The organism is Ramlibacter aquaticus, assembly GCF_015159745.1.
Taxonomy (GTDB): Bacteria; Pseudomonadota; Gammaproteobacteria; order Burkholderiales; family Burkholderiaceae_C; genus Ramlibacter; species Ramlibacter aquaticus.
On sequence record NZ_JADDOJ010000022.1, the window covers coordinates 1 to 49,682 of the forward strand.

At 70.6% G+C, this 49,682-nt stretch carries 53 protein-coding genes and 3 tRNA genes; 15 read left to right on the plus strand and 41 right to left on the minus strand.

Annotation, left to right across the window (positions count from 1 at the left end):
- The 11 genes from IM725_RS07415 to trpE all read right to left on the minus strand — a co-directional run.
- The coding region (locus IM725_RS07415; protein ID WP_227753662.1) for a GTP-binding protein at positions 1–125 on the minus strand (125 nt) is incomplete at its 3' end.
- A gap of 82 nt (positions 126–207) precedes the next feature.
- A tRNA-Thr gene (locus IM725_RS07420) sits at positions 208–282 on the minus strand.
- 27 nt (positions 283–309) lie between these two features.
- Positions 310–383: transfer RNA gene (locus tag IM725_RS07425), tRNA-Gly, on the minus strand.
- Between the two features lie 108 nt (positions 384–491).
- Positions 492–577 (minus strand) — tRNA-Tyr (locus tag IM725_RS07430).
- Positions 578–766: 189 nt separating this feature from the next.
- Positions 767–1,480: a uracil-DNA glycosylase gene (locus tag IM725_RS07435; protein WP_193779943.1), complete on the minus strand. Its 714-nt coding sequence runs from the start codon at positions 1,478–1,480 to the stop codon at positions 767–769.
- On the minus strand, positions 1,477–2,268 hold the full coding sequence (gene trpC, locus IM725_RS07440; RefSeq protein ID WP_193779944.1) for an indole-3-glycerol phosphate synthase TrpC: 792 nt from the start codon (positions 2,266–2,268) through the stop codon (positions 1,477–1,479). The genes IM725_RS07435 and trpC overlap by 4 nt, the downstream gene beginning before the upstream one ends.
- Positions 2,269–2,270: 2 nt before the next feature.
- Positions 2,271–3,302: an anthranilate phosphoribosyltransferase gene (gene trpD / locus IM725_RS07445; protein WP_193779945.1), complete on the minus strand. Its 1,032-nt coding sequence runs from the start codon at positions 3,300–3,302 to the stop codon at positions 2,271–2,273.
- A gap of 18 nt (positions 3,303–3,320) precedes the next feature.
- Positions 3,321–3,965 (minus strand): LysE family translocator, encoded by a 645-nt coding sequence (locus tag IM725_RS07450; RefSeq protein ID WP_193779946.1) that lies wholly within the window; start codon positions 3,963–3,965, stop codon positions 3,321–3,323.
- 1 nt (position 3,966) lies between these two features.
- A complete protein-coding gene (gene ltaE, locus IM725_RS07455; protein ID WP_193779947.1) occupies positions 3,967–5,013 on the minus strand; it encodes a low-specificity L-threonine aldolase in 1,047 nt (348 codons plus the stop codon).
- A gap of 1 nt (position 5,014) precedes the next feature.
- Positions 5,015–5,599, minus strand: a complete 585-nt coding sequence (locus IM725_RS07460) for an anthranilate synthase component II (protein WP_227753661.1) — start codon at positions 5,597–5,599, stop codon at positions 5,015–5,017.
- Entirely contained in the window at positions 5,596–7,095 is a 1,500-nt protein-coding gene (gene trpE, locus IM725_RS07465) for an anthranilate synthase component I (protein WP_193779948.1), read from the minus strand. Before trpE ends, IM725_RS07460 begins: the two co-directional genes overlap by 4 nt.
- A gap of 284 nt (positions 7,096–7,379) precedes the next feature.
- On the opposite strand from trpE, the gene IM725_RS07470 reads away from it, so the two are divergent.
- Positions 7,380–7,988, plus strand: a complete 609-nt coding sequence (locus IM725_RS07470) for a chalcone isomerase family protein (protein WP_193779949.1) — start codon at positions 7,380–7,382, stop codon at positions 7,986–7,988.
- Here IM725_RS07470 and gph read toward each other — a convergent pair.
- The 3 genes from gph to IM725_RS07485 form a co-directional block, all read right to left on the minus strand.
- The gene (gph, locus tag IM725_RS07475; protein ID WP_193779950.1) at positions 7,975–8,655 is read right to left on the minus strand and encodes a phosphoglycolate phosphatase; all 681 of its coding nucleotides are present in this window, start codon (positions 8,653–8,655) and stop codon (positions 7,975–7,977) included. The two genes, IM725_RS07470 and gph, sit on opposite strands and share 14 nt — an antisense overlap.
- A gap of 105 nt (positions 8,656–8,760) precedes the next feature.
- Positions 8,761–9,111, minus strand: a complete 351-nt coding sequence (locus IM725_RS07480) for a KGG domain-containing protein (RefSeq protein ID WP_193779951.1) — start codon at positions 9,109–9,111, stop codon at positions 8,761–8,763.
- A 153-nt stretch (positions 9,112–9,264) separates the two neighbouring features.
- Positions 9,265–11,430 (minus strand): catalase, encoded by a 2,166-nt coding sequence (locus tag IM725_RS07485; protein WP_193779952.1) that lies wholly within the window; start codon positions 11,428–11,430, stop codon positions 9,265–9,267.
- Positions 11,431–11,654: 224 nt separating this feature from the next.
- On the opposite strand from IM725_RS07485, the gene IM725_RS07490 reads away from it, so the two are divergent.
- A complete protein-coding gene (locus IM725_RS07490) occupies positions 11,655–11,915 on the plus strand; it encodes a hypothetical protein (protein ID WP_193779953.1) in 261 nt (86 codons plus the stop codon).
- A 66-nt stretch (positions 11,916–11,981) separates the two neighbouring features.
- Here IM725_RS07490 and rpe read toward each other — a convergent pair whose 3' ends face one another.
- Positions 11,982–12,665: a ribulose-phosphate 3-epimerase gene (gene rpe / locus IM725_RS07495; RefSeq protein ID WP_193779954.1), complete on the minus strand. Its 684-nt coding sequence runs from the start codon at positions 12,663–12,665 to the stop codon at positions 11,982–11,984.
- Positions 12,666–12,720: 55 nt separating this feature from the next.
- On the opposite strand from rpe, the gene apaG reads away from it, so the two are divergent.
- The 7 genes from apaG to IM725_RS07530 all read left to right on the plus strand — a co-directional run bounded on the left by apaG (position 12,721) and on the right by IM725_RS07530 (position 18,166).
- The gene (gene apaG, locus IM725_RS07500; protein ID WP_193779955.1) at positions 12,721–13,101 is read left to right on the plus strand and encodes a Co2+/Mg2+ efflux protein ApaG; all 381 of its coding nucleotides are present in this window, start codon (positions 12,721–12,723) and stop codon (positions 13,099–13,101) included.
- A 66-nt stretch (positions 13,102–13,167) separates the two neighbouring features.
- Positions 13,168–14,421, plus strand: coding sequence for a cation:proton antiporter domain-containing protein (locus IM725_RS07505; protein WP_193779956.1), 1,254 nt, complete (start codon positions 13,168–13,170; stop codon positions 14,419–14,421).
- Entirely contained in the window at positions 14,414–15,586 is a 1,173-nt protein-coding gene (locus IM725_RS07510) for a YbdK family carboxylate-amine ligase (protein WP_407692508.1), read from the plus strand. Before IM725_RS07505 ends, IM725_RS07510 begins: the two co-directional genes overlap by 8 nt.
- A gap of 109 nt (positions 15,587–15,695) precedes the next feature.
- Positions 15,696–16,652 (plus strand): thiamine-phosphate kinase, encoded by a 957-nt coding sequence (gene thiL / locus IM725_RS07515; RefSeq protein ID WP_193779957.1) that lies wholly within the window; start codon positions 15,696–15,698, stop codon positions 16,650–16,652.
- Positions 16,624–17,169: a thermonuclease family protein gene (locus tag IM725_RS07520; RefSeq protein ID WP_193779958.1), complete on the plus strand. Its 546-nt coding sequence runs from the start codon at positions 16,624–16,626 to the stop codon at positions 17,167–17,169. Before thiL ends, IM725_RS07520 begins: the two co-directional genes overlap by 29 nt.
- Positions 17,166–17,693, plus strand: a complete 528-nt coding sequence (locus IM725_RS07525) for a phosphatidylglycerophosphatase A family protein (RefSeq protein WP_193779959.1) — start codon at positions 17,166–17,168, stop codon at positions 17,691–17,693. The genes IM725_RS07520 and IM725_RS07525 overlap by 4 nt, the downstream gene beginning before the upstream one ends.
- Positions 17,690–18,166 (plus strand): CinA family protein, encoded by a 477-nt coding sequence (locus tag IM725_RS07530; protein ID WP_193779960.1) that lies wholly within the window; start codon positions 17,690–17,692, stop codon positions 18,164–18,166. Before IM725_RS07525 ends, IM725_RS07530 begins: the two co-directional genes overlap by 4 nt.
- Here IM725_RS07530 and IM725_RS07535 read toward each other — a convergent pair.
- The 8 genes from IM725_RS07535 to argS all read right to left on the minus strand — a co-directional run bounded on the left by IM725_RS07535 (position 18,146) and on the right by argS (position 25,866).
- The gene (locus tag IM725_RS07535; RefSeq protein WP_321576193.1) at positions 18,146–18,580 is read right to left on the minus strand and encodes a putative toxin-antitoxin system toxin component, PIN family; all 435 of its coding nucleotides are present in this window, start codon (positions 18,578–18,580) and stop codon (positions 18,146–18,148) included. The genes IM725_RS07530 and IM725_RS07535 overlap by 21 nt on opposite strands.
- Entirely contained in the window at positions 18,573–19,796 is a 1,224-nt protein-coding gene (locus tag IM725_RS07540; RefSeq protein ID WP_193779962.1) for a THUMP domain-containing class I SAM-dependent RNA methyltransferase, read from the minus strand. The genes IM725_RS07535 and IM725_RS07540 overlap by 8 nt, the downstream gene beginning before the upstream one ends.
- Positions 19,797–19,806: 10 nt before the next feature.
- Entirely contained in the window at positions 19,807–21,315 is a 1,509-nt protein-coding gene (locus IM725_RS07545) for an RNA polymerase factor sigma-54 (protein WP_193779963.1), read from the minus strand.
- A 37-nt stretch (positions 21,316–21,352) separates the two neighbouring features.
- Positions 21,353–22,141, minus strand: coding sequence for an LPS export ABC transporter ATP-binding protein (gene lptB / locus IM725_RS07550; RefSeq protein WP_193779964.1), 789 nt, complete (start codon positions 22,139–22,141; stop codon positions 21,353–21,355).
- On the minus strand, positions 22,138–22,737 hold the full coding sequence (gene lptA / locus IM725_RS07555; protein ID WP_193779965.1) for a lipopolysaccharide transport periplasmic protein LptA: 600 nt from the start codon (positions 22,735–22,737) through the stop codon (positions 22,138–22,140). The genes lptB and lptA overlap by 4 nt, the downstream gene beginning before the upstream one ends.
- 115 nt (positions 22,738–22,852) lie before the next feature.
- Positions 22,853–23,512, minus strand: a complete 660-nt coding sequence (locus tag IM725_RS07560; protein WP_193779966.1) for a thiol:disulfide interchange protein DsbA/DsbL — start codon at positions 23,510–23,512, stop codon at positions 22,853–22,855.
- Positions 23,513–23,527: 15 nt separating this feature from the next.
- Positions 23,528–24,175, minus strand: a complete 648-nt coding sequence (locus IM725_RS07565; protein WP_193779967.1) for an SPOR domain-containing protein — start codon at positions 24,173–24,175, stop codon at positions 23,528–23,530.
- A 17-nt stretch (positions 24,176–24,192) separates the two neighbouring features.
- Positions 24,193–25,866 carry an arginine--tRNA ligase gene (gene argS, locus IM725_RS07570; RefSeq protein WP_193779968.1) on the minus strand — a complete coding sequence of 558 codons (1,674 nt, stop codon included), beginning with the start codon at positions 25,864–25,866 and terminating at the stop codon, positions 24,193–24,195.
- 100 nt (positions 25,867–25,966) lie between these two features.
- Between argS and IM725_RS07575 the strand changes: the two genes are divergently transcribed.
- Positions 25,967–26,221, plus strand: coding sequence for a PsiF family protein (locus IM725_RS07575; protein WP_321576194.1), 255 nt, complete (start codon positions 25,967–25,969; stop codon positions 26,219–26,221).
- Between the two features lie 49 nt (positions 26,222–26,270).
- Here the strand turns inward: IM725_RS07575 and IM725_RS07580 are convergent, their stop codons facing one another.
- A complete protein-coding gene (locus IM725_RS07580) occupies positions 26,271–26,723 on the minus strand; it encodes a DUF2214 family protein (RefSeq protein WP_193779969.1) in 453 nt (150 codons plus the stop codon).
- Positions 26,720–27,652, minus strand: coding sequence for a LysR family transcriptional regulator (locus IM725_RS07585; protein WP_193779970.1), 933 nt, complete (start codon positions 27,650–27,652; stop codon positions 26,720–26,722). Before IM725_RS07585 ends, IM725_RS07580 begins: the two co-directional genes overlap by 4 nt.
- Before the next feature lie 148 nt (positions 27,653–27,800).
- Here IM725_RS07585 and IM725_RS07590 point away from each other — a divergent pair, with 148 nt between their 5' ends.
- From IM725_RS07590 to IM725_RS07605, 4 genes are all read left to right on the plus strand, one after another.
- On the plus strand, positions 27,801–29,996 hold the full coding sequence (locus IM725_RS07590; protein ID WP_193779971.1) for a malate synthase G: 2,196 nt from the start codon (positions 27,801–27,803) through the stop codon (positions 29,994–29,996).
- A gap of 44 nt (positions 29,997–30,040) precedes the next feature.
- Positions 30,041–30,259: a cysteine-rich CWC family protein gene (locus IM725_RS07595; RefSeq protein WP_193779972.1), complete on the plus strand. Its 219-nt coding sequence runs from the start codon at positions 30,041–30,043 to the stop codon at positions 30,257–30,259.
- Between the two features lie 62 nt (positions 30,260–30,321).
- Positions 30,322–31,716, plus strand: coding sequence for a DHA2 family efflux MFS transporter permease subunit (locus tag IM725_RS07600; RefSeq protein ID WP_193779994.1), 1,395 nt, complete (start codon positions 30,322–30,324; stop codon positions 31,714–31,716).
- A 4-nt stretch (positions 31,717–31,720) separates the two neighbouring features.
- Positions 31,721–32,488 (plus strand): class II glutamine amidotransferase, encoded by a 768-nt coding sequence (locus IM725_RS07605; RefSeq protein WP_193779973.1) that lies wholly within the window; start codon positions 31,721–31,723, stop codon positions 32,486–32,488.
- Positions 32,489–32,497: 9 nt separating this feature from the next.
- Here the strand turns inward: IM725_RS07605 and gshB are convergent, their stop codons facing one another.
- From gshB to IM725_RS07670, 13 genes are all read right to left on the minus strand, one after another.
- Positions 32,498–33,445: a glutathione synthase gene (gshB, locus tag IM725_RS07610; protein ID WP_193779974.1), complete on the minus strand. Its 948-nt coding sequence runs from the start codon at positions 33,443–33,445 to the stop codon at positions 32,498–32,500.
- Between the two features lie 72 nt (positions 33,446–33,517).
- Positions 33,518–35,389: a potassium transporter Kup gene (locus IM725_RS07615; protein ID WP_193779975.1), complete on the minus strand. Its 1,872-nt coding sequence runs from the start codon at positions 35,387–35,389 to the stop codon at positions 33,518–33,520.
- Between the two features lie 119 nt (positions 35,390–35,508).
- Positions 35,509–36,801, minus strand: coding sequence for a glutamate--cysteine ligase (gshA, locus tag IM725_RS07620; protein WP_193779976.1), 1,293 nt, complete (start codon positions 36,799–36,801; stop codon positions 35,509–35,511).
- Between the two features lie 246 nt (positions 36,802–37,047).
- On the minus strand, positions 37,048–38,328 hold the full coding sequence (locus tag IM725_RS07625) for a glutamate-5-semialdehyde dehydrogenase (protein ID WP_193779977.1): 1,281 nt from the start codon (positions 38,326–38,328) through the stop codon (positions 37,048–37,050).
- 7 nt (positions 38,329–38,335) lie between these two features.
- The gene (gene holA / locus IM725_RS07630; protein WP_193779978.1) at positions 38,336–39,409 is read right to left on the minus strand and encodes a DNA polymerase III subunit delta; all 1,074 of its coding nucleotides are present in this window, start codon (positions 39,407–39,409) and stop codon (positions 38,336–38,338) included.
- 9 nt (positions 39,410–39,418) lie between these two features.
- A complete protein-coding gene (gene rocD / locus IM725_RS07635) occupies positions 39,419–40,711 on the minus strand; it encodes an ornithine--oxo-acid transaminase (protein WP_193779979.1) in 1,293 nt (430 codons plus the stop codon).
- A gap of 102 nt (positions 40,712–40,813) precedes the next feature.
- The gene (locus IM725_RS07640) at positions 40,814–41,302 is read right to left on the minus strand and encodes an Lrp/AsnC family transcriptional regulator (RefSeq protein ID WP_193779980.1); all 489 of its coding nucleotides are present in this window, start codon (positions 41,300–41,302) and stop codon (positions 40,814–40,816) included.
- A 10-nt stretch (positions 41,303–41,312) separates the two neighbouring features.
- A complete protein-coding gene (locus IM725_RS07645; protein ID WP_193779981.1) occupies positions 41,313–41,807 on the minus strand; it encodes an LPS-assembly lipoprotein LptE in 495 nt (164 codons plus the stop codon).
- A complete protein-coding gene (gene leuS / locus IM725_RS07650; RefSeq protein WP_193779982.1) occupies positions 41,807–44,428 on the minus strand; it encodes a leucine--tRNA ligase in 2,622 nt (873 codons plus the stop codon). The genes IM725_RS07645 and leuS overlap by 1 nt, the downstream gene beginning before the upstream one ends.
- 51 nt (positions 44,429–44,479) lie before the next feature.
- Positions 44,480–44,962 (minus strand): ExbD/TolR family protein, encoded by a 483-nt coding sequence (locus tag IM725_RS07655; protein WP_193779983.1) that lies wholly within the window; start codon positions 44,960–44,962, stop codon positions 44,480–44,482.
- On the minus strand, positions 44,959–45,624 hold the full coding sequence (locus IM725_RS07660) for a MotA/TolQ/ExbB proton channel family protein (protein ID WP_193779984.1): 666 nt from the start codon (positions 45,622–45,624) through the stop codon (positions 44,959–44,961). The genes IM725_RS07655 and IM725_RS07660 overlap by 4 nt, the downstream gene beginning before the upstream one ends.
- Positions 45,621–46,436, minus strand: a complete 816-nt coding sequence (gene dapB / locus IM725_RS07665) for a 4-hydroxy-tetrahydrodipicolinate reductase (protein ID WP_193779985.1) — start codon at positions 46,434–46,436, stop codon at positions 45,621–45,623. The genes IM725_RS07660 and dapB overlap by 4 nt, the downstream gene beginning before the upstream one ends.
- 11 nt (positions 46,437–46,447) lie before the next feature.
- Complete coding sequence (locus IM725_RS07670; RefSeq protein WP_193779986.1) at positions 46,448–47,038, minus strand: outer membrane protein assembly factor BamE; 591 nt, start codon at positions 47,036–47,038, stop codon at positions 46,448–46,450.
- Between the two features lie 71 nt (positions 47,039–47,109).
- Between IM725_RS07670 and fur the strand changes: the two genes are divergently transcribed.
- Positions 47,110–47,538: a ferric iron uptake transcriptional regulator gene (fur, locus tag IM725_RS07675; RefSeq protein ID WP_193779987.1), complete on the plus strand. Its 429-nt coding sequence runs from the start codon at positions 47,110–47,112 to the stop codon at positions 47,536–47,538.
- A 9-nt stretch (positions 47,539–47,547) separates the two neighbouring features.
- Here fur and hprK read toward each other — a convergent pair whose 3' ends face one another.
- From hprK to hpf, 3 genes are all read right to left on the minus strand, one after another.
- Positions 47,548–48,498: an HPr(Ser) kinase/phosphatase gene (gene hprK / locus IM725_RS07680; RefSeq protein WP_193779988.1), complete on the minus strand. Its 951-nt coding sequence runs from the start codon at positions 48,496–48,498 to the stop codon at positions 47,548–47,550.
- Positions 48,495–48,962 (minus strand): PTS sugar transporter subunit IIA, encoded by a 468-nt coding sequence (locus IM725_RS07685; protein ID WP_193779989.1) that lies wholly within the window; start codon positions 48,960–48,962, stop codon positions 48,495–48,497. Before IM725_RS07685 ends, hprK begins: the two co-directional genes overlap by 4 nt.
- A gap of 91 nt (positions 48,963–49,053) precedes the next feature.
- Positions 49,054–49,383: a ribosome hibernation-promoting factor, HPF/YfiA family gene (gene hpf, locus IM725_RS07690; protein ID WP_193779990.1), complete on the minus strand. Its 330-nt coding sequence runs from the start codon at positions 49,381–49,383 to the stop codon at positions 49,054–49,056.
- Positions 49,384–49,682 lie beyond the last annotated feature (299 nt).

Here is a 49,682-nt window from a genome sequence, read left to right on the forward strand (position 1 = left end):
CCACCGAACTTGGACGCCAGGATCGTGGTGATGGCCGCCGTCAGCGTCGTCTTGCCATGGTCCACGTGGCCGATCGTGCCCACGTTCACGTGCGGCTTGGTCCGCTCAAACTTGCCTTTTGCCATTTGTCGACACTCCGAAAAGTAACGTTCAACGAAGGCGCTGCCGCCTTTTGCATCAAGGGGCGCTCGTGACGCCCCACAAAGTTGGTGCCCTTGGCGGGAATCGGACCCGCGACCTCTCCCTTACCAAGGGAGTGCTCTACCACTGAGCCACAAGGGCTTGAAACCATCACGCGAAGCCTGCCGCTGGAGCGGGAGACGGGAATCGAACCCGCGTCATCAGCTTGGAAGGCTGGGGTTCTACCATTGAACTACTCCCGCCTCGGGCCGGACGGGACACCCCTTCCAGACCGCTCAAGCTCGACAGTTGCCTGCTTCGTGCTTCCTTCAAACCTTCAAATTCATCGCCTGACCCCTTCCCAAGGAAGGTGGTGGAGGAGGCTGGATTCGAACCAGCGTAGGCGTAAGCCAACAGATTTACAGTCTGCCCCCTTTAGCCACTCGGGCACCCCTCCGGCGAACCTCGAAATATAGCACGGTTTTGCGACAGTCGCCTCAGGTGGCTGAACTTTTTGGCCGAACGCGCGGCGCCGCAAACCCGCCACACGGCGAGGGCCGCCATCATCGCACGGATGCCGCCCGGCCCGGCGCATGGCCCTGCTCCTCGGCGTCCGTGGCGGCCGCCGGGGCGCCCGGCCCGCCGCTCAGCCGAACACCGACGGAACGCCGCGCTCGGCCAGCCACTGCCCAGCCTGGCGGAAGTGCCCGCTGCCCAGGAAGGGCACCGGCGGCCGGCGGGCCGACAGCGGCGACGGGTGGTTGGCCTGCAGGATGAGCGTGTCGCGCCCGTGCGCCGCGGCGACACGGGCGATCAGCGGCGCCTTGGCCTGGGCATGGGCGCCCCACAACAGGTACACGCAGGGGGAGGCCGTGGCGGCCACGCGCTCCAGCAGGGCGTCGGTGAGCTGCTCCCAGCCCTTCTTGGCGTGGCTGCCGGGCTGGCCGTCCTCCACCGTCAGGCTGGTGTTGAGCAGCAGCACCCCCCGCCGGGCCCAGTCGGCCAGGCTGCCATGGCCGGGCCAGGCCGACCTGTCGCCGTACAGCTCGGCGTAGATGTTGCGCAGCGAGGGCGGCAGGCGCACGCCGGCGGCCACCGAAAACGCCAGCCCCTCCGCCTGGCCCGGCCCATGGTAGGGGTCCTGGCCCAGCACCACCGCCCGCACCTGCGGCAGGGGCGTCAGCTCGAGCGCGCGCAAGGGTTGCGGCGGGTAGACCACCGCGCCCTGCGCCAGCCGCTCGCGCAGGAAATGCGAGAGCGCATGCCCCTGGGCCGTGGCGAAGAAGGCGTCGAGCACCGGCTGCCAGCCCTCGGCCACCGTCCAGCGCTGCGGCGGCCAGCTGCGCAGCCGCTCGCTCATCCGGCGAACAGGCGGGCCAGGGCCTCGCCCGGGTCGGGCGCCCGCATGAAGGCCTCGCCCACGAGGAAGGCATGCACGCCGGCGTCGCGCATGCGCTGCACGTCCTCGCGCTGCAGGATGCCCGATTCGGTCACCACCAGGCGGTCCGCCGGCACGTCACCCAGCATGCCCAGCGTGGTCTCCAGCGACACCTCGAAGGTGCGCAGGTTGCGGTTGTTGATGCCCAGCAGCGGCGTCTTGAGCTTGAGCGCGCGGCCCAGCTCCTCGCGGTCGTGCACCTCGACCAGCACGGCCATGTCCAGGCTGCGGGCGATGGCCTCCAGCTCCGCCATCTGCGCATCGTCCAGGCAGGCCGCGATGAGCAGGATGCAGTCGGCGCCCATGGCCCGCGACTCGTAGACCTGGTAGGCGTCGACCATGAAGTCCTTGCGCAGCACCGGCAGCGGGCAGGAGGCGCGCGCCTGCTTGAGGTAATCCGGCTGGCCCTGGAAGAACTGGCGGTCCGTCAGCACCGACAGGCAGGCCGCGCCGGCCTCGGCATAGGACTGCGCGATGTCGGCGGGGATGAAGTCCTCGCGCAGCACGCCCTTGCTGGGGCTGGCCTTCTTGACCTCGGCGATGACGGCGCTGTGGCCGGCGGCGATCTTCGCGCGCATGGCGCCGACGAAGTCCCGCGTGAGCACGCGGCTCTCGGCATCGGCGCGCATGGCCGCCAGCGGAACCTTCTTCTTCGCCGCCGCGACTTCCTCGTGCTTGACGGCGACGATCTTGTTCAGGATGTCCGACATGATCAGCCCGCCGCCTTCTGGGTGAAGGCCACCAGCTGCGCCAGTCGCTCGCGCGCCGCGCCCGAGGCCAGCACCTCGCGCGCCCGGGCGATGCCGTCGGCGATGGAGGCGGCCACGTCGGCGGCGTACAGCGCCGCGCCGGCGTTGAGCAGCACGATGTCGCGCGCCGGGCCGGGCTGGTCGTCCAGCACGGCCCGCAGGAGGTCGCGCGACTGCTCGGGCGTCTCGACCTTGAAGCTGCGGTTGCTGGCCATGGCGAAGCCGAAGTCCTCGGGATGCACCTCGTATTCGGTGATCTCGCCCTTGCGCAGCTCGCCGACCAGCGTGGCCGCGCCCAGGCTCACCTCGTCCATGCCGTCGCGGCCGTAGACCACCAGCGCGTGCTCGGCGCCCAGGCGCTGCAGCGCGCGCACCTGGATGCCGACCAGGTCGGGGTGGAACACCCCCATCAGGATGTTGGGGGCGCCGGCCGGGTTGGTCAGCGGGCCCAGGATGTTGAAGATGGTGCGCACGCCCAGCTCCTTGCGCACCGGGGCCACGTTCTTCATGGCCGGATGGTGGTTGGGCGCGAACATGAAGCCGATGCCGGTTTCGGCGATGCAGCGCGAGATCGCGGCGGGCGGCAGGTTGATGTTGACGCCCAGGCTCTCCAGCACGTCGGCGCTGCCGCTCTTGCTGGAAACGCTGCGTCCGCCGTGCTTGCTGACCTTGGCCCCCGCGGCCGCGGCCACGAACATGGCGCAGGTGGAGATGTTGAAGGTGTGCGAGCCGTCGCCGCCGGTACCCACGATGTCCACCAGGTGGCTGCGGTCGGCCACGTCCACCTTGGTGGAGAACTCGCGCATGACCTGGGCCGCCGCGGTGATCTCGCCGATGGTCTCCTTCTTCACGCGCAGGCCGGTGACCAGGGCCGCCGTCATGACGGGCGAGAGCTCGCCGCTCATGATCATGCGCATGATCCTGAGCATCTCGTCGTGGAAGATCTCGCGGTGCTCGATGGTGCGCTGAAGCGCTTCCTGCGGAGTGATGGGCATGGGGTTCTTTCGGGAAACTCAGGCGCTGGGATTGTCGGTCAAGGCCAGCTTCAGGCCAAAGGCGAGGAACATGCAGCCGGCCACGCGCTCCAGCCCGCCCATGACGCGGCGCACGGCGCCGACCCGTCGCGCGAGCCAGGCGGCGGCCAGCGCCCAGCCGATGTCCACCCACAGCGCGTTGAAGTTGAACAGCAGGCCCAGGCCCAGGAAGGCCAGGGTCTTGTGCGGCATGGCCGGGGTGATGAACTGCGGCAGGAAGGCCAGGAAGAAGAGCGCCACCTTGGGGTTGAGCACGTTCGTGCCGAAGCCCTGCACGAAGACCTGGCGCAGGGCCAGGGGCGACGCGGCGCCCTCCCCGGCCTGCGCGAGCGCCGCCGGGCCGCGCGAGCGCAGCATCTTCAGGCCCACCCACACCAGGTAGGCCGCGCCCACCCACTTGAGCACCGTGAAGGCCGTGGCCGAGGCCGCGACCAGCGCGCTCAGGCCCAGCGCCGCCGCCAGGATGTGGACGAAGCAGCCGGCGGTGATGCCGGCCGCCGCCGCGATGCCGGCACGCACGCCGCCGCGCACGGACTGCGTGACGATGAAGACCACGTCCGGGCCGGGCGCGAGGTTCAGCAGCAGGCCGGCCGCGACGAAGACGAGCAGGTGCTGCAGGTCCATCTCAGCCGCGCTGGAAGAACTCGCGCAGCAAGCCCGTGGCGCGGGCGATGCCTTCGTCGTCCACGTCCAGGTGCGTCACGAAGCGCAGCCGGTACAGGCCGGTGGCCAGCACGCCGCGCTCGGCCAGCCAGGGCAGCAGGTGTGCGGCCTTGTGCCTGGCCTCGCCGACGAGGTCGATGAAGACGATGTTGGTGTCCGGCGCCTGCACCTGCACGCCGTCCAGGCCCGCCAGGCCCTCGGCCAGGCGCCGGGCCCGGGCATGGTCCTCGGCCAGCCGTGCGACGTGGTGCTCCAGCGCGTACGAGCCCGCGGCCGCGAGCACGCCGGCCTGGCGCATGCCGCCGCCCGCCATCTTGCGGATGCGCCGCGCGCGGGCGATCAGCTCGCGCGAGCCGCAGAGCACCGAGCCCACGGGCGTGCCCAGGCCCTTGCTGAGGCAGACCGAAACGCTGTCGAAGCAGCTGGCGATGCGGCGCGCCTGCGCATACGGGTCGGTACCCAGCCGGCGGGCCTGCTCCACGGCTGCGTTGAAGAGGCGAGCGCCGTCCAGGTGGCGGGCGAGGCCGCGCTCGCGCGCCAGCGCCGTGGCCGATTCCAGCCAGGCCTGCGGCATCAGCTGGCCGCCCAGGGTGTTCTCCAGCGCCAGCAGCCGGCTGCGCGCGAAGTGCGGATCGTCGGGCTTGATGGCCGCCTCGATGTCGGCCAGGGCCAGGGTGCCGTCGGCCTGGTGCGCCAGCGGCTGCGGCTGCACGCTGCCGAACACCGCGGCGCCGCCGCCTTCCCAGCGGTAGCAGTGGTGCAGCTGGCCGGTGATGTACTCGTCCCCACGCTGGCAGTGCGCCAGCACCGCGCACAGGTTGGACTGCGTGCCCGTGGGCACGAACAGGCCGGCCTCGAAGCCCAGCAGGGCGGCCAGCCGCTCCTGCAGCGCGTTGACGCTGGGGTCGTCCCCGAAAACGTCGTCGCCCAGGGGCGCGGCCATCATGGCCTCGCGCATGGCGGCCGTGGGCTGGGTGACGGTATCGCTGCGCAGGTCCACGGGCGTCATGTCAGGCCTCCTGGGTGAGGAAGTTCTTGAGCATGGCGTGGCCGTGCTCGGTGAGTATGGATTCGGGGTGGAACTGCACGCCCTGGATCGGCAGCTCGCGGTGGCGCACGCCCATGATCTCGCCGTCGTCCGTCCAGGCCGTGGTTTCCAGCACCGGCGGGCAGGCGTCGCGTTCGATCGCGAGCGAGTGGTAGCGGTTCACGGTGAACTGCCTGGGCAGGCCGGCGAACACGCCCTTCTGCGTGGTGGTGATCACGCTGGTCTTGCCATGCATCAGCTGCTGGGCGCGCACGATGCGGCCGCCGAAGGCCGCGCCTATGGACTGGTGGCCCAGGCACACGCCCAGGATGGGCAGCTTGCCGGCGAAGTGGCGTATCGCCGCCACCGAGATGCCGGCCTCGGCCGGCGAGCAGGGGCCGGGCGACACCACCAGCAGGTCCGGCGCGCGGGCCGCCACGCCGGCGAGGTCGATCTCGTCGTTGCGGAACACCTCGACCTGCGCGCCCAGCTCGGCGAAGTACTGCACCAGGTTGAAGGTGAAGCTGTCGTAGTTGTCGATCATCAACAGCTTGGGATGGGCGTTCATTCCAGGCCCTCCTCGACCAGCTCGGACGCGCGCACCAGGGCGCGCGCCTTGGCCTCGGTCTCCTTCCATTCCAGCTCAGGCACGGAATCGGCGACCACGCCGGCCGCGGCCTGTACGTAGAGCATCTGGTCCTTCACGATGCCGGTGCGGATGGCGATCGCCAGGTCCATGTCGCCCGCGTAGCTCAGGTAGCCGCAGGCGCCGCCGTAGAGGCCGCGCTTGTTCGGCTCCAGCTGGTCGATCAGCTCCATCGCATGCACCTTGGGCGCGCCGGAGAGCGTGCCGGCCGGGAAGGTGGCGCGCAGCACGTCCATGGCGCTCATGCCCTCGTTGAGGAGGCCTTCCACGTTGCTCACGATGTGCATCACGTGGCTGTAGCGTTCCACCGCGAAGGCTTCGGTCACCTTCACGCTGCCGGTCTGGGCGATGCGGCCGATGTCGTTGCGCGCCAGGTCGATCAGCATCACGTGCTCGGCCCGCTCCTTGGGGTCGGCCACCAGCTCTTTCTCGACGGCCTTGTCGTGCTCGGGCGAATTGCCGCGCGGCCGGGTGCCGGCCAGCGGCCGGATGGTGACCTTCTGGCCCTCGGGCACCTGCTCCTGCCGCACCAGGATCTCCGGCGACGCACCCACCACGTGGAACTCGCCGAAGTGGTAGTAGTACATGTAGGGGCTGGGGTTCAGCGAGCGCAGCGCGCGGTACAGCGACAGCGGCGATTCGGTGTAGCGCTTCTTCAGGCGCTGGCCCACCTGCACCTGCATGAAGTCGCCGGCGGCGATCAGCTCCTTGGCGCGCTCGACGGCCTTCAGGTAGTCGGCCTTGGCGAACTCTCGCTCGCAGGGGTGGCTTTCGGTCTGCCGCAGCACGGGGGCGCTGACCGAGTACTTCAGCAGGTCCTTGAGCTCGCGCAGGCGGCGCTTGCCGCGGCCGTAGGCCTCGGGCTGGCCCGGGTCGGCGTAGACGATGAGGTAGAGCTTGCCCGAGAGGTTGTCGATGACCGCCAGCTCCTCGCACTGCAGCAGCAGGATGTCGGGACAGCCCAGGGTGTCGGGCGGGCAGCTCTCCTCGAGCTTCTTCTCGATGTAGCGCACCGTGTCGTAGCCGAAGTAGCCGGCCAGGCCACCGCAAAAGCGCGGCAGGCCGGGCCGCAGCGCCACCTTGAAGCGCTTCTGGTAGGCCTCGATGAAGTCCAGCGGGTTGCCGGTGGCCGTCTCGACCACGTGGCCGTCGGTCACGACCTCGGTGCGGGCCGCCTCGCCGAAGCCGCTGGCGCGCAGCAGCGTGCGCGCCGGCAGGCCGATGAAGCTGTAGCGGCCGAAGCGCTCGCCGCCGACCACCGATTCCAGCAGGAAGCTGTGGCGGCCGCCGTCGCGCGCATGGGCGAGCTTCAGGTACAGCGAGAGCGGGGTTTCGAGGTCCGCGAACGCCTCGGCGATCAGCGGGATGCGGTTGTAGCCCTGCGACGCAAGGCTCTTGAATTCCAGTTCGGTGATCAAGAGTGAGCCTCCACAAGCTCGGCGGCCGACCAGGGGCCGCGGGATTCGACGAGAAGCCCCCCGTGGGGAGGCGCGGTGCGCGGGTGCCTTGCCCGCGCGATTCTCAGCTGCGCAACTGGACAGGCTGGCGCCAGGGCCAGGCTCCCCGGTCGCTGCGACCCGTGATGTCCGTGCGGTGGATGAACATAGGCGGCCAGTGTAGCAAACCGTCGCGAATGGGATTGCCTTCGGCCGGGCCTCGCGGAAGAATCGGCCCATCCGCAAGCTTTTGGATGGAGCAGTCGATGGTGGGATGGAAGCGAGGGGCCGCGGCGGCCCTGGTGGGCATGGCCCTGGCGTTCGGGGCCTCGGCCCAGACCACGCTGGCGGGCGCACGGTTCGAGCCCGAGGTCAGCCTGGGCAGCCAGAAGCTGCAACTCAATGGCGCGGGCGTGCGCTTCAAGACCGTCATCAAGGTCTATGCCGCCGGCCTGTACACGCCACGCAAGGTGACCCGCGCCGAGGATGTCCTCAATCCCCAGCTGCCCAAGCGCCTGCAGCTGGTGGCACTGCGTGACATCAGCGGGGACGACTTCGGGCGCCTCTTCAGCCGGGCGATCGAGGAGAACACCACGCGGCAGGAGTTTTCCCACGCCATCGGCGCGGTGATCCGCATGGGCCAGATCTTTGCCGACGTGCACCAGTTCTCCAAGGGCGAAACCGTGCTGGTGGACTACGTGCCGGGCCAGGGCCTGGCGATCAGCTACCGCGGCAAGCAGCAGGGCGAGATGTTCCGCGAGCCCGAATTCAGCGCCATGATGTTCAAGATCTGGTTCGGCCCGAAGCCGGCGGACTCCACGCTGGAGAAGGCGCTGCTGGGCGAGCAGAACTACGCCAACATCAACCTGGGCTGAGCGCCGCCAGCTCGGCGAGGCTGTCGACCCAGGCGTCGGCGTCCACCTCGCGCGCGGGCTGGCCGTGGTTGTAGCCGTAGGTCACCAGCAGCACCGGGCAGCCGGCCGCCCGCGCGGCGGCCGCGTCGTTGCTGGAGTCGCCCACCATCAGCGTGCGTGCGGGCTGCGAACCCAGCGCTTCGCAGGTGCGCAGCAGCGGCAGCGGGTCGGGCTTCTTGCGCTCGAACGAATCGCCGCCGAAGACATGGTCGAAGCTGTCCAGAAGCCCCGTGTGGGCCAGCAGCGGCCGGGCGAAGCCCAGCGGCTTGTTGGTCAGGCAGGCCAGCTTCCAGCCCGCGGCACGCATGGCCCGCAGGCCCTGCGGCACGCCGGGGTAGACGCTGGCGTGCCGCCCGTTGATCGCGAGGTAGTGCCGCTGGTAGGCCGGCCAGGCCGCTTCGTACAGCCCCGGGTCGGCGTGCACCTCGGCCAGCACGGCGCGTATCAGGTGCTCCGAGCCCTTGCCCACCAGGCGTGCGATGGCCTCGCGGCCCAGCGGCGGCAGGCCCAGCTCGGCGAGCGTCGCGGCCAGCGCCGCGTGGAAATCGCCCAGGGTGTCGACCAGGGTGCCGTCCAGGTCGACGATCGCGGCCTGGACTGGGAATCGGGGGGTGAAGGGAAGCTGCACGGGGCGCGATGCTAACCCGGCCCAAGAAAAAGGAGGCGCCTCGGCGCCTCCTTCAGGGTGCGGCCCGGGCGGCGGCTCGCGCCGCCGTTCCGGGTCCAGGCCGGGTCAGCGGCGGTTGCCGCCGCCGTGGTTGCCACCCTGGTTGCCGCCTTGGTTGCCGCCGCGGTTGCCACCGCCGTGGCTGGCCTGGCCGCCCTTGCTGCCGGCCTCGCGCGCTTCCTCGGACGTGAACTCGTGGGCCGTGCCCTTTTCATGGGCCGCCTTGCCGCCCTTGCTGCCGGCTTCGCGGGCTTCCTCGGAGCTGAACTCGTGGGCCGTGCCCTTCTCGTGGGCCGCCTTCCCGCCTTCGCTGGCGATCTCGCGCTGGCGATCCGGGTCCATGGAGGCGAAGCCGCGGTTGGAGCTGCCGCCCTGGTTGCCGCCCTGGTTGTGGTTGCCTTGGTTGTTCGATGCCATCTGTGATCTCCTTGGATGAAACGGTGTCTAGCGACCGGCACCGCGCCGGCCACAGGTCGCTATTGAGGACCGGGGGATGGCACCGTGGGGTCGGTCATGGGGGACGCGGGGCGTAGGAACAGGCCGATGCGCGGCGGCCCCGGCGCGCGAGGCTCAGGCGGCCAGCGACGCCACGCCAGGACGGCCCCAGTGCCTGTGCCGGGCCATCGCCGCGAGGAAGTCCTGGGCCAGCTGCGCGCGCGCGGGCGGCTCGTTGCGGCCCACCACCAGCCCGGGCACGCCGGCGCCGTCGGCGGCCACGCCCAGCGACGCGAGCAAGGTCACCGCCTCGCCGATCAGGCACAGGGGCTTGCCGTGCCGGTAGGCTTCGAGCACGAAATGCAGCGCGTCGCCGCTGGCCGCCAGTGCCTCCACGCTGGAGGGCCCACCCGGCACCAGCACCGCATCGAACAGCACCGAGGGCGTGAACTGGAAGTTCTGCGTGACGGCCAGCTGCTGCCCCGACGCAGTGGCCACGCTGCCCAGGCGCTCGCCCAGCACGCTGCAGCTCGCGCCCGCGTCCTGCAAGGCCTGCTGGATCACACGCATCGCGCCCACCTCCACGCCGCTGGCCACCAGCACGGCGACGCGCCGGCCCGCCAGCTGCGGGCTGCCGGTGGGCACGGCGGCCTCGATGCTGAGGGAGGGCGCGGCCTCGATCGGCAGCTTGTGGCGGCCGTCACGGAACCCGGCCCGGCCGGCTGCCGCCTTGGGGTCGGGCGGTGGCAGGCCCAGGCCTTCGGCCAGCTTGCGCGCGAGGCGCGAATCGACGTGCGCCAGGTTGTCCACCACGCGCTGGCGCACGCCCTGCACCGTGACCTGGGTCAGCTCGTGCAAGAAGGCGGCGACGATGTGTTCCTTCTCGGTCGGCCCCTGGCTGTTCCAGAAGAACGAGGCCTGGCTGAAATGGTCGTCGAAGCTGGCGCTGCGCCGCCGCAGCTTGGGCGACTCCAGCGGCACGGCCTCGGTCTGGAAGCCCTGCTGCCCGCCGTCGACGCGGAACTCCGCCCCGGTGGCGAGCGAGTTGGGCTCGTAGGCCACGGGACCCTTGTTCACCTGCAGGCGGTTGGCGCCGCCGCGCTGGAAGTTGTGCACCGGGCAGAGGCTGCGGTTGATCGGCAGCTCGTGGTGTTTGGGACCGGACAGCCGCCAGGCCTGCGCCTGGGTGTAGGCCGACAGCCGCCCCTGCAGCAGCGGGTCCTCGCTGAAGTCGATGCCGGGCACCAGGTGGCCGGGGTGGAATGCCACCTGCTCGGTCTCGGCGAAGAAGCTGTCGGGATTGCGGTTCAGGACCAGGCGGCCCACCACCAGGGGCTGCACGACCTCCTCGGGCAGCAGCTTGGTCGGGTCGAACAGGTCGAAGCCCAGGCTCGCCGCGCGCTCCTGCGGCACCAGCTGCAGCGTCAGCTCCCACTCGGGAAACTGGCCGGCCTCCAGGCTCTCCCACAGGTCGCGGCGCAGGAAGTCCGGGTCGCGCCCGGCGATCTTCACCGCCTCGTCGGCGAGCAGCGCGTGCCGGCCCAGGCGCGGACGCCACAGGAAGCGCGCGCAGTGCACCGCGCCGCGCGCGTTCACCAGCCGGAAGGTGTGCACGCCGAAGCCCGCCATCATGCGCAGGCTGCGCGGCAGCGCGTGGTCGGACATCAGCCACATCAGCGCATGCGTGGTCTCGGGCATCAACGAGGCGAAGTCCCAGAAGGTGTCGTGCGCGCTGCTGGCCTGGGGAATGTCGTTGCCGGCCTCGCCCTGCAGGGCGTGGATGAAGTCCGGGTACTTCATCGCGTCCTGCACGAAGGCCACCGGGAAGCTGCTGCCCACCAGGTCGAAGTTGCCCTCGCGGGTGTAGAACTTGACGGCGAAGCCGCGCGCATCGCGCACCGTGTCGGCGGACCCGCGCGCGCCGGTGAGGTTTGAAAAGCGCACGAACACCGGCGTGCGGCTGCCCACCTCCTGCAGGAAGTCGGCCCGCGTGAAGTCCACCATGGGCCGCACCAGCTCGAAGTAGCCATGGGCCGCGCAGCCGCGCGCGTACACCACCCGCTCGGGAATGCGCTCCTGCGCGAAGTGCGAAAGCTTCTCCTGCAGGATGAAGTCCTCGAGCAGGGTGGGCCCGCGCGGGCCCGCCTTGAGCGAGTTGTGGTTGTCCGGGATGGTGACGCCGTGGTTGGTCGTCAGCTGCGAGTCCGCCGATTGCGCGAAGGCCTCCAGCTGCTTGTGCTTGGCGGCGACGCTCTCGCCCGCCCGTGACTTTCGCTGGGCGTCCTGCCTGGACTGTGCCATGGTGATGCTGCGGCCTTCCTGCAATGGCTGAATCGGCCCAGCGTACGCAAGCTCATGGGCGCGGCCCGTCGTCGGGCCGCCGCGGCGTTCGTAGTCGGGGGCCGGCGGCCGCCGTAGGAAAGCGCCCACGCCCGCCGCCGCGGGCCCCGGGCCCGGCGGCCGACTACAGCGCGACCGTGCCGCGTCCTACCCCGGCCGCGCGCGGCGCTGGCAACCATTGACGCATGAAAGACCCCCGCCAGCCTCCCATGAGCCCCAAGCAGCCGCGCACCGAGCGGCAGCAGGGGGAGAAGCAGGAAAGCGTGCCGCAGGTGCCGGCCGAGCGCGACGAGTCGGGCCACAGCCAGGCTGCGGACGCGCCGTCGATGCGGCCCCTGGGCCGCCAGGCCCAGCAGGACCTGGAAGCCGGCCGCAGCGACACCAGCCGCGGCGAGGAGTCCGACGCCAGCTACCGCAAGCTCAGGGACGGCGACACGGGCGCCTGAGGCGGCGGCTGAAGTTGCCCGGCCACGCCGCGGGCGCCGGGCCGGCCCGGCAGGCTTGAGCGCCGCTCAGCCGGCCAGTTCGGCCCGCATGGCCGAGATGACCTTGGCGTAGTCGGCCTGGCCGAAAATCGCGCTGCCGGCCACGAAGGTGTCGGCACCGGCGGCGGCCACGCGCGCGATGTTGTCGACCTTGACGCCGCCGTCGACCTCGAGCCGGATGTCGCGGCCGCTGGCATCGATGCGCTTTCGCACCTGCTCGATCTTGCGCAGCGCCGAGTCGATGAAGCCCTGGCCGCCGAAGCCCGGGTTCACGCTCATGATGAGCACCAGGTCGATGTCCTCCAGCATCCAGTCGAGCACGTCGACCGGCGCGCCGGGGTTGAACACCAGGCCCGGCTTGCAGCCCGCGGCGCGGATGGCCTGCACGCTGCGGTGCACGTGGGTGGACGCGTCCGGGTGGAAGCTGATGTAGTCGGCGCCGGCCTGCGCGAAGGCCTGCGCCAGCGCATCCACAGGCTGCACCATCAGGTGCACGTCGATGGGCACCGGCGTGCCGTCCGGGGCCACGGCATGCTTCTTCAGCGCCTGGCAGACCATGGGCCCGAAGGTCAGGTTGGGCACGTAATGGTTGTCCATCACGTCGAAATGGATCCAGTCGGCGCCGGCGGCGATCACGTTGCGCACTTCATCGCCCAGGCGGGCGAAGTCGGCAGAGAGGATGGACGGGGCGATGCGGTGGGCCGTGCTCATGGCCGGGATTGTCCCAGAACGCCCGGGGTCGGGCCCGGCGCGCTAGCATCGCCACATGTCCAAATACGCGATCCGTGTCGAAGTCGAACCGCGCTACCTGCCCGAGCAGTCGGCGCCCGAGCGCGGGGTCCACAGCTTCGCCTACACGATCACCATCAGCAACGCCGGCGAGGTGCCGGCCCAGCTGATCTCGCGGCACTGGCACATCGCGAACGCCAACGGCGAAACGGAAGAGGTGCGCGGGCTGGGCGTGGTCGGGCACCAGCCGCTGCTGCGCCCGGGCGAATCCTTCCAGTACTCCAGCGGCTGCCGGCTGCGCACGCCCACCGGCACCATGCACGGCAGCTACTTCTTCGTGGCCGAGGACGGCGAGCGCTTCGACGTCGAGATCCCGCTGTTCGTGCTGGGCGACGGCACCGAGCGCGTGCTCCACTGACAGCGCGCCGTCCTACACGGCGCTCGCCTGCAGAGCCTTAGATTGCCCGGCTAGGAAAGCCGCGCAATGACCGAACTCATGGCCCTGTGGGCCGACTGGCTGCGCCCCTCGGCCGGCCTGCCGACCGTGCAATGGTCGCTGCTGCTGGCCCTGGCCGCGGCCGCCGGCCACCTGCTGCAGCGGCACACCGGCCTGCCGCAGGTGGTGGGCTGCACGGCCGTGGGCAGCATCGCCGGGCTGGCCGGCTTCTCGGGCCTGGACTGGCCGCTGCGCGGTGTCGCCCTGTTCCTCATCGAGCTGGGCGTGTCCGTGGTGCTTTTCGAGGCCGGTGGCCGCCTGGCCCTGCGCTGGCTGCGCCACAACCCCATGGTGCTGCTGCAGAGCCTGCTGGCGGCCGGGCTGACCGGCCTCTTCGTCTACCAGGCCCTGCGCTGGTCGGGCGTGCGGCCCTCGGTCGCCGAGTCCATCGGCATCCTCGCGATCGCCTCCTCGCCGGCGGTGTTCAGCCGGGTCGCCAGCGACAGCGGGGCCTCGGGCCCGGTGACCGAGCGGGCCGGCGCGCTCGCCACGCTGGGTGCGCTCTACGCCCTGACCCTGGTCAACGCACGCACCGGGCTGCTGCACCGCGACACCACGGCCCTGGTCGAGCTGCTGGTCCCGGTGGCGGTGGTGCTGGGTGTGTCGCTGCTGGTGGCGGCCGTGCTGGCGCTGGCGCTCAAGCTGGCCCTGGGCTGGATGAACCCGGCCAGCGAGAACACCGCCATGCTGCTCATCGCGCTGATCGCTGCGGCCACCGCGGTGGCCGCGCACCTGGGCGGCTCGGCGCCGCTGGCCGCCCTGCTGGGCGGGCTGCTGCTCAAGCAGCTGCATCCGCGGCCCTGGTCCTGGCCACGCCAGCTGGGCATCGCGTCATCGCTGCTCACGCTGCTGATGTTCGTGATGGTGGCGGTGGTCGCGGCGCGGGCGCCCTGGAACCACGCGGTCGCCGGCACGGTGGCGGCCCTGGTGCTGGCGCGCGGCGCGGCGCAGGTGCTGGGCGTCCTGCTGGCCAACCGCGGCAGCGGCACCAGCCTGCGCCAGGCGGCCTGGGTGGGGCTGGCGCTTTCGCCCATGGCCTCGCTCTCGCTGCTGCTGGCCTCGCAGTACGCCGCCACCTCGCTGACCCAGGGGCCGGAGGTCACGGCCATCGTCCTGCCGGCGATCCTGCTGATGGAGGTGCTGGGCGCGATGCTGGCCACGGTGGCCATCTACCGCAGCGGCGAAAGCACGCAGCCCGAGGGCGGCGAGCCGCTGCCCGGCCTGGGGGACCTGCGTGGCTAGGCCGGCCGCGCTGCCCGCCGCCGGGCCGGGCGAGCCGCCTGCGCTGGAGCCCTTCCGCGCGTCGGCGCCGCTGACGCTGGGCGTGGAGCTGGAGCTGCAACTCGTCAACACGCACGACTACGACCTCGCCCCCTATGCCCAGGAGATGCTGCGCCTGGTCGAGGCCGAATCGCCCGGCCTGCCCGGCAGCGTGGTGCCGGAGATGACCAGCAGCATGATCGAGATCTCCACCGGCGTGTGCACCAGCGCGGCGCAGGCGCGCGACGAGCTGGAGGCGATCCGCGACGCGCTGCTGAGCGCGGCCGACCGGCTCAACATCGCGGTGGTCGGCGGCGGCACGCACCCCTTCCAGCAGTGGCACGAGCGGCGCATCTACGACAAGCCGCGCTTTCGCGAACTCTCCGCGCTCTACGGCTATCTCTCCAAGCAGTTCACGGTGTTCGGCCAGCACGTGCACCTGGGCTGCCCGGACCCCGACGCCGCCCTGCTGATGCTGCACCGCATGTCGCGCTACATCCCGCACTGCATCGCGCTCTCGGCCTCCTCGCCCTATGTGCAGGGGCAGGACACGCAGTTCGACTCGGCGCGCCTGAACTCGGTCTCGGCCTTCCCCATGTCCGGCCGCGCGCCCTTCGTGCTGCGCTGGGACGACTTCGAGCGCTTCTTCCAGAAGACGACCCGGACCGGCGTGGTGCGCAGCATGAAGGATTTCTACTGGGACATACGCCCCAAGCCCGAGTACGGCACCATCGAGATCCGCGTCTTCGACACCCCGCTGACCATCGACCGTGCCGCCGCGCTGGCCGGCTTCGTGCAGTGCCTGGCCGCCTGGTTCCTGGACGCCTCGCCCTTCATGCCGGCCGAGGACGACTACATGGTCTACACCTACAACCGCTTCCAGGCCTGCCGCTTCGGCCTGGAGGCCGCGTACGTGGACCCGGCCAGCGGTGCGCACCGCCCCTTGCGCGAGCACCTGCTGGAGACGCTGCGCAGCCTGAAGCCCTACGCGCAGTCGCTGGGCGCCGCCTACGGCGTGCAGATGCTGGCCGAGGACGTGGAGCACGGCACCAACGACGCGCGCTGGCTGCGCGAACGCCAGCAGCGCGAGCGCCTGCTGGCCGAGGTGGTGCGGCAGGCGGCGATGAAGCTGCGCGGCCACCGCTGATCGCGCGCACGGTGGCGTGCCGTGGGATGCGCGGGCGCCGCCAGCCGTGACGGAACACCCGCGCAGGCCCAAGCCCCGGCGCCCCGGCGATCGGCGCGACAATCGCCCCATGGGTGAGTTCGAGTTGATTGAGCGCTTCTTCCGCCGGCCGGCCGTGCGCAGCCCGCTGGGCGCGGGCGACGACTGCGCGCTGCTGGCGCCGGCCCCCGGCATGCAGCTGGCCGTGTCCACCGACATGCTGGTGGAAGGCCGGCACTTCCTGTCCACCGTGGACCCGCGCCGGCTCGGCCACAAGTGCCTGGCGGTGAACCTGAGCGACCTGGCCGCCTGTGGCGCATCGCCGCTGGGCTTCACGCTGTCGCTGGCGCTGCCGCAGGCCGACGCGGCCTGGCTGCAGCCCTTCTCCGAGGGGCTGCTCGCGCTGGCCGATGCGCACCGCTGCGAACTGCTGGGCGGCGACACCACGCGCGGCCCCCTGGCCATCAGCATCACCGTGTTCGGCGAGGTCCCGGCAGGCCAGGCCCTGCTGCGCAGCGGCGCGCGCGCCGGCGACGAGCTCTGGGTCAGTGGCCACACCGGTGACGCGCGTGCGGCGCTCGAGGTCTTCCGCGGCACGCTCTCGCTGCCGGCCGCGGTGTTCGAGGCGGCGCGCGCGCGCATGGAAACGCCGACCCCGCGCGTGGCGCTCGGCGAGGCCTTGCGCGGCATCGCCCATGCCGCCGTGGACATCTCCGACGGCCTGCTGGGCGACCTGGGGCACATCCTGCGCGCCTCCGGCGTGGGCGCCACGTTGGACGCCGGGGCCACGGCCACGCTGGTGGCCTGCGGCGACGCGCTGGAGCCGGCGCGACGCCTGGAATTCGCGCTGGCGGGCGGCGACGACTACGAGCTGGCCTTCACCGCGCCCACGGCGGCACGGGACGCGGTGCAGGCCGCCGCCGCCGGCGCCGGCGTGCGGGTCACGCGCATAGGCCGCATCGAGCCCGGCCCCGGCCTGCGCGTGCTGGACGGCGAGGGCCGTCCCCTGGACCTGCGCTTTGGCAGCTTCGACCATTTCGCTTCCTGAGACCTGGCGCGGCGGCCTGGCGGCGCTGCTGCTGGCGGTGGGCCTGCTGGGGGCGCCGGCGGTCCGCGCCGCGCCCGCGAGCTTCGAGGCCGAAGTGGTCCACGTGACCGATGGCGACACCGTCATCGTGCGCCGGGCGCGCGGCGGCGGCGAGCTCACGGTGCGCATCGAGGGCATGGACGCCCCCGAGATCTGCCAGGCGGGCGGGCCCGCATCGCGCAGCGCCCTCGCCGGCCTGGTGCTGCACCGCCGGGTGGAGGTCGCGCCACGCGGGCGCGACACCTACCGCCGCACCCTGGCGCGGCTGCGGCTGGGCGGCCAGGACGTGGGCGGCTGGATGGTCGCCCAGGGCCAGGCCTGGTCCTACCGCTTCCGCGGCCGCCAGGGGCCCTACCACGAGGCCGAGGTGCGCGCCCGCTGGGAGCAGCGCGGCCTCTGGGCCCAGCCGCACGCCGAGGAGCCGCGGCGCTTCCGCCAGCGGCACGGCAGCTGCCACCCGGGTAGCATCGCGCGGTGAGCGAAACACCCGCCCCTGACGCTGCGCCGCGCCGGCCCGACGCCCGCTTCCTGCTGTCGCATCCCGCCCATTTCATCGCGCTGGGGCTGGGATCGGGCCTCTCGCCGGTCGCACCCGGCACCGCCGGCACGCTGTGGGCCTGGCTGGCCTGGCTGGCCTTGCAGCACTGGCTCAGCCCCGTCGCACTGGGCTGGGTGGTGGTGCTCTCCTTTCCGATCGGCTGGTGGGCCTGCACGCGGGCGGCGATGCGGCTGCGCATCCTGGACCCGGGCTGCATCGTCTGGGACGAGGTCGCTGCCTTCTGGCTGGTGCTGTGGCTGGTCACGCCGGCCGGCCTGCTGGCCCAGGCCTGCGCCTTCGCCCTGTTCCGCTTCTTCGACGCCGCCAAGCCGGGCCCGGTGGGCTGGGCCGACCGGCTGTTCCACGGCTTCGGCTGGGCCGGCGGCTTCGGCATCATGCTGGACGACCTGGTGGCGGCCTTCTGCACGCTGCTGGTGATCGCCGGCTGGAGGGCCTGGACATGAACGACCGCGTGACGGAACTCGCCGCGCTGCTGCTGGAACGCGAATGGATGCTGGCCACGGCCGAAAGCTGCACCGGCGGCATGATCGCCGCCGCCTGCACCGACCTGGCCGGCTCCAGCCAGTGGTTCGAGCGCGGCTTCGTGACCTACTCGAACGAGGCCAAGGTCGAACTGCTGGGGGTGGCACCGGCCCAGCTCGAAGCGCACGGGGCGGTGAGCGAGGTGGTCGCGCGTGCCATGGCCTTCGGCGCGGTGCGCCATTCGCGCGCGCGCGTCAGCGTGGCGGTGACCGGCGTCGCCGGCCCCACCGGGGGCTCGGCGGCCAAGCCGGTGGGCACGGTGTGGTTCGGCTTCATGGTCGACGGCCGCCTGTCCAGCGAGACCCGTCGCTTCGAGGGCGACCGCGCCGCCGTGCGTGCCGCCACGCGCGAGCACGCGCTGCAGCGCCTCATCTCACTGTTGCAGCAGGCCTGAGTCCAGCAGCGCCTGCAGCTTCGCCAGCGAGGGCGCCACCGGCACGCCCAGGCCGAGCAGTCGCCGCTTCATGGTGAGCACGGCCGCGTCCTTGGACAGCAGGGGCGCCCGGTGCGCCACGGCCAGGTCGATGAACTTCTGGTCGTCCGCGTCCTTGCAGGTGTAGGGCGCCTTGGCCGCCACGGCCACGCCCTCCACGTGCGCGTCGTAGCGGTCCATCAGCCCCTGCGCGGTATCGCCGCGGGCGGCGATGCGCGCGGCGAGGTGCGGGTAGTCCAGCACCCGCCGCAGCTCCTCGCGCATCTCGGCCGTGGCCAGCCAGCGCCAGGCCCGCTGGCCCAGGGCCTGGGCCAGCGGCAACGCGGCCTCGTCCTGGAACACCCACAGGTCGAGGACCACGTTGGTGTCAATCACCAGCGGGGGGCTCTGCATCCTTGCGCGCGGAGCCGCGCACCATGTCGAAACGGAACAGCCGGCATTCGATGGGACCGTTCCACATCGGCATGCGGCGCGATTCCTTCAGCCGCATTCGCGAGGGCAGCTTCAGGTCGGGCGTGAGCACCCAGGCCGTCCAGCCCGGGAAGTTCTTCTTCCAGTGCGCGGCCAGGGCACGAAAAAAGTCGGTGCCCTCCTCCGCCTCGGGCCGCTCGCGGCCGCCGCGCGTGCTGCCCGCCACGCCGGCGGTGCCTATGCGCTCGCCGTACGGCGGGTTGAGCAGCAGCAGGCCCGGCGTCTCGCTGGGCGGCATGCGCTGCAGCGCGTCGCCGCCGCGGAACTGCACCGCCTGGGCCACGCCGGCCCGCTCGGCGTTGCGCTGGGCGAAGTCCACCATGCGGAAGGCGACGTCGCTGCCGAACACCGGCGCGGCGGGCGCGTGCCGCTGGGCCCGGGCCTCCTCGCGCAGCTGCTCCCACACGGCCGGCTGGAAGGGCCGCAGGCGCTCGAAGCCGAAGCGGCGGATCAGGCCCGGCGCGATGCCGCAGGCGATCTGCGCCGCCTCGATGGCGATGGTGCCGCTGCCGCAGCAGGGGTCGTACAGCGGCACGCTGCCGTCCCAGCCGCTGGCGGCGAGCATGGCGGCGGCCAGCGTTTCCTTCAGGGGCGCCTCGCCCGTGTCCTCGCGCCAGCCGCGCTTGAACAGGGGCTCGCCCGAGGTGTCGATGTAGAAGGTGGCCTCGGTGGACGTGAGGTGCGCGAACACGCGCACCTGCGGCCGCGCCGTGTCGACGCTGGGCCGGTCGCCCGCGCGGTCGCGGAAGCGGTCGGCGACCGCATCCTTGATCTTCAGCGCGGCGAAGTTCAGGCTCTTGAGCGGGCTGTGCTGCGCCGTGAGCTCCACCTTGAAGGTCTCGCGTGGCGTGAACCACGCTTCCCAGGCGATGGCGAACGCAGCGGCGTACAGGTCCTGCTCGTTCGCGTAGGGGCCGTGCGCCACCTGCACCAGCACGCGCTGGGCCAGGCGGCTGTGCAGGTTCAGGCGCAGCGCGTCGCGCCAGGACGCGCGCAGCAGCACGCCGCCGCGGCCGGTCAGCAGGTCGTCGCCCTGCAGGCCGGTGAGCCGGTGGACTTCGTCGGCCAGCAGGTCCTCGACGCCGGCGGCGCAGGGAAGGAACAGGCGCAGTTCGTTCATGGGGTTGCCCTCACAGGGCCTTTCGCAGGTTGGCCGGGGCGATGCGCAGGGCCTCTCGGTACTTGGCGACGGTGCGGCGCGCGCACTCGATGCCCTGTTCCTTGAGCATGTCCGAGATCTGGCTGTCCGACAGCGGCTTCTTCAGGTTCTCGGCCGAGACGAACTGGCGGATCAGCGCGCGCACCGCGGTGCTGGAGGCATTGCCGCCCGTCTCGGTGCCCAGGGCCGAGCCGAAGAAGTACTTCAGCTCGAAGGTGCCGTAGGGCGTGGACATGTACTTGGCCGTGGTGACCCGGCTGATGGTGGATTCGTGCAGGCCAAGCTCGTCCGCGATCTCGCGCAGCACCAGCGGGCGCATGGCGAGCTCGCCGTGCACGAAGAAGTTCTTCTGCCGCTCGACGATGGCGTTCGAGACGCGCAGGATGGTGTCGAAGCGCTGCTGGATGTTCTTGATGAACCAGCGCGCCTCCTGCAGGCGCTGCTGCAGCGCCTGGTGGCCCTCGCCCTTGTGCGCGCGCAGGGCGCCCGCATACACGTCGTGCACGCGCAGGCGCGGCATCACGTCGGGGTTGAGCTGCACGCGCAGCTTGAGCGAGGCGCCCTGGCCGCTGCGCGTGACGATGACGTCCGGGATGACGATGTTGCGCTCCACGTTGGCGAAGCGGCGGCCGGGCTTGGGTTCCAACCGCGCGACCAGCCCCATGGCCGCGCGCACCTGGGCCTCCGTGTCGCCGCACAGCTGCGCCAGCTTCTTCACGTCGCGCCGCGCCAGCAGCTCCAGCGGCTGCGCGCACAGGCGGGCCGCGGTCTCGCACAGCGCCGGGTCGTCGCACTCCGCGCGCATCACGTCCAGCTGCAGCCGCAGGCACTCGGCCAGGTTGCGCGCGCCCACGCCGGCCGGCTCCATGTGCTGCAGCAGGCGCAGCGCCACCGTGAAGTGGTGCACCAGTTCTTCCTGCTGCGCGAGGTCGTCCGGCGCCAGCCCCTGGGCCAGCGATTCCAGCGTGTCCTCGAGGTAGCCGTCTTCGTTCAGCGATTCGATGAGGAAGCGCAGCGCGTGGCCGTCGAGTTCGTCCAGGCGCAGCGCCAGGGCCTGGCGGTGCAGGTGGTCCTGCAGGGATTCATGGCCCCGGGCCAGGTCGGTCGCGTCCAGCTCGTCGTCGCCCGAGGCCGACTTGCGCGGGGCTGCGTCACCGCCCCATTCGCTGTCGTCCGGCAGCACCTCGCTGCTGCCGTCGCCCTCCCAGTCCGGCTCGGACTCGGCCGCCGGCGCCTCGGGCGCGTCGGCGTAGTCGGCCTCGCGCTCCTCGGCCGGCGCCGGTGCGTCGGCCACCGGCAGGCCGAACTCCTCGCGCGGTGCCTCGTCCTGCTGCACTTCGAGGAAGGGGTTCTCGTCGAGCATCTGCTCGACCTCCTGCGAAAGCTCCAGCGTGGAGAGCTGGAGCAGGCGGATCGACTGCTGCAGCTGCGGCGTGAGCGCCAGGTGCTGCGAGACCCGCAGCGAGAGGCCCTGCCTCATGCCGCCTCCCCTGCCGGGGTGACTGCCCTGGCGTCCATCACATGCGGAAGTGCTCGCCGAGGTACACGCGGCGTACGTCGGCGTTGTTCACGATCTCGGCGGGTGTGCCCTGCGCCAGCACGGCACCGTCGCTGATGATGTAGGCGTGGTCGCAGATGCCCAGGGTCTCGCGCACGTTGTGGTCGGTGATGAGCACGCCGATGCCGCGCGATTTCAGGAAGCCGATGATGCGCTGGATCTCGATCACGGCGATGGGGTCGATGCCGGCAAAGGGTTCGTCCAGCAGGATGAAGCGGGGCTGGGTGGCCAGGGCGCGGGCGATCTCCACGCGGCGGCGCTCGCCGCCGGACAGCGCCAGCGAGGGCGAGGCGCGCAGGTGGTCCACGCGCAGGTCCTGCAGCAGCGCGGTGAGGCGGCGGTCGATCTCCTGCGCGGAGAGCGGCTTGCCGCGCTCGTCCTCCTGCAGCTCCAGGACGGCGCGCACGTTCTCCTCGACGCTGAGCTTGCGGAAGATGGAGGCTTCCTGCGGCAGGTAGGACAGGCCCAGGCGCGACCGCCTGTGGATGGGCATGTGCTCCACCGACTGGCCGTCGATGGTGATCTCGCCCGCGTCGGCGCGCACCAGGCCGACGATCATGTAGAAGGAGGTGGTCTTGCCGGCGCCGTTGGGGCCCAGCAGGCCCACGACCTCGCCCTTGTCGACGGCGAGCGAGACGTCCTTGACGACCTTGCGGCTGCCGTAGCTCTTCTGCAGGTGGCGCGCCTGCAGCCGGCTTACGCCGGCGGGCGCCGCTTCGCGCCGCTCGGCCAGGGGCAGCGCGCTCACTTGCGCACGCCCTCGAGCTGGATGCTGGGCTTGAGCGCGGCCCCGGCTGCGGGAGCCGCGGGCGCCGAGGCGGCGCCGCGCGGCGTCAGCACCGCACGCACGCGGCCGCCCACGGCCGGGCTGGCCGGGCCGCCATCGACGGTGAAGACGTCGCTGGTGTTGTCGTAGGTGATCAGGCTGCCCACCATCTCGTCGGCCAGGGCGCCGCCGCGGATGCGCCGCATCTCGGCGCGCTTGATGAACTTCACCTTGTCGGCCTTGCCGTCGTACTCGATGGTCTCGGCCTCGCCCTCGATGTACTCATCCACGCCCTCGCGCTTCTGGCGGTAGTAGGCCAGCTTGCCGGGCTCGGCTGTGACCGTGCCGTACTGGTAGCCCTCGGGGTCCTGGCGCACGTCGATGCGGGCCCCGCGGATCACGATGCTTCCCTTGGTCACCACGACCCGGCCGGTGAACACGCTGGTCTGCTTGAGGTCGTCGTAGCGCAGCGCGTCGGCCTCCACGTTCATGGGCTTGTTGCGGTCCGCACGCTCCGCCCAGGCGGCTCCAGTGGCCAGCAGGGCGAGGGACAGGACGATCGCAATGGAGGGCTTCATATCGGCACGGAACTTGCTCTGGCGATTGTAGCCCGAGCTACGGGAAATCCCGCGCTCCCGCACCGTAAAGCGGGGCGTGGTGCCGCAGCGCCACACCCGGCGGGCGCGGGCCCGCCTACTTCGCGCCGCCCTTGCGGATTTCGGCGACCAGGTAATCGGTCACCGGCAGCATGCGGGGGTTGGAGCCCGCCAGGTTGCCGTCGACGTAGAAGCGGCCGGCCACGCCCATCGCGGGCACGCCTTCCACCTTGTACGCATCCTGGATCTGCTGGGCCCGGCGCTGCTTGGCCGAGACGCTGAAGGAGTTGTAGGCCTCGATGAACTTCGCCCGGTCCACGCCCTGGGTCTGGATCCAGTCGGCCATCACGTCCATGCGGTCCATGGGACGGTGCTCCTGGTGCACGGCGTGGAACACCTTGGCATGCAGCGCATCGACCAGGCCCAGCGCCTCCAGCGTGTAGAACAGGCGCTGCTGCGGCACGAAGTCGTCGCGGAAGCCGACCGGCACGCGCTTGACCTTCACGTCGGCCGGCAGCCGGGCCATCCAGGCCTCCAGCGAAGGCTCGAAGGCATTGCAGTGCGGGCAGTTGTACCAGAAGAAATCGACCACCTCGATCTGGCCGGCGGGCGCGTCCACGGGCGCGGGCTGCTTCAGGCGCAGGTAGTCGGTGCCCTCTTCGATCTTCTTGGCCTGGGCCCGCGCAGGCTCCATGGCGGCCAGGGCGCCCAGCGCGGCCATGCCGCCCGCCGCACGGATGAGTTCACGTCGCTTCATGTCGTTCCCCGGCTCTCAACGCTGGACACGCACCAGCGCGGTCTCGAAACCGCCGGCATCCAGCTTCTGCTTCTGGCGGTCGGCGTCGTCCTTCTTCTCGAACGGCCCCACGCGCACGCGCCAGACCTGGCGGCCGGATTGCTCGCGCTCGCTGACCTTGGCCTCGATGCCCATGAGGTTGAGCTTGGCGCGCTGGGCCTCGGCATCCTCGGGGGTGCGGAAGGCGCCGGCCTGGACGAAATAGATGAAGGGGTCGCTGCTGGCGGCCTTGGCCATGGCCAGCTCGCCCAGGGGATCGGCCGAAGGACGGCCGGCGACCGCAGGCGGCAGTTTGTCAGGCGAGACGGCGGGCGGCGCCGGGCTGGCGGCCGGCTGCTGCGGCGGCGCCGTGACCACCGCCCCCGGGACAGCGGGCGCGACCGGCGCGGCCGCGGCCGAGGCCGGGCGGGCGGGGTTCTTGCCGTACAGGGGCGCGTTGGGGTCCCAGTCCTTGTTCTTGCGGCTCTCGGCCGCGTCCTGCTCGGGCGAGCGGCTCTGGCCCTTGTTCAGGAAGGGAACGGGCACCTTGGTGACGTAGACCGCGACGGCGAGGGCCGCGGCCAGGCCCAGCACCACCCCGATGATGATGCCGACGATGGTGTTGCCGCGTTGGCGGGATTTCATGCGCTCCGTTCCCTTTTTCACATCTTCTGCGGGGCGCTCACGCCCAGCACAGCGAGGCCATTGTGCAACACCCGCGCAGTGGCCGCGACCAGCGCCAGCCTGGCCTTCTTCAGCGCCTCGTCGTCGACCAGGATGCGCTCGGCGTCGTAGTAGCTGTGGTAGGCGGAGGCCAGCTCGCGCAGGTAGAAGGTGACGTCGTGCGGCGCGAAATCGGCCGCCGCCGCGCTGAGCATCTCCGGGTACTTGGCCAGCAGCAGCATCAGGGCCTGCGCCTGCGGGCCCTGCAGCACGGACAGGTCCGCCTGCGTGAGGGTGGCCGCGTCGCCGCCCCAGGCCGCCAGCACCGAGCAGATGCGCGCATGCGCGTACTGCACGTAGTAGACCGGGTTGTCGTTGTTCTGCGCCAGCGCGAGGTCGACGTCGAAGGTGTACTCGGTGTCGGGCTTGCGCGAGAGCAGGAAGAAGCGCACCGCGTCCTTGCTGGTCCACTCGATCAGGTCGCGCAGGGTGACGTAGCTGCCGGCGCGCTTGGAGATCTTCACCTCCTCGCCGCCGCGCATCACCCGCACCATGGTGTGCAGCACGTAGTCGGGGTAGCCCTGGGGGATGCCCACGCCGGCGGCCTGCAGGCCGGCGCGTACCCGGGCGATGGTACCGTGGTGGTCCGTGCCCTGGATGTTCAGCGCCTTGGCGAAGCCGCGTTCCCACTTGCTGATGTGGTAGGCCACGTCGGGCACGAAGTAGGTGAAGCTGCCATCGGACTTGCGCATCACGCGGTCCTTGTCGTCACCGTAGTCGGTGCTGCGCAGCCACAGGGCGCCGTCCTGCTCGTAGGTCTTGCCGGCGGCGACCAGTCGCCTGACGGCGTCCTCGACCCGGCCCGAGCTGTAGAGGCTGGATTCCAGGTAATAGTTGTCGAAGCGCACCTGGAAGGCCTGCAGGTCCAGGTCCTGCTCGTGGCGCAGGTAGGCGACGGCGAACTGGCGGATGCCGTCGAGGTCGTCCACGTCACCGCTGGCGGTGAACTCGCGGTCGTCCGACTTCACCGTCTTCTTCGCCAGGAAATCCCGCGCGATGTCGGCGATGTAGTCGCCGTTGTAGGCCGCCTCGGGCCACTCGGCGTCGCCCGGCTTGAAGCCCTTGGCGCGCAGCTGGGTGGACAGCGCGAGGGTGGCGATCTGCACGCCCGCGTCGTTGTAGTAGAACTCGCGCCAGACGTCCCAGCCCTGCGTTTCGTACAGGTTGCACAGCGCGTCGCCCAGCGCGGCCTGTCGGCCGTGGCCCACGTGCAGCGGGCCGGTCGGGTTGGCGGAGACGAACTCGACCATCATGCGCTGGCCGTTGGGCGGCTGGCGGCCGAAGCGCTCACCCGCGGTGAGCACCTCGCGCACCACCTCCTGCCGGGCCTCGGGCTTGAGGCGGATGTTCAGGAAGCCGGGGCCGGCGATCTCGATCGCCTCCACCCAGCGCTGCGCCGCCGGCGCGGCCAGCAGCACCGTGCGCAGTTGCTCGGCGAGCTGGCGCGGGTTCTGGCGCAGCGGCTTGGCCAACTGCATCGCGGCGGTGCAGGCGAAGTCGCCGTGCGCGGCCACCTTGGGCGACTCGAAGGCCGCCTTGGCGCCTGCGCCCGGGGACAGCTGGTCCAGCCCGGCCGCGAGCGCGGCGAGCAATTCTTGTTTCACCTGAAGCATTGGTGAATTTTACGGGTCGGCCTGCGTCGACGCGCCCCGCACCTGGGCCGTTGCAACGGAACCCCATCCCGGGGCCCATCCCACCGAGGAGGAAAACACCATGAACGCACGCACCGCCACCCCCGCCATCGCCCTCGCCGCCGCCCTGGCCCTCATGCTCGGCACCGCCGCGCACGCGGCCGGCACGGCCGAGAAGCCCGCCGCCTCGGCATCCGGGGCCAAGAAGCCGCGCAGCGCGCAGCAGGAGAAGATGTCCAGCTGCAGCAAGCAGGCCAAGGGCAAGAAGGGCGACGAGCGCCGCGCCTTCATGAGCAGCTGCCTGTCGAACGCGCCGGCGGCCTCGGCCCAGAAGTAAACCCTGCAGCCGGCCCCGGCGGGCCGCAGCGCGCCGGGGCCGGCCGGGCTCAGTGCCCGTAGCCGCGGGCCAGGAACACCGCCGCCAGCGGAATCACGGGCACCAGGTGCGCGGCGCGCATCACCCAGCGGCGGGTGGCCACCACCTCGTCCGCCGGGGGCAGCCCCCGCCCGGCGCGCAGCGCGGCGCGCCAGCGGCGGAAGGCGATGGCCGGGCGCAGCGACATCAGCACCACCACCACGAAGAGCGCGAGCTTCAGGTGAAGCAGCCAGTCCGTCCAGTACCAGCTCGCGCCCTTCACGCCCCAGAAGGCGCGCGCCAGCCCGGTCAGTGCGACGGCGGCGGTGGCCACCAGGTACAGCAGGTCCACGCGCACCAGGCGCTCGACCACGGCGGCGTTCAGCCATTCGCCGCGGCACAGGGCCGCCTCGCTGGAAATGAAGACCACCATGCCCAGCAGGGCGGCGATGTGGGCGTAGGCGAGCAGGGATTCGAGGATCATGTGGCGGACTCCATGGACTTCCAGTACCCCGGCCGTCCGTAATGCTGCTTGAGGAAATCCACCCACAGCCGCACCCGCAGGGGCAGGTGCTTGCGCTGCGGGAAGACCGCGAAGATGCCGTTGGGCGGGGCGGCGAATTCTGCCAGCACCTCCACCAGTTCACCGCGGGCGATCTCGCCCGCCACCTCCCAGGTGCTGCGCCAGGCGATGCCCCAGCCGGCCAGGCACCAGTCGTGCAGCACCTGGCCGTCCGAGCAGTCCATGGGGCCGCCCGGCCGCACGTGGACCACCTCCTGGCCGCCCTCGCGCGGGACGCTGAAGGCCCAGCCCCGGGTCTGCGAGGCCTCGCTGGACAGCGTGAGGCAATGGAAACGGCCCAGCTCGTCCGGGTGCCTGGGCGTGCCGTGGCGCTGCAGGTAGGCCGGCGTGGCCACGCACATGCGGCGGTTGTCGGCCATGCGCACGCTCACCAGGGACGAATCCGGCAGGTCGCCCACCCGCACCGCGCAGTCGTAGCCTTCGCCCGCCAGGTCCACCACCCGGTCGCTCAGGTTCAGCGAGATCGTGACCTCGCCGTGCGCATCGCGGAAGCGCGGCACCAGGGGCGCCACGTGGCGGCGGCCGAAACCCGCCGGCGCGGTGACGCGCAGGTGGCCGCTCGCCTTGACCCCGCCGGCGCTGACGCTGGCCTCGGCATTGGCGACATCGGCCAGCAGGCGCTGGCAGTCCTCCAGGAAAGCGCTGCCTTCGTGGGTCAGGGTGATGCGCCGGGTGGTCCGCACCATCAGCTTGACACCCAGGCGCTCCTCCAGCGCATCCAGGCGCCGCCCCATGATGGCCGGGGCGACGCCCTCGGCGCGCGCGGCGGCCGTGAGGCTGCCGCGGGTCGCGACCGAGACGAAGGACGCCATCTGCTTGAGCTTGTCCATGGGGTCCCGGCATATTACCCACAAAAAAGTCATCAATACATCGCTTGTCCGGGTATGAATTGATCTCTTTGCTTGCCCTATAGTCCGCATCTGGCCCGCAGAGGGCCTGCTTTTTTTCTGTCTCACGAATCCGCCCCTGGAGCCCTCCATGACCGCTCGCACCACTGTCCACGGCCTGCAAGTCGCCACTTCGCTTTACCGCTTCGTCGAGGACCAGGTCCTGCCCGGCACCGGCATCGCCAGCGACCGCTTCTGGAAGGGCTTCGACGCCATCGTGGCGGAGCTGGCGCCGCGCAACATCGCGCTGCTGGCCGAGCGTGACCGCCTGCAGACCGAGCTGGACACCTGGCACAAGGCCAACCCCGGCCCGATCCGCGACATGGCGGCGTACCGCGGCTTCCTGGAGCGCATCGGCTACCTGGTGCCCCAGCCCGAGGACGTGCAGACCACCACCGCCAACGTGGACGCCGAGCTGGCGCTGCAGGCCGGCCCGCAGCTGGTGGTGCCCATCCTGAACGCGCGCTACGCCCTCAACGCCGCCAACGCGCGCTGGGGCTCGCTGTACGACGCGCTGTACGGCACGGACGCCATTCCCGAGACCGGCGGCGCCGAGAAGGGCAGCGGCTACAACCCGGTGCGCGGCGCCCAGGTGATCGCGTTCGCGCGCAAGCTGCTGGACGACGTGGCCCCGCTGGCCCACGGCTCGCACCGCGACGCCACCGGCTACCGCGCCGACGGCGGCAACCTCTCGGTGACGCTGAAGGACGGCGCCACCACCGGCCTGGCCCAGCCCTTCCAGTTCGTGGGCTACCAGGGCGATGCCGCCTCGCCCTCCTCCATCTTGCTGCAGCACAACGGCCTGCACGTGGACATCCGCATCGACCGCAACACGCCCATCGGCAAGAGCGACGCCGCCGGCGTAAGCGACCTGGTGATGGAAGCCGCGCTCTCCACCATCCTCGACCTGGAGGATTCGGTGGCCGCGGTGGACGCGGACGACAAGGTGGCCGGCTATGCCAACTGGCTGGGCATCCTCAAGGGCACGCTGACCGAGGAAGTCACCAAGGGCGGCAAGACCTTCACGCGCGGCCTGAACCCGGACCGCCGCTACCACGGCCCCAAGGGCGGCGAGGTCGTGCTGCACGGCCGCTCGCTCATGTTCCTGCGCAACGTCGGCCACCTGATGACCAACCCGGCCATCCTGTGGGGCGGTGACAAGGAGATCCCCGAGGGCATCATGGACGCGGTCATCACGACCACCATCGCCCTGCACGACCTGGCCGGCCGCGGCGCCAACGGCCTGCGCAACTCGCGCACCGGCTCGGTCTACATCGTCAAGCCCAAGATGCACGGGCCCAAGGAAGTGGCCTTCGCGAGCGAGCTGTTCTCGCGCGTGGAAAGCCTGCTGGGCCTGCCGCAGAACACGGTGAAGCTGGGCATCATGGACGAGGAGCGCCGCACCTCGGTCAACCTCAAGGCCTGCATCGCCGAAGCCGAAGCCCGCGTCGCCTTCATCAATACCGGCTTCCTGGACCGCACCGGCGACGAGATGCACACCGCCATGTACGCCGGCCCCATGTACCGCAAGGGCGACATGAAGAGCAGCGCCTGGATCCAGGCCTACGAGAAGAACAACGTGCTGGTCGGCCTCTCGTGCGGCCTGCGCGGCCGGGCCCAGATCGGCAAGGGCATGTGGGCCATGCCGGACCTGATGGCCGCCATGCTGGAGCAGAAGATCGCCCACCCCAAGGCCGGCGCCAACACCGCCTGGGTGCCCTCGCCCACCGCCGCCACGCTGCACGCGATCCACTACCACCAGGTCAACGTGGCCGAGGTGCAGAAGCAGCTGGAGACGATCGATGCCGACGGCGAGCGCGAGAACCTGCTGACCGGCCTGCTCACCGTGCCGGTGGTGGCCGAGGCCAAGTGGTCGGCCGAGGAACGCCAGCAGGAGCTGGACAACAACGTGCAGGGCATCCTGGGCTACGTGGTGCGCTGGATCGACCAGGGCGTGGGCTGCTCCAAGGTGCCCGACATCCACAACGTCGGCCTGATGGAGGACCGCGCCACCCTGCGCATCTCCAGCCAGCACATCGCCAACTGGCTGCAGCACGGCGTGGTGACGCGTGAGCAGGTCATCGCCACCTTCCAGCGCATGGCGGCGGTGGTGGACCAGCAGAACGCCGGCGACGCCGCCTACCTGCCCATGGCCGGCAACTGGGACAGCTCCTTCGCATACCGCGCCGCGCTGGACCTGGTGCTCAAGGGCAAGGAGCAGCCCTCCGGCTACACCGAGCCGCTGCTGCACGCCTGGCGCCTGAAGGTCAAGGCCGCGCGCGGCTGAGGCTTTTGCGCCGGGGGCTGGGCCGCGCGGGCTACACTGCCCGCGTGACCCCGGACCTCCGCGCCCCTGCCGACCCCCGGCTGTGCCCGCTCTGCGGCCAGCCCAACCAGTGCGCTGCGGAGCGCCGGCGCGAGACCGGCCAGCCGCAGGCGCCCTGCTGGTGCGTCAGCGCCCATTTCCCGCCTGAACTGCTGGCGCGCGTGCCGGCCGACGCCCGCGACCGGGCCTGCATCTGCCCCGCCTGCGCGGGACAGGCCGCGTGAGCGCAGACTCCCTGGAAGCCCTGGCCGCGCGCTGGGGCCCGCGCTACCGCTGGTACCTGCTGATGTCCGTGATGGTGGGCACCATGGCCTCCATCATGTCGTCCACCATCGTCAACGTGGCCATCCCCGACATGAGCCGCGCCTTTGCCCTGGGCCAGGAGCGCGCGCAGTGGGTGAGCTCCGGCTTCATGGTGGCGATGACGGTCTCCATGCTCACCACGCCCTGGCTGCTGGCGCGCTACGGCTACCGCCACGTGTACGCGGGCAGCATGCTGCTGCTGCTGGCCGGCGGCGTGGCGGGCGGCTTCGCGCAGGATTTCAACCTGGTGCTGGCCGCGCGGGTGGCCGAGGGCCTGGCTGCGGGCGTGGTGCAGCCCATCCCGGCCATCATCATCCTGCGCGGCTTCGAGCGCGGCGAGCAGGGCCGCGCCAGCGGCATCTTCGGCATGGGCGTGGTGCTGGCACCGGCCATAGGCCCCAGCATCGGCGGCGTGCTGGTGGACCTGTTCGGCTGGCGCTCGATCTTCTTCATGGTCGTGCCTTTCTGCCTGGCCTCGCTGTGGCTGGGCCGGCGCTTCGTGCCGGGCGCTGCACCCGGGGGCGCGCCCGGCCAGCGCGGTGCCGCCCTGGACTGGCGCGGCCTGCTGCTGGCCGGCGCCGGCACACTGTGCCTGCTCAACGGCCTGGTCTCCCTGCACCGCAGCGTGACGGAAGGCCTGCCCCTGCTGGGCGCGGCGGTGGCCGCGCTGTTCGGCTTCATCGCCTGGGAACGGCGCATGCTGCGGCTGGGCCAGCACCCCCTGATGGACCTGCGCCTGTTCCGTCACCGGGCCTTCGCCATGGGCAGCGTGGTGGCATTCATCTACGGCACGGCGCTGTTCGGCTCCACCTACCTGCTGCCGGTGTTCATGCAGCTCGGCCTGGGCTTGTCGCCCTCCTACGTGGGCAGCATCCTGCTGCCGGCGGGGCTGATGCTGGCGGTGGTGATCGCGCTCGTCGGCCGGCTGGCGGACCGCCTGCCCACGCGCCTGCTGGTGGGCATCGGCCTGGCCCTGCTGGCGCTCGCGTTCGCCCTCACCGCCACCGTGCCCCCGGCACACCCGATCGCGCTGCTGGTCGCCTGGACCGTGGTGGGCCGCATCGGGCTGGGCTTCATCCTGCCCTCGCTCAACCTGGGCGCGATGCGGCCGCTGGAGGCCGCTCTGGTGCCGCAGGGCTCCAGCACCATCAACTTCCTGCGCATGGTGGGCGGCGCGGCGGGCGTGAGCCTGTGCGGCATCGTGCTGGAGTGGCGACTCGCGGTGCACGGGCAGGCGCTGCAGGGCGGCGACGGGCCGCAGCGCCTGGCCGCGTTCCAGGAATCCTTCGGCATGCTGTCGGGGCTGTGCCTGCTGGCGCTGGTGGCGGCCTGGCAGATGCGCGACCGCCCCCGGGACAGCGCGCTCGCGCGAGAATAGCCCCATGTGCCAGCTGCTCGGGATGAACTGCAACACGCCCACGGACGTGACCTTCAGCTTCAGCGGCTTCGCCCAGCGCGGCGGGCGCACCGACCACCATGCCGACGGCTGGGGCATTGCCTTCTTCGAGGGCCGCGGCCTGCGCCACTTCGTGGACCACCAGCCGGCCTGCGACTCGCCGGTGGCCGAGCTGATCCGCCGCTACCCCATCAAGAGCCGCAACGTGGTGGCCCACATCCGCAAGGCCACGCAGGGCGATATCGCCCTGGAGAACTGCCACCCCTTCGTGCGCGAGCTCTGGGGCCGCTACTGGGTGTTCGCCCACAACGGCAACCTGGAGCATTTCCACCCGCGCCTGCACGCCGCCTTCCGGCCGGTGGGCGACACCGACAGCGAGCGCGCCTTCTGCTGGCTCATGCAGGAGCTGGCGAAGTCGCACGCGGGCGTGCCCGACGTGGCCGAACTCACGCTGACGCTGCGCGAGCTGGTGCCGCAGGTGGCACGCCACGGCAACTTCAACTTCCTCTTGTCCAACGGGCAGGCGCTGTGGTCGCACTGCTCCAGCAACCTGTTCTACGTCGAGCGGCGCCACCCCTTCGCCCATGCCCAGCTGGCCGACGAGGACCTGAGCGTGGACTTCGCGCGCAACACCACCCCCAAGGACAAGGTCGCGGTGGTGGTGACGGCCCCGCTCACCACCAACGAGCCCTGGACCGCCTTCGCACCGGGCGAGCTGCAGGTCTTCGTGGACGGCGAGCGGCTGCGGGCCTGAGCCCCGGCCTCAGCGGCCCACGGCCGCTTCCAGCGCGTCGACGAACATGGCCGGCACGTCGAAGCCGGTCTGCTGCGTGATCTCCTGGAAGCAGGTCGGGCTGGTGACGTTGACTTCGGTGAGGCAGTCGCCGATCACGTCCAGGCCGACCAGCAGCAGCCCGCGGGGCGCCAGCACCGGGCCCAGGGCTTCGGCGATCTCGCGGTCGCGGGCGGACAGTTCGCGCGCCACGCCCTTGCCGCCGGCCGCCAGGTTGCCCCGCACCTCGGTGCCCTGCGGGATGCGGGCCAGGCAGTAGGGCACCGGCTTGCCGCCGATCACCAGCACGCGCTTGTCTCCCTCGCTGATCTGCGGCACGAAGCGCTGCACCATCACGGTCTGCGCGCCATCCAGGTTCAGCGTCTCGGTGATCGCGCCCAGGTTGAGCCCGTCCTCGCGCACGCGGAAGATGCCCATGCCGCCCATGCCGTCCAGGGGCTTGAGGATGATGTCGCGATGCTCGGCGTGGAACTCGCGGATGGCATCCGCGTCCCGCGTCACCAGCGTGGGGCTGACGAAGCGGGCGAATTCCATGATGGCCAGCTTCTCGGGGTGGTCGCGCAGCGCGGCCGGCTTGTTGAACACGCGGCCGCCCTCGCGCTCCACGTGCTCCAGCAGGTGGGTGGCGTAGAAGTACTCGCTGTCGAAGGGCGGGTCCTTGCGCATCAGCACGGCGTCGAAGTCGCGCAGCGCGCGCACCGCGTTGCCGCGCTCCTGGAACCACTCCTCGTCCTCGCCGGTGAGCACGATCTCGCGCACCAGCGCGCGCACCAGGTCGCCCGAGCGCCAGGCCAGGTGGGCGGGCTCGCAGGCGAACACGCGGTGGCCGCGCCGCTGCGCCTCGCGCATCATGGAGAAGGTGGTGTCCTTGTAGACCTTGAACGATTCGAGCGGGTCGGCGACGAAGAGGATGTCCATGGCTTTACTGTTGCATAAATCGCCCGGCCCCGTGCGCGGTGCGGGCAGGCACGGCCGCGCACCGCGGCCGGATCAGATCTCGATCTTCGAGCCCAGTTCCACCACCGAGTTGTTGGGCAGGTGCAGGAACTCGGCCGCTGCGCTGGCGTTGTGGTGCATCTGCGCGAACAGCTTCTCGCGCCAGGGCGCCATGCCGCCGCCCATGGTGGGGATCACCGTGTCGCGCGACAGGAAGTAGCTGGTGGTCATGGGCTCCAGGTCGCAGCCGTGGCCGCGGATCTGCTCCAGCGCACGTGGGATGTCGGGGTCGTTCTTGAAGCCGTAGTGCAGGATGACCTGCCAGCAGCTGTGGCCCAGCGGCGTGATCTCCACGCGCTTGCTGATGCCCACCCAGGGCACCTCGTGGCTGCGCACCGTGACGAACAGGTTCTGCTGGTGCAGCACCTTGTTGTGCTTGAGGTTGTGCAGCATCGCGTTGGGCACGGTGCCCGGCTCCGCGGTGAGGAACACGGCCGTGCCCTCCACGCGCGTGGGCGGGGCCTCGAACACCGAGCGCAGGAAGCTGGGCAGGTCCAGCGCGTCGCTGAGGATCTTCTCGTTCAAGAGGCCCCGGCCCTGCTTCCAGGTCATCATCAGTGTGAAGATCCCGCCGCCGATCATGAGCGGGAACCAGCCGCCCTCCACCAGCTTGAGCAGGTTGGACGCGAAGAAGGTGGCATCGACGACGAAGAACGCGCCGGTGGCTGCGATGCACAGCGGCAGCGGGTAGCCCCAGCCGAAGCGGATCACGAAGAAGGTCAGCGTGGTCGTGATCAGCATGTCCAGCGTGACCGCGATGCCGTAGGCCGCGCCCAGGTTGTCCGAGGAGCGGAACATCACCACCGCGAGCACGATGGCCACGAACAGGCCCCAGTTGACGAAGGGGATGTAGATCTGGCCGGTGTCGCGCACGCTGGTGTGCAGGATGTTCAGGCGCGGCAGGTAGCCCAGCTGGATCACCTGCTTGGTGACGCTGAAGGCCCCCGTGATCAGGGCCTGCGAGGCCACCACGGTGGCCGCGGTCGCCAGGATGACCAGCGGCACCAGCGCCCAGTCCGGCGCCATCAGGAAGAAAGGGTTCTTGACCGCCTCGGTGCCGCCTTCCAGCAGCAGCGCGCCCTGGCCGAAGTAGTTCAGCGTCAGCGAAGGCATCACCACGCTGAACCAGGCGAGCCGGATCGGCTTCTTGCCGAAGTGGCCCAGGTCGGCATAGAGCGCCTCGGCCCCGGTCACGCACAGCACGACCGCGCCCAGGATGATGAAGGTGACCAGCGGCGCGCGCCACATGAAGCCCAGGGCGTAGGTGGGGCTGAGCGCCTGCAGGATCTGCGGGTGCTTGGTGATCTGCGCGACGCCCAGTGCCGCGATGGCGAAGAACCAGGTCAGCGTGATGGGCCCGAAGAAGCGGCCGATGCCGCCCGTGCCGCGCTTTTGCACCCAGAACAGGGCCAGCAGCACCACCAGCGTCAGCGGGATCACGCCTTCCTTGAAGCGCGGCGAGATCACCTCCAGGCCCTCGACGGCCGACAGCACCGAGATGGCCGGCGTGATCACGCCGTCGCCGTAGAAGAGCGAGGTGCCGAAGATACCCACGCCCAGCAGCGCGCGGCGCAGGTGCGGCTTGTCCTTTACGACCTGCGAGGCCAGCGCCAGCATCGCGATCAGCCCGCCCTCGCCATGGTTGTCGGCGCGCAGCACCAGCACCACGTACTTGATGGAGACGATGACCGTGAGCGTCCAGAAGAAGATGGACAGGATGCCGTAGACGTTGGCCGGCGTGAAGGGCACCAGGTGGGTGCCGAACACGGCCTTCACGGCATACAGCACGCTGGTGCCTATGTCGCCGTAGACGACGCCGATGGCGCCCAGGGTCAAGGCGGCGAGCGAGGATTTGCTGGTCTGCACGAGGGTCCCCTGTTCGAGCTGCAGGGGTGGTTGCCTAGGGAACCTTCTATTCTGCTACTGGCGGCGCCCGTCGCGCCGACACTTTGTTGCAGTGCGACAACTCCGGCGTCGCAGCCGCGTCAGTCGTACACCTCGGCTTCGGGGTCCGTGGCCTCGAGTTCGTAGCTCGCCGCCAGCATGGCCAGGCGGCCGATCACGCCGTACATGTAGAAGCGGTTCGGCGCGCTCGCGCCCGGCTTCATGCCGGGTTGAGGTAAGCGCGTACTCTCAGCGAAAGCGAGCGGGGCAAAGCTCGATCCGGGCGCGTTGAGGTTCTCGTCGATGCCGCGCTCGGCGTGCACCCGGTAGAAGCCGCCGACCACGTAGCGGTCCATCATGTAGACGACCGGTTCGGCCACCGCGTCGTTGATGCGCTCGTTGGTGAGCACGCCCTCCTGGATGATCACCTCGCTGACCGGCTGGCCGGCCTTGGATTCGGCCATGCGGCGGGCGGCGGCGTCGGACAGGCCGGCGATCTCGCGCGCATCGCGCACCGTCATGATGCCCATGCCCGAGGTGCCGTTGTCGGCCTTCACGACCACGAAGGGCTTCTCGTTGATGCCGTATTCCTTGTACTTCTTGCGAACCCGCGTCAGCAGCGCGTCCACGTTGGTGGTCAGGCACTCCATGCCGGCGCGGGCGGTGAAGTCCACCTCGCCGCACATGTTGAACAGCGGATGGATCAGCCAGGGGTCGATGCCCAGCATCTTGCCGAAGCGCTTGGAGACTTCCTCGTAGCTCTTGAAGTGCTTGCTCTTGCGCCGTACCGACCAGCTCGCGTGCAACGGCGGCAGCAGGTACTGCTCGTGGATCTCTTCCAGGATGCCGGGGATGCCGGCCGAGAGGTCGTTGTTGAGCAGGATGGTGCAGGGGTCGAAATCCTTCAGGCCCAGCCGGCGCTTGGTGCGCACGATGGGCTCCAGGGTGACCTGGCTGCCGCCCGGCAGGTCGATGGTGACCGGGGCCTTGATCTCCGGGTCGATCGAGCCGATGCGCACGTTCAGGCCGGCCATGTGGAAGATGCGCTGCAGCTGCACCAGGTTGGCTAGGTAGAAGGTGCTGCGGGTGTTTTCGGGGATGACCAGCAGGTTCTTGGCTTCAGGGCAGATCTTCTCGATCGCGGCCATGGCCGACTGCACGGCCAGGGGAAGCATCTCGGGCGTCAGGTTGTTCCAGCCACCGGGGTAGAGGTTGGTGTCCACCGGGGCCAGCTTGAAGCCGGCGTTGCGGATGTCCACCGAGGTGTAGAACGGCGGCGTGTGCTCCATCCATTCGAGCCGGAACCAGCGCTCGATGGCGGGCATGGAATCGAGCACGCGCTGCTCGAGTTCGTTGATCGGCCCGGTCAGGGCAGTGACGAGATGCGGAACCATGGAGCCCTTGGCCTGAATCGTTAAAAACTGACAGGAATTGTAGGGATATGGCGGCGGGGGCGCAGCATGCAAGGCCCATCACCCCAACAACAGGCGCCGGAAGTCGACGCTGCATCCACCGCCCACCGGCCCTGGGGATGCCGGTTCAGGCACCGGCCCAGGCCGTGTCCGCTGCACAGCCTCAGCGGACGGCCATGATCGATCCGGTGCCGCTCATGGATGCCCGAGCCGCGGCCGGCCCTGCGATCAGGTGCGCAGTTCGCCGTTGCCCAGCACCACCCACTTGAGCGAGGTCAGGCCCTCGATGCCCACCGGGCCGCGGGCATGGAACTTGTCGGTGCTGATGCCGATCTCCGCCCCCAGCCCGTACTCGAAGCCATCGGCGAAGCGGGGACTGGTGTTCACCATGACGCTGGCCGAATCGACCTCGCGCAGGAAGCGCTGCGCGTGCATGTGGTCGCGCGTGACGATGGCGTCGGTGTGGTGGCTGCCGTAGCGGTTGATGTGGGCGATGGCCTCGTCCAGGCCGTCGACCAGCTTGATGCTGATGATGGGCGCGAGGTATTCCTCGTACCAGTCCTGCTCGGTGGCGGGCGCCACGCGCGCGCCGGGCACCGGCCCGACCAGGGCGGCGGCGCCGGCATCGGTGCGCATCTCCACGCCCTTGGCGGCGAACACGGCCGCGATGCGCGGCAGGAAGCGCCCGGCGACGCTGCGCGCCACCAGCAGGCTCTCGGCCGCGTTGCAGGGGCTGTACTTCTGGGTCTTGGCGTTGTCGACGATGCGCACGGCCATGTCCAGGTCGGCGGAGTCGTCCACGTAGACGTGGCAGTTGCCGTCCAGGTGCTTGATCACCGGCACCTTGGCGTCGCGGCTGATGCGCTCGATCAGGCCCTTGCCACCGCGCGGGATCACCACGTCCACGTACTGGGGCATGGTGATGAGCTGGCCCACGGCCTCGCGGTCGGTGGTCTGCACCAGCTGCACCGCGTCCTGCGGCAGGCCGGCCTCGGCCAGAGCCTGCTGCACCAGGCGGGCCAGCGCCTTGTTGGAGTCGATCGCCTCCGAGCCGCCGCGCAGGATGCAGGCGTTGCCGCTCTTGATCGACAGGCTGGCGGCCTCGATGGTGACGTTGGGCCGGCTCTCGTAGATCATGCCGAAGACCCCGATGGGCACGCGCATCTGGCCGACGCGGATGCCGCTGGGCTGCTGGCGCATGCCGCTGATCTCGCCGATCACGTCCGGCATGGTGGCGAGCTGCTCGCAGCCCTCGGCCACGGTGGCGATCACCTTGGGCGTGAGCTTGAGCCGGTCGACCATGGGCGCGGCCAGGCCGGCGGCCTCGGCGCGCGCGATGTCGCGGGCGTTGTCCTGCTGCAAGGCGTCGACATTGGCGCGCAGCAGCGCGGCCAGGGCGCGCAGGGCGCGGCTGCGGGTGGCGGCGTCGGCGCGCGCCATCGCGGCCGAGGCCTGGCGGGCCTGCAGGCCGAGCGTCTGCATGTATTCCGAAACGTTCAGGGCGTTCACGCCCCGATTATCCCTTGGCCGGCCCCCGGGCGCCCGGCACGCACTCCATGCACAGGCCCAGGGCCAGCCGCTGCAGCGCCTGCCAGCCGTCGGTGGGCCAGCCGGGCGCCTTCAGGCCCTTCACGATGCCGTCCACCAGGTGGGCGGAGTAGAGCAGGTTGTCCAGGGCCACGGCCGACAGCCGGGGCAGCACGCGCTCGAACAGACGCTCCTTCAGGCCCCAGACGCGCTGCTCGCGCAGGGCCATGGGCAGCGGCCGGCCCTGGTCCATGGCGTCCTTCACGCGCTTGAGCGCGCGGATGTCCTCGGCCAGGGTGTAGTGCACCAGCACCTCGGCCTCGCCTTCGGCGCGCAGCCCGTCCAGCATGCGCTGCACGCGCTGCACCTGCCCGGCCAGCACGGCCTCGGACAGCTTGAACACGTCGTAGCGCGCCACGTTGAGCACCGCGCCCTCGACCTGCTCGAAGCCGAGTTCGCCCTCGGGGAAGAGCAGGCCCAGCTTCTGGATCTCCTGGTGGGCGGCCAGCAGGTTGCCCTCGACCCGGTCGGCGAAGAACTGCAGGGTGCGCTGGCCCTCGTCGCCGGCGGCGACGCGCTGGCCCTGGCGCGCCAGGCGCTGGGCGATCCACTGCGGCAGGGCGGCGCGCTCCACGGGCTCCAGCTGGACGGACACGCCGTGCGCCTCCAGCGCGCCGAACCACGCGCCGTTGCGCGTCATGCGGTCCAGCCGGGGCAGCAGGAACAGGAAGAGCATGCTGTCGTTGCCCACGGCCTGCTCGGCCAGCTGCTGGATGGCGGCGCTGCCTTCCTTGCCGGGCTTGCCGCTGGGGATGCGTACTTCCACGATCTGGCGGTCCGCGAACAGGCTCAGCGAACCGCCGGCCGCCAGCACCTCGCTCCAGTCGAAGTGCGCGCCGGCGACGGTATGCACCGTGCGCTCGGAGAAGCCCTGGGCGCGTGCCGTGGCGCGGATCGCATCGGACGCCTCCTGCACCAGGAGCGGCTCGTCGCCGTGCAGCACATAGAGCGAGCGCAGGCCCTTCTGCAGGTGGTTCGCGAGTTGGGCCGGGGCGAGCTGCATCCCCCGAGTTTAAGCCGCGGCGGCCACCTCGGCCATGGCCTGGGAAGCTCCTTTTTTGATAGCACAGGCCGCGCGTTGCTCGAGCACCACCTCGCGGAAGGCCGCCACGGCCTGGTCGACCAGCGCGCGCGTGATCGTGAGCGGCGGCGCGAAGCGGATCACGGTCTCGTGGGTCTCCTTGGAGAGCACGCCGCGCTGGGCCAGGGCCTCGACCAGGGCGCGCGCGCTGGCCAGCGCCGGGTCCACGTCCACGCCCACCCAGAGCCCGCGCCCGCGCACGGCGCGCACCAGGCCGCCGCTCTCGTCCATCACGGCCTGCAGCGCGCCACGCAGGTGCTCGCCCAGCCGCGCGCTGCGCTCCACCAGCTGTTCGTCCTCCAGCACCTGCAGCGCCTCCAGGGCCACTGCCGCGGCCAGCGCATTGCCGCCGAAGGTGGAGCCGTGGCTGCCGGGGTCGAACACGTCCATCACCCGCGCGTCAGCCAGGAAGGCGCTCACCGGCAGCAGCCCGCCGCCCAGCGCCTTGCCGAGGATGAGCGCGTCGGGCCGCACGCCCTCGTGCTCGAACGCGAACAGGCGGCCGGTGCGGCCCAGGCCCGCCTGCACCTCGTCGATGATGAGCAGCAGGCCCTTCTCGTCGCACCAGGCCCGCAAGGCCTGGAAGAAGCCGGGCGGCGGCAGCAGCACTCCGGCTTCGCCCTGGATGGGCTCGACCAGCACGGCGCAGCTGTGGGCCGTGGTCGCCGCACGCACGCTGTCCATGTCGCCGAAGTCGAAGGCGTCGAAGCCGTCGGCGAACGGGCCGAAGCCGGCGCGGTACGCGGGCTCGCTGGAGAAGCCCACGATGGTGCTGGTGCGGCCGTGGAAGTTGCCGCGTGCCACCAGGATGCGCTGCTGCCCATCCGGGATGCCGCGCCGCAGGTGGCCGAAGCGGCGCGCGCACTTGATCGCGGTCTCCACGGCCTCGGCGCCGGTGTTCATGGGCAGCGCCCGCTCGAAGCCGGAGACGGCGCACAGCTTCTCCAGGAAGGGGCCCAGCGTGGTGCCGTGGTAGGCCCGGGACGTGACCGCCACCTTGCCGAGCTGGCGCTGCAGCGCGGCGACCAGCCGAGGGTGCAGGTGGCCGTGGCTGACGGCGGAATACGCACTCATCATGTCGATGTACTCGCGGCCCTCCACGTCCCACACGCGGCAGTCCAGGGCACGCTCCACCACGACCGGGACGGGGTGGTAGTTGCGGGCCCCGAAACGGGCCTCCTTGTCGACGAAGAAGGTGCTGGCGGCCGGCCGGTTGGCGTCCATGTGGGTCTCCCTTGGTTGTGGGACCAGTCTAGGACCGCCCCGGCGGCGGAGGTGGTGCATCGTCGCGGGCACGGCAGCCGCAACCGACGAGTCAACCGCGGTTCACTTCCGTTTCGGAAGCGTGGTGCCCGGCAAGGGAAAGCCGGCAAATTCCTTCACCGTCTGCAGCTCGACATTGGTGACGATCTTCTCCACGCCCAGTGCGCTGTCGTCCAGCCAGACGTTGATCAGCCGGTTGTAGGTCTCGAGGTCGGCGCAGGCGATGCGCACCAGGTAGTCGTAGCGCCCGCTCACCACCCAGCAGCCCAGCACCTCGGGCGCGGCGGCCATGCGTCGCTCGAAGCGCTGCACCACCGCCTGGCGCTGGTCCTTGAGCGCGATCTCCGCGAACACGCCGATGTGCTCGCCCAGCGCACTGCGGCGCACCAGCGCACGATAGCCCTCGATGACGCCCGCGGCCTCCAGCCGGCGCACCCGGTTGAGCGTGGCACGGGCCGAGAGGTGGATGGCCTCGGACAGCGACTGCACCGTGGCCCGGCCGTCCCGCTGCAGCAGCTCGAGCAGCTTCAGGTCGGCGCGGTCCAGCTGCATGGCCGCCGTCTCAGGCGATCTTCACCGTCGACAGGCGGCGCAGGATCTGCTGCACCAGGTCGTTCTGCATGTCCCGGTAGAGCAGGTTCTCCTCCTGCTCCTTGGCCAGCGCGTAAGTCTCCGAGTAGCTGATGTCGCGCGACTGCAGCAGCTCGGTGCTGGGCAGCAGCTCCTTGCCCTGCGGGGTGCGCAGGCGGATGGACAGCCGCAGGCGCAGCTCGAACTCGGTCACCTGGCCGGCCGCGCTCAGGCCGACCACCACCTTCTCGCGCCGCTCGACCGGGATGTCCAGCACCACCTGGGCCTGGGCCGGCGCGCTGCCCTCGGGCAGGACCTTGACGCCGGCATCGGCCAGGGCCTTGCGCAGGTCGCGCGAGACCGCGGAGCCGGGCAGGCCGGCCACCAGGATGCTGCCGAAGGGGAAGGTGTAGGCGCCGCGCAGCTGGAAGCCACAGCCGGCCACGGCCAGCGCCAGCGGGAGGGTGGCCAGTGCGCGGCGGCGCATCACACCACCACGTTGACCAGGCGGCCGGGGACCACGATCACCTTCTTGGGTACCGCCCCGGCCGCATGGGCCGTGAAGGCCTCGCTGGCCACGGCCGCCGCCTCGATCTGTTCGCGGGTCGCGGCAGCCGGCACGCGGATGGCACCGCGCAGCTTGCCGTTGACCTGCAGCACCAGCTCGATCTCGTCCTGCACCATGGCGGACTCGTCGACCTCGGGCCAGGGCGCGTCCAGCAGCTCGCCGTGCGCGCTGGCGTAGCCGAGCTCCTGCCAGAGCACCTGCGTGATGTGCGGCGTCGCCGGGTACAGCACGCGCAGCAGGATGGAGAAGCCCTCGCGCAGAACGGCCTGCGCGCCGGGCTCGGCCAGGGCCTTGAAGTCCTCCAGCGCGTTGAGCATCTTCATGGCGCCCGAGACCACGGTATTGTACTGCATGCGCTGGTAGTCGTAGTCGACCTGGCGCAGCACGCCGTGCAGCTCGCGCCGCAGGGCCTTGGCCTGGGCACCGGGGGCGCCGCCGCCGTCCGCCGGCAGGCCGGCCAGCTTCACGCCGAAGGCCCAGACGCGGCGCAGGAAGCGGTAGGAGCCTTCCAGTGCGGCGTCGTTCCACTCCAGCGTGGCCTCCGGCGGAGCGGTGAACATGGTGTACAGGCGCGAGGTGTCGGCGCCGTACTTCTCGATCAGGTCCTGCGGGTCGACGCCGTTGTTCTTGGACTTGGACATGGTCGTCCAGCCCTCGTAGGTGACCGGCAGGCCGTCGGCCTTGGCGGTGGCCGACAAGACCTTGGCATGCTCGTCGCGCACGATGTCCAGCTCGTGCGTCCAGTAGTACTGCTTGCCGGCCTTCTCGCCGGTGCGCGAGAAGGCCTCGTTGAGCACCATGCCCTGCGTGAGCAGCTTGGTGAAGGGCTCGTCGACCTTGACCAGGCCCAGGTCGCGCATGACCTTGGTCCAGAAGCGCGCGTACAGCAGGTGCAGGATCGCGTGCTCGATGCCGCCGATGTACTGGTCCATGGGCATCCAGTACGCGGCGCCCTCGCCCACCATCCCGGCCTCGTTGCGCGGGTCGCAGTAGCGCATGTAGTACCAGGACGAATCCACGAAGGTGTCCATGGTGTCGGTCTCGCGCCGGGCGGGCTTGCCGCACACCGGGCACTGGCAGGCCAGGAAGTCCTCGCGCCTGTTCAGCGGGTTGCCGCTGCCGTCGGGCACGCAGTCCTGCGGCAGCACCACCGGCAGGTCCTGGTAGGGCACGGGCACGGCGCCGTGCGTCTCGCAGTGGATGATGGGGATGGGGGTGCCCCAGTAGCGCTGGCGGCTCACGCCCCAGTCGCGCAGCCGCCAGGTGACCTTCTTCTCGCCCAGGCCCTTCTCGGCCAGCTTGTGCGCCACCGCGTTGACCGCCTCCTTGTACGAGAGGCCGCTGAACACATCGGAGTTGATGGTGACGCCGCGTTCCTTGTCGCCGTACCAGTCCTGCCAGCGGTGGTAGTCGTATTCCTGGCCATCCACGTGCACCACCTGCATGATGGGCAGGTCGTACTTCAGCGCGAAAGCGAAGTCGCGCTCGTCATGGCCGGGCACGCCCATCACGGCGCCGTCGCCGTAGCCCATGAGCACGTAGTTGCCCACCCACACGTCCACCGGGTCGCCGGTCAGCGGGTGCAGCACCTGCAGGCCCGTGGGCATGCCCTCCTTCTCGCGCAGGGCCAGCTCGGCTTCCGTGGTGCCGCCCTTCTTGCAGTCCTCGATGAACTGCGCGAGCCTGGGGTTGGTCTTCGCGGCGTGGGCCGCCAGCGGGTGCTCGGGCGCCACGGCGCAGAAGGTGACGCCCATGATGGTGTCGGCGCGCGTGGTGAACACGTACATGCGCCCGCCGCCGATCGGCTCGCCGTCCTCGCCCCGGATGTCATGCGGGAAGGCGAAGCGCACGCCCTCGCTGCGGCCGATCCAGTTCTCCTGCATCAGCTTCACGCGCTCGGGCCAGCCCGGGAGCTGGTGCTGCACGTGGTCCAGCAGTTCCTGGGCGTAGTCGGTGATCTTCAGGTAGTAGCCGGGGATCTCGCGCTTCTCGACTACGGCGCCGGTGCGCCAGCCCTTGCCATCGATCACCTGCTCGTTGGCCAGCACGGTCTGGTCCACCGGGTCCCAGTTGACGACCTGGGTCTTGCGGTAGGCGATGCCCTTCTCCAGCATCTTCAGGAACAGCCACTGGTTCCACTTGTAGTAGCCGGGGTCGCAGGTGGCGACTTCGCGCGACCAGTCGATGGCCAGCCCCATCGCCTGCATCTGCTTCTTCATGTAGGCGATGTTGTCGTAGGTCCACTTCGCCGGCGGCACGCCGTTCTTCATGGCGGCGTTCTCGGCAGGCAGGCCGAAGGCGTCCCAGCCCATGGGCATGAGGACGTTGTAGCCCTTCATGCGCAGGTGCCGGGTGAGCATGTCGTTGATCGTGTAGTTGCGCACGTGGCCCATGTGCAGCTTGCCGCTGGGGTAGGGCAGCATGGAACAGGCGTAGAACTTCTTCCTGCTCGCGTCTTCGACCACGCGGTACGCGTCGCGGGCGTTCCAGTGCGCCTGCGCCGAACGCTCGACCTCGGTGGGTTGGTATTTGTCTTGCATAGGAAAAGAGGCCGGCAGGGTGCCGGCTTGTCAGGCGATTCTACGGCCCGGCTAGCGGGCGGCTGCCGTGGCGGGGGCGGCCTGCGGGCCCGCCGCGGCCGCTCCGGCGGCGGCCGGCTCGGCCGTGGGGTCGGCGACGAAGCCGATCCGGTTCAGCCCGGCCTTCTGGGCCAACCCGATCACGGCCAGCACCTGGCCGTAGGGCACGGCCCGGTCGGCGCGCAGCTGCACCTCGGTGTCCGGGCTGGCCTGGGCGGCCGCGGCCAGGCGCCCGGCCAATTGCTCGCGCGTGACCGGCTGGTCGTTCAGGAAGGCGGCGCCCTGACGGTCCAGCACCAGGGTGACGAACTTGGGTGCGTCCGCGGGCCGGGCCGCGTCGCTGCGAGGCAGGTCCAGCCGGATCGAGCTGGCCAGCAGCGGCGCCGTGAGGATGAAGATCACCACCAGCACCAGCATCACGTCCACCAGCGGGGTGACGTTGATCTCGCTCATGGGCTGCGGACCGGGGCTGCGCTCCAGCCGGCCGAAGCTCATGGGCGGGCCTCCGGCGAGGCCACGCCGTGGCCCACCAGCAGCTCGCGCAGGTCGCGCGCGAAGCCTTCGAGGTCGGCCTCGATGCGGCCGATCAGCCGGCCGAAGATGTTGTAGCCCAGCACGGCGGGGATGGCCACCGCCAGGCCGGCGGCCGTCATGATGAGCGCCTCGCCGACCGGGCCGGCGACCTTGTCGATGCCGACCTGGCCGCCGCCGGTGATGCTGGTGAGCGCGTGGTAGATGCCCCAGACCGTGCCCAGCAGGCCGACGAAGGGGGCCGTGGAGCCCACCGTGGCCAGCAGCACCTGGCCGAACTGCAGCCGGTTCAGCACGCGGTGCAGCGCGTCGCGCAGCAGCCGGGTGAGCTGCTGGGAGCGGTCGCCGGTGGCGGCGAGCGAGCCGGCCGCCGGGTTGCCGGTAGCATCGATCAGGGGCGCGACCAGCGCCTCCCGGTCGAGCGCGGCGGCGCGTTCTCGGCCTTCGGCCAGGCTGGGCGCCTGCCAGAAGGCCGCCGTGCTGCGGGCCACGTCGCGGCCGGCGCGGGCCAGCAGGCGCAGCTTCCAGAGGATGATCACCCAGCTCGCCACCGACATCAGGAGCAGGAGCACCGCCACGAACTTCGTGACCGCGTCGCCCTGGGTGAAGAGCTCGGGCAGGCTCATCGCAGGCCGAGCACGTCGAACATGTCGAACAGCCCGCTGCGCTTGCCGGCCAGGAAGCGCACCGCGCGCAGGCTGCCCTGGGCGTAGGTGGCGCGGCTGGCGGATTTGTGCGTGATCTCGATGCGCTCGCCCGTGCCGGCGAAGAGCACCGTGTGGTCGCCGACGATGTCGCCGCCGCGGATGCTGGAGAAGCCGATGGTGGACGGGTCGCGCTCGCCGGTGACGCCTTCGCGGGCGTAGACCGCGCAGTCCTTCAGGTCACGGCCCAGGGCCTGGGCGATCACCTCGCCCATCTTCAGCGCGGTGCCGGAGGGGGCGTCGACCTTGTGGCGGTGGTGCGCCTCGATGACCTCGATGTCGTAGCCGCTGGCCAGCGATTTCGCGGCCATCTCCAGCAGCTTGAGGGTGACGTTCACGCCCACGCTCATGTTGGGCGCCATGACGATGGCGATGTCGCGGGCGTAGTCCTGCACCTGCGCCTTCTGGTGCTCGGTGAAGCCGGTGGTGCCTATGACCATGTTCACCCCGCGCTCGCGGCAGGCCTGCAGGTGGGCCAGCGTGCCCTCGGGCCGGGTGAAATCGATCAGGACTTCGGACTGGGCGATGCCCGCCTTGGGGTCGGCCGTGACGGGCACGCCCGAGGCGTGGCCCAGGAAGGCGGCGGCGTCGTTGCCGATGGCGTGGCTGGCGGGGACATCGAGGGCGCCCGCGAGGACGCAGTCGCCCGAGGCACGGATGGCCTCGATCAGCATCTGCCCCATGCGGCCGCTGGCGCCGGCGACGGCGACGCGGTGGGAAACGGTGGTGGCCATGGGAAGAAGGGTCAGCGCGCGCCCGCCTCGAGCGGCGGGTAGCTGCGGGTCGGGGCGGGTGCGGCGGCGGCTGCCGCGGCGGCGGCTGCCGCGGCGGAGGCGGAGGCTGCGGCGGCGGCAGGCTCGGCCTTGCCGCGGTTCTCGGCGGCGAACTTCTGCAGCTGCTCGGGCGTGGCCTCCAGCGGAGGCACCTTGGCGTTGAGGCGGCGGTTGTCCAGCGAGGCGACGAACTCGGCTTCGCTGGGCATGGTGTCGCCGTCGGCGCGCTCGAACGCGTCGCCCTTGAAGAACACCGCCAGGCGGCGCTCCTGCGGGGGCACGCCCTGGCGCTTGAGCGTGAAGACGTAATCCCAGCGGTCGGCGTGGAAGGCGTCCGTCAGCAGAGGCGTGCCCAGGATGTCGCGCACCTGCTGGCGCGTCATGCCGGGCTTGAGCGCCTCGACCTGCTCACGCGACACGAAGTTGCCCTGCACCACCTCGATCTTGTAGGGCGTGATCGAATTGGCGATGCGGTAGCTGACGCTGTCGAGGCCGCCGCAACCGGCCAGGGCCGCTGAGGCGCACAGCACGGAAACGAGGGCGCGGCGGGTTGAAACGGGCATGGGCGGGACGCTGGCGATATGATCCGACGATTGTAGCGGCAGGGTCCCGCGGGACCCTTTCCTAGCGCAGCATGGCCAATATCGACGAACTCAAGAACACCGGGCTGAAGGCCACCCTGCCGCGGCTCAAGATCCTGGATGTCTTCCAGAAGGGCGGCCAGCGGCACATGACCGCGGAGGACGTGTTCCGCGTCCTGCTGGAGGAGCGGTCGGACATCGGCCTGGCCACGGTCTACCGCGTGCTGACGCAGTTCGAGCAGGCCGGCATCCTCAGTCGCAGCCACTTCGAGAGCGGCAAGGCGGTGTACGAGCTGAACGAGGGCACCCACCACGACCACCTCGTGTGCCTGGACTGCGGCCGGGTGGAGGAGTTCTACGACGCGGAGATCGAGCGGCGCCAGAACGACGTCGCCATGGCCAAGGGCTTCCGCATCCAGGAACATGCGCTGAGCCTGTACGCGCACTGCACCAAGTCGCCCTGCCCGAACCGGCCGCGCTGAGCGCGCAGCTCAGCCGCCCTTTTCCATGGCGCGCCGGTGGCGCTCGACGAACTCCTGGTAGGTGTCCACCCCGCGCAGCTGCAGGATGGTGTTGCGCACCGCCGCCTCGACCAGCACGGCGATGTTGCGGCCGGCCACCACCTGGATCACCGCCTTGCGCACCGGCACCCCCAGCACGTCCTGGGTCAGCGGCTCATAGGGCAGGCGCTCGTACTCGCGCTCCAGCGTCTCGCGCCGCACCAGGTGCACGATGAGGCGCAGCCGCATCTTGCGGCGCACCGCCGTCTCGCCAAAGATGGCGCGTATGTCCAGCAGGCCGATGCCGCGAACCTCCAGCAGGTTCTGCAGCAGCTCGGGGCAGCGGCCCTCGATGGTGGTGTGGTTGATGCGGTAGAGGTCGACCGCGTCGTCGGCCACCAGGCCGTTGCCGCGCGAGATCAGCTCCAGCCCCAATTCGCTCTTGCCCAGGCCGGATTCGCCGGTGATCAGCACGCCCAGGCCCAGGATGTCCATGAACACGCCGTGCATGGAGGTGCGCTCGGCGAAGTGCTTGGACAGGTAGGCGCGCAGCACGTCGATGACGAAGGCCGAGGGCTCGCGGGTGGCGAACATCGGGATCTGCGCACGCTCGCACATGGACAGCAGCGCGTCCGGCGCCTGCTGGCCGTCGGTCAGCACCAGCACCGGCGGCTCCAGCGTGACGATGCGCGAGATACGGCGGGCGCAGTCCTCGGGCGTGGCGTTGCTGAGGTAGGCCACCTCGCGTTCGCCAAGGATCTGCACCCGGTAGGGATGGATGTAGTTGAGGTAGCCGACCAGGTCGGCGCCGGAGCGCGCCGCGCGGACCGCCACCTCGTCGAAGCGGCGCTCGGAAGCGCCCAGCCCCGCCACCCACTCCCACTTCAAGGTGCCGCGATGCTCCTCGAACAGGACGTCGGCGCTGACGACGGTGGGCTTCACTGCACCTGGGCGGACTGCCAGCGGTCGATCAGGCCGTGCAGCTCGGCCGCATCGGTGCAGGACTTCATCTTCTCGCGCAGCGGCGCGTCGCTGAGCAGCTCGGCGATCTCGGACAGGATCTCCAGGTGCTTCTGGGTCGCCGCCTCCGGCACCAGGAGGAAGATCAGCAGCGACACCGGCTGCTCATCCGGGGCGTCGAAGCCGATCGGCTGGGCCAGCTGGAACAGCGCGGCCATGGGCGCCTTCAGGCCCTTGATGCGGCCGTGGGGAATGGCCACGCCATGGCCCAGGCCGGTCGAGCCCAGGCGCTCGCGCGCGAACAGGCTGTCGGTGATGAGCGCGCGGGAGAGGCCGTGCAGGTTTTCGAAGAGCAGGCCCGCCTCCTCGAATGCACGCTTCTTGCTGGTGGCTTCGACGCTCACGAGCACTTGAGCGGCAGGCAGGATGGACGCGAGGCGATTCATGGTGAGGCTGCCGGATTATGCACCCCAGCCACGGGTTTCCCCCGAGAACGAAAAAGGCGCCCAGAAGGCGCCTTTTTCGCGGCTTGATCCGTCACATGACGCGCTTGGGCGCGTCGTGGTGGTGGTCCTGCAGCCGGGTCTTGTGCTTGCCCACCTGGCGGTCGAGCTTGTCCACCAGTTCGTCCAGGGCGGCGTACAGGTCCTCGTGCGAGCTCTCGGCGAACATGTCGTTGCCCTTCACGTGGATCTTGCACTCGGCCCGCTGTCGTCGTTCCTTCTCCTTCTGCTTTTCCACCGTGAGCAGGACGCGGATGTCCACGACCTGGTCGAAATGGCGGGTGATCCGATCGAGCTTGGTGGTCACGTAGCTTCTCAGCGCGGGGGTGACTTCGAGGTGGTGACCGCTGATCGTCAAGTTCATGGAAAAGGCCTCCTGTAAGGACGGGGGAAAGGGCGACGCCTGGGGATGCCGTCGGCGTGCGCCGAACCTTGGAAACTTGCTCGTGAAATCACTATGCGCCCGGCCCCCGCGAAAAGCAACCGATTTCCGCCTCATGCACAGGGGCCCAGCGACTGGCCGCGCTGACCCCGGAATGCCCCGCATCACCTCCAGAAAACCAGCTTCACGCCATGAAATGAAAAACGGCCCCGCGGGCCGTCTCGAACGCAAGCCCGCCCGGGCTGCGCTTGGGCAGCCCGGGCGGGAGGGGGCGTGGGGGT

Excerpts from the sequence above, each read along its gene's own strand:
- IM725_RS07435 (WP_193779943.1), bottom strand. The coding sequence starts at position 1,480 with ATGAGCGAGCGGCTGCGCAGCTGGCCGCCGCAGCGCTGGACGGTGGCC.
- trpC (WP_193779944.1), bottom strand. The coding sequence starts at position 2,268 with ATGTCGGACATCCTGAACAAGATCGTCGCCGTCAAGCACGAGGAAGTC.
- trpD (WP_193779945.1), bottom strand. The coding sequence starts at position 3,302 with ATGCCCATCACTCCGCAGGAAGCGCTTCAGCGCACCATCGAGCACCGC.
- IM725_RS07450 (WP_193779946.1), bottom strand. The coding sequence starts at position 3,965 with ATGGACCTGCAGCACCTGCTCGTCTTCGTCGCGGCCGGCCTGCTGCTG.
- ltaE (WP_193779947.1), bottom strand. The coding sequence starts at position 5,013 with ATGACGCCCGTGGACCTGCGCAGCGATACCGTCACCCAGCCCACGGCC.
- IM725_RS07460 (WP_227753661.1), bottom strand. The coding sequence starts at position 5,599 with ATGAACGCCCATCCCAAGCTGTTGATGATCGACAACTACGACAGCTTC.
- IM725_RS07470 (WP_193779949.1), top strand. The coding sequence starts at position 7,380 with ATGGTGGGATGGAAGCGAGGGGCCGCGGCGGCCCTGGTGGGCATGGCC.
- IM725_RS07480 (WP_193779951.1), bottom strand. The coding sequence starts at position 9,111 with ATGGCATCGAACAACCAAGGCAACCACAACCAGGGCGGCAACCAGGGC.
- IM725_RS07485 (WP_193779952.1), bottom strand. The coding sequence starts at position 11,430 with ATGGCACAGTCCAGGCAGGACGCCCAGCGAAAGTCACGGGCGGGCGAG.
- IM725_RS07490 (WP_193779953.1), top strand. The coding sequence starts at position 11,655 with ATGAAAGACCCCCGCCAGCCTCCCATGAGCCCCAAGCAGCCGCGCACC.
- rpe (WP_193779954.1), bottom strand. The coding sequence starts at position 12,665 with ATGAGCACGGCCCACCGCATCGCCCCGTCCATCCTCTCTGCCGACTTC.
- apaG (WP_193779955.1), top strand. The coding sequence starts at position 12,721 with ATGTCCAAATACGCGATCCGTGTCGAAGTCGAACCGCGCTACCTGCCC.
- IM725_RS07505 (WP_193779956.1), top strand. The coding sequence starts at position 13,168 with ATGACCGAACTCATGGCCCTGTGGGCCGACTGGCTGCGCCCCTCGGCC.
- thiL (WP_193779957.1), top strand. The coding sequence starts at position 15,696 with ATGGGTGAGTTCGAGTTGATTGAGCGCTTCTTCCGCCGGCCGGCCGTG.
- IM725_RS07530 (WP_193779960.1), top strand. The coding sequence starts at position 17,690 with ATGAACGACCGCGTGACGGAACTCGCCGCGCTGCTGCTGGAACGCGAA.
- IM725_RS07540 (WP_193779962.1), bottom strand. The coding sequence starts at position 19,796 with ATGAACGAACTGCGCCTGTTCCTTCCCTGCGCCGCCGGCGTCGAGGAC.
- IM725_RS07545 (WP_193779963.1), bottom strand. The coding sequence starts at position 21,315 with ATGAGGCAGGGCCTCTCGCTGCGGGTCTCGCAGCACCTGGCGCTCACG.
- lptA (WP_193779965.1), bottom strand. The coding sequence starts at position 22,737 with ATGAAGCCCTCCATTGCGATCGTCCTGTCCCTCGCCCTGCTGGCCACT.
- IM725_RS07560 (WP_193779966.1), bottom strand. The coding sequence starts at position 23,512 with ATGAAGCGACGTGAACTCATCCGTGCGGCGGGCGGCATGGCCGCGCTG.
- IM725_RS07565 (WP_193779967.1), bottom strand. The coding sequence starts at position 24,175 with ATGAAATCCCGCCAACGCGGCAACACCATCGTCGGCATCATCATCGGG.
- argS (WP_193779968.1), bottom strand. The coding sequence starts at position 25,866 with ATGCTTCAGGTGAAACAAGAATTGCTCGCCGCGCTCGCGGCCGGGCTG.
- IM725_RS07575 (WP_321576194.1), top strand. The coding sequence starts at position 25,967 with ATGAACGCACGCACCGCCACCCCCGCCATCGCCCTCGCCGCCGCCCTG.
- IM725_RS07580 (WP_193779969.1), bottom strand. The coding sequence starts at position 26,723 with ATGATCCTCGAATCCCTGCTCGCCTACGCCCACATCGCCGCCCTGCTG.
- IM725_RS07585 (WP_193779970.1), bottom strand. The coding sequence starts at position 27,652 with ATGGACAAGCTCAAGCAGATGGCGTCCTTCGTCTCGGTCGCGACCCGC.
- IM725_RS07590 (WP_193779971.1), top strand. The coding sequence starts at position 27,801 with ATGACCGCTCGCACCACTGTCCACGGCCTGCAAGTCGCCACTTCGCTT.
- IM725_RS07600 (WP_193779994.1), top strand. The coding sequence starts at position 30,322 with ATGTCCGTGATGGTGGGCACCATGGCCTCCATCATGTCGTCCACCATC.
- IM725_RS07605 (WP_193779973.1), top strand. The coding sequence starts at position 31,721 with ATGTGCCAGCTGCTCGGGATGAACTGCAACACGCCCACGGACGTGACC.
- gshB (WP_193779974.1), bottom strand. The coding sequence starts at position 33,445 with ATGGACATCCTCTTCGTCGCCGACCCGCTCGAATCGTTCAAGGTCTAC.
- gshA (WP_193779976.1), bottom strand. The coding sequence starts at position 36,801 with ATGGTTCCGCATCTCGTCACTGCCCTGACCGGGCCGATCAACGAACTC.
- holA (WP_193779978.1), bottom strand. The coding sequence starts at position 39,409 with ATGCAGCTCGCCCCGGCCCAACTCGCGAACCACCTGCAGAAGGGCCTG.
- rocD (WP_193779979.1), bottom strand. The coding sequence starts at position 40,711 with ATGGACGCCAACCGGCCGGCCGCCAGCACCTTCTTCGTCGACAAGGAG.
- IM725_RS07640 (WP_193779980.1), bottom strand. The coding sequence starts at position 41,302 with ATGCAGCTGGACCGCGCCGACCTGAAGCTGCTCGAGCTGCTGCAGCGG.
- IM725_RS07645 (WP_193779981.1), bottom strand. The coding sequence starts at position 41,807 with ATGCGCCGCCGCGCACTGGCCACCCTCCCGCTGGCGCTGGCCGTGGCC.
- leuS (WP_193779982.1), bottom strand. The coding sequence starts at position 44,428 with ATGCAAGACAAATACCAACCCACCGAGGTCGAGCGTTCGGCGCAGGCG.
- IM725_RS07655 (WP_193779983.1), bottom strand. The coding sequence starts at position 44,962 with ATGAGCTTCGGCCGGCTGGAGCGCAGCCCCGGTCCGCAGCCCATGAGC.
- IM725_RS07660 (WP_193779984.1), bottom strand. The coding sequence starts at position 45,624 with ATGAGCCTGCCCGAGCTCTTCACCCAGGGCGACGCGGTCACGAAGTTC.
- dapB (WP_193779985.1), bottom strand. The coding sequence starts at position 46,436 with ATGGCCACCACCGTTTCCCACCGCGTCGCCGTCGCCGGCGCCAGCGGC.
- IM725_RS07670 (WP_193779986.1), bottom strand. The coding sequence starts at position 47,038 with ATGCCCGTTTCAACCCGCCGCGCCCTCGTTTCCGTGCTGTGCGCCTCA.
- fur (WP_193779987.1), top strand. The coding sequence starts at position 47,110 with ATGGCCAATATCGACGAACTCAAGAACACCGGGCTGAAGGCCACCCTG.
- IM725_RS07685 (WP_193779989.1), bottom strand. The coding sequence starts at position 48,962 with ATGAATCGCCTCGCGTCCATCCTGCCTGCCGCTCAAGTGCTCGTGAGC.
- hpf (WP_193779990.1), bottom strand. The coding sequence starts at position 49,383 with ATGAACTTGACGATCAGCGGTCACCACCTCGAAGTCACCCCCGCGCTG.